The 57,671-nt window shown below is 36.6% G+C and carries 45 protein-coding genes and 1 tRNA gene (2 of these 46 running past the window's edge); 23 read left to right on the forward strand and 23 right to left on the reverse strand.

From position 1 onward, the window contains the following. From BOQ64_RS17545 to BOQ64_RS17620, 17 genes are all read left to right on the forward strand, one after another. A protein-coding gene (locus BOQ64_RS17545) for a type VI secretion system Vgr family protein (RefSeq protein ID WP_129058511.1) crosses the window boundary here: on the forward strand, positions 1-606 show its end. 1,278 nt of this gene lie to the left of the window's left edge; the window shows 606 of its 1,884 coding nt (coding positions 1,279-1,884); its start codon lies off the left edge, out of view; its stop codon occupies positions 604-606. 91 nt (positions 607-697) lie between these two features. Next, positions 698-2,377, forward strand: coding sequence for a PAAR-like protein (locus BOQ64_RS17550; protein ID WP_129058512.1), 1,680 nt, complete (start codon positions 698-700; stop codon positions 2,375-2,377). Next, on the forward strand, positions 2,358-2,933 hold the full coding sequence (locus BOQ64_RS17555; protein ID WP_129058513.1) for a hypothetical protein: 576 nt from the start codon (positions 2,358-2,360) through the stop codon (positions 2,931-2,933). Before BOQ64_RS17550 ends, BOQ64_RS17555 begins: the two co-directional genes overlap by 20 nt. Positions 2,934-2,953: 20 nt before the next feature. Then, the gene (locus BOQ64_RS17560; protein ID WP_129058514.1) at positions 2,954-3,202 is read left to right on the forward strand and encodes a hypothetical protein; all 249 of its coding nucleotides are present in this window, start codon (positions 2,954-2,956) and stop codon (positions 3,200-3,202) included. 53 nt (positions 3,203-3,255) lie between these two features. Continuing rightward, entirely contained in the window at positions 3,256-4,455 is a 1,200-nt protein-coding gene (locus BOQ64_RS17565; protein WP_129058515.1) for a hypothetical protein, read from the forward strand. Next, entirely contained in the window at positions 4,440-5,051 is a 612-nt protein-coding gene (locus BOQ64_RS17570) for a hypothetical protein (protein ID WP_129058516.1), read from the forward strand. The genes BOQ64_RS17565 and BOQ64_RS17570 overlap by 16 nt, the downstream gene beginning before the upstream one ends. 26 nt (positions 5,052-5,077) lie before the next feature. Then, positions 5,078-5,950 (forward strand): hypothetical protein, encoded by an 873-nt coding sequence (locus BOQ64_RS17575; protein WP_129058517.1) that lies wholly within the window; start codon positions 5,078-5,080, stop codon positions 5,948-5,950. Positions 5,951-6,134: 184 nt separating this feature from the next. Further along, positions 6,135-7,727 (forward strand): hypothetical protein, encoded by a 1,593-nt coding sequence (locus BOQ64_RS17580; RefSeq protein ID WP_129059773.1) that lies wholly within the window; start codon positions 6,135-6,137, stop codon positions 7,725-7,727. Continuing rightward, positions 7,720-8,703, forward strand: coding sequence for a hypothetical protein (locus BOQ64_RS17585; RefSeq protein ID WP_129058520.1), 984 nt, complete (start codon positions 7,720-7,722; stop codon positions 8,701-8,703). The genes BOQ64_RS17580 and BOQ64_RS17585 overlap by 8 nt, the downstream gene beginning before the upstream one ends. A 532-nt stretch (positions 8,704-9,235) precedes the next feature. Then, entirely contained in the window at positions 9,236-9,706 is a 471-nt protein-coding gene (locus BOQ64_RS17590; protein WP_129058521.1) for a hypothetical protein, read from the forward strand. 420 nt (positions 9,707-10,126) lie between these two features. Beyond that, positions 10,127-10,444, forward strand: coding sequence for an MBL fold metallo-hydrolase (locus tag BOQ64_RS17595; protein WP_129058522.1), 318 nt, complete (start codon positions 10,127-10,129; stop codon positions 10,442-10,444). After that, positions 10,420-10,578 (forward strand): hypothetical protein, encoded by a 159-nt coding sequence (locus BOQ64_RS23180; RefSeq protein ID WP_164975835.1) that lies wholly within the window; start codon positions 10,420-10,422, stop codon positions 10,576-10,578. The genes BOQ64_RS17595 and BOQ64_RS23180 overlap by 25 nt, the downstream gene beginning before the upstream one ends. A gap of 134 nt (positions 10,579-10,712) precedes the next feature. Continuing rightward, entirely contained in the window at positions 10,713-12,161 is a 1,449-nt protein-coding gene (locus BOQ64_RS17600) for a hypothetical protein (protein WP_129059775.1), read from the forward strand. A gap of 35 nt (positions 12,162-12,196) precedes the next feature. Then, positions 12,197-13,369, forward strand: coding sequence for an RHS repeat domain-containing protein (locus BOQ64_RS23460; protein WP_185147085.1), 1,173 nt, complete (start codon positions 12,197-12,199; stop codon positions 13,367-13,369). Then, positions 13,366-13,917, forward strand: coding sequence for a hypothetical protein (locus BOQ64_RS17610; protein WP_129058524.1), 552 nt, complete (start codon positions 13,366-13,368; stop codon positions 13,915-13,917). Before BOQ64_RS23460 ends, BOQ64_RS17610 begins: the two co-directional genes overlap by 4 nt. Next, the gene (locus tag BOQ64_RS17615; RefSeq protein WP_228448450.1) at positions 13,918-14,976 is read left to right on the forward strand and encodes a YdeI/OmpD-associated family protein; all 1,059 of its coding nucleotides are present in this window, start codon (positions 13,918-13,920) and stop codon (positions 14,974-14,976) included. Between the two features lie 20 nt (positions 14,977-14,996). Beyond that, positions 14,997-15,422 (forward strand): hypothetical protein, encoded by a 426-nt coding sequence (locus BOQ64_RS17620; protein WP_129058525.1) that lies wholly within the window; start codon positions 14,997-14,999, stop codon positions 15,420-15,422. A 359-nt stretch (positions 15,423-15,781) separates the two neighbouring features. Here BOQ64_RS17620 and BOQ64_RS23185 read toward each other — a convergent pair. Then, positions 15,782-15,889, reverse strand: a tRNA-Ser gene (locus tag BOQ64_RS23185). 71 nt (positions 15,890-15,960) lie between these two features. After that, complete coding sequence (locus tag BOQ64_RS17625) at positions 15,961-17,211, reverse strand: hypothetical protein (RefSeq protein ID WP_129058526.1); 1,251 nt, start codon at positions 17,209-17,211, stop codon at positions 15,961-15,963. Between the two features lie 206 nt (positions 17,212-17,417). Between BOQ64_RS17625 and BOQ64_RS17630 the strand changes: the two genes are divergently transcribed. From BOQ64_RS17630 to BOQ64_RS17640, 3 genes are all read left to right on the forward strand, one after another. Next, positions 17,418-17,894 (forward strand): GNAT family N-acetyltransferase, encoded by a 477-nt coding sequence (locus BOQ64_RS17630; RefSeq protein ID WP_129058527.1) that lies wholly within the window; start codon positions 17,418-17,420, stop codon positions 17,892-17,894. 1,005 nt (positions 17,895-18,899) lie between these two features. Then, positions 18,900-19,319: a hypothetical protein gene (locus BOQ64_RS17635; RefSeq protein WP_129058528.1), complete on the forward strand. Its 420-nt coding sequence runs from the start codon at positions 18,900-18,902 to the stop codon at positions 19,317-19,319. Between the two features lie 316 nt (positions 19,320-19,635). Further along, on the forward strand, positions 19,636-20,316 hold the full coding sequence (locus BOQ64_RS17640; RefSeq protein WP_129058529.1) for a hypothetical protein: 681 nt from the start codon (positions 19,636-19,638) through the stop codon (positions 20,314-20,316). Between the two features lie 73 nt (positions 20,317-20,389). Here the strand turns inward: BOQ64_RS17640 and BOQ64_RS17645 are convergent, their stop codons facing one another. The 11 genes from BOQ64_RS17645 to BOQ64_RS17695 all read right to left on the reverse strand — a co-directional run bounded on the left by BOQ64_RS17645 (position 20,390) and on the right by BOQ64_RS17695 (position 45,030). Beyond that, positions 20,390-20,800 carry a 5-fold beta-flower protein gene (locus tag BOQ64_RS17645; RefSeq protein ID WP_129058530.1) on the reverse strand — a complete coding sequence of 137 codons (411 nt, stop codon included), beginning with the start codon at positions 20,798-20,800 and terminating at the stop codon, positions 20,390-20,392. Between the two features lie 220 nt (positions 20,801-21,020). Beyond that, positions 21,021-23,729, reverse strand: coding sequence for a T9SS type A sorting domain-containing protein (locus tag BOQ64_RS17650; protein WP_129058531.1), 2,709 nt, complete (start codon positions 23,727-23,729; stop codon positions 21,021-21,023). Positions 23,730-24,450: 721 nt separating this feature from the next. After that, positions 24,451-28,965: a T9SS type A sorting domain-containing protein gene (locus BOQ64_RS17655; protein WP_164975836.1), complete on the reverse strand. Its 4,515-nt coding sequence runs from the start codon at positions 28,963-28,965 to the stop codon at positions 24,451-24,453. 54 nt (positions 28,966-29,019) lie between these two features. After that, positions 29,020-30,198, reverse strand: coding sequence for a hypothetical protein (locus tag BOQ64_RS17660; protein WP_129058533.1), 1,179 nt, complete (start codon positions 30,196-30,198; stop codon positions 29,020-29,022). 598 nt (positions 30,199-30,796) lie between these two features. Further along, on the reverse strand, positions 30,797-35,014 hold the full coding sequence (locus BOQ64_RS17665; RefSeq protein WP_164975837.1) for a T9SS type A sorting domain-containing protein: 4,218 nt from the start codon (positions 35,012-35,014) through the stop codon (positions 30,797-30,799). 499 nt (positions 35,015-35,513) lie between these two features. Then, positions 35,514-36,269, reverse strand: coding sequence for a T9SS type A sorting domain-containing protein (locus BOQ64_RS17670; RefSeq protein WP_129059777.1), 756 nt, complete (start codon positions 36,267-36,269; stop codon positions 35,514-35,516). Then, the gene (locus tag BOQ64_RS23190) at positions 36,257-36,418 is read right to left on the reverse strand and encodes an RCC1 domain-containing protein (protein ID WP_262708772.1); all 162 of its coding nucleotides are present in this window, start codon (positions 36,416-36,418) and stop codon (positions 36,257-36,259) included. Before BOQ64_RS23190 ends, BOQ64_RS17670 begins: the two co-directional genes overlap by 13 nt. 14 nt (positions 36,419-36,432) lie before the next feature. Next, positions 36,433-38,403: an RCC1 domain-containing protein gene (locus tag BOQ64_RS17680; RefSeq protein WP_129058536.1), complete on the reverse strand. Its 1,971-nt coding sequence runs from the start codon at positions 38,401-38,403 to the stop codon at positions 36,433-36,435. Between the two features lie 536 nt (positions 38,404-38,939). Continuing rightward, entirely contained in the window at positions 38,940-42,392 is a 3,453-nt protein-coding gene (locus BOQ64_RS17685; protein ID WP_129058537.1) for a T9SS type A sorting domain-containing protein, read from the reverse strand. An 18-nt stretch (positions 42,393-42,410) separates the two neighbouring features. Then, complete coding sequence (locus BOQ64_RS17690) at positions 42,411-43,598, reverse strand: hypothetical protein (protein ID WP_129058538.1); 1,188 nt, start codon at positions 43,596-43,598, stop codon at positions 42,411-42,413. A gap of 568 nt (positions 43,599-44,166) precedes the next feature. Then, positions 44,167-45,030, reverse strand: coding sequence for a LysR family transcriptional regulator (locus BOQ64_RS17695; protein ID WP_129058539.1), 864 nt, complete (start codon positions 45,028-45,030; stop codon positions 44,167-44,169). Positions 45,031-45,125: 95 nt separating this feature from the next. Here BOQ64_RS17695 and BOQ64_RS17700 point away from each other — a divergent pair, with 95 nt between their 5' ends. Together BOQ64_RS17700 and BOQ64_RS17705 are read left to right on the forward strand one after the other, a co-directional pair. Beyond that, entirely contained in the window at positions 45,126-46,106 is a 981-nt protein-coding gene (locus tag BOQ64_RS17700) for an alpha/beta fold hydrolase (RefSeq protein WP_228448451.1), read from the forward strand. Positions 46,107-46,137: 31 nt separating this feature from the next. Further along, positions 46,138-47,100 (forward strand): zinc-binding dehydrogenase, encoded by a 963-nt coding sequence (locus BOQ64_RS17705; protein WP_129058540.1) that lies wholly within the window; start codon positions 46,138-46,140, stop codon positions 47,098-47,100. A 100-nt stretch (positions 47,101-47,200) separates the two neighbouring features. Here BOQ64_RS17705 and BOQ64_RS17710 read toward each other — a convergent pair whose 3' ends face one another. The 3 genes from BOQ64_RS17710 to BOQ64_RS17720 all read right to left on the reverse strand — a co-directional run bounded on the left by BOQ64_RS17710 (position 47,201) and on the right by BOQ64_RS17720 (position 50,710). Beyond that, positions 47,201-49,153: a KUP/HAK/KT family potassium transporter gene (locus tag BOQ64_RS17710; RefSeq protein WP_129058541.1), complete on the reverse strand. Its 1,953-nt coding sequence runs from the start codon at positions 49,151-49,153 to the stop codon at positions 47,201-47,203. A 139-nt stretch (positions 49,154-49,292) separates the two neighbouring features. After that, positions 49,293-49,787, reverse strand: coding sequence for a hypothetical protein (locus BOQ64_RS17715; protein WP_129058542.1), 495 nt, complete (start codon positions 49,785-49,787; stop codon positions 49,293-49,295). Between the two features lie 206 nt (positions 49,788-49,993). Beyond that, complete coding sequence (locus BOQ64_RS17720) at positions 49,994-50,710, reverse strand: DUF6796 family protein (protein WP_129058543.1); 717 nt, start codon at positions 50,708-50,710, stop codon at positions 49,994-49,996. Between the two features lie 204 nt (positions 50,711-50,914). On the opposite strand from BOQ64_RS17720, the gene BOQ64_RS17725 reads away from it, so the two are divergent. Next, on the forward strand, positions 50,915-51,907 hold the full coding sequence (locus BOQ64_RS17725; protein WP_129058544.1) for a helix-turn-helix transcriptional regulator: 993 nt from the start codon (positions 50,915-50,917) through the stop codon (positions 51,905-51,907). 221 nt (positions 51,908-52,128) lie between these two features. Here the strand turns inward: BOQ64_RS17725 and BOQ64_RS17730 are convergent, their stop codons facing one another. From BOQ64_RS17730 to BOQ64_RS17760, 7 genes are all read right to left on the reverse strand, one after another. Then, positions 52,129-52,929 carry a hypothetical protein gene (locus BOQ64_RS17730; RefSeq protein WP_129058545.1) on the reverse strand — a complete coding sequence of 267 codons (801 nt, stop codon included), beginning with the start codon at positions 52,927-52,929 and terminating at the stop codon, positions 52,129-52,131. A 23-nt stretch (positions 52,930-52,952) separates the two neighbouring features. Then, positions 52,953-53,747 carry a hypothetical protein gene (locus BOQ64_RS17735; RefSeq protein ID WP_129058546.1) on the reverse strand — a complete coding sequence of 265 codons (795 nt, stop codon included), beginning with the start codon at positions 53,745-53,747 and terminating at the stop codon, positions 52,953-52,955. Positions 53,748-53,750: 3 nt separating this feature from the next. Beyond that, the gene (locus tag BOQ64_RS17740; RefSeq protein ID WP_129058547.1) at positions 53,751-54,524 is read right to left on the reverse strand and encodes a hypothetical protein; all 774 of its coding nucleotides are present in this window, start codon (positions 54,522-54,524) and stop codon (positions 53,751-53,753) included. 336 nt (positions 54,525-54,860) lie between these two features. Next, on the reverse strand, positions 54,861-55,628 hold the full coding sequence (locus BOQ64_RS17745; RefSeq protein WP_129058548.1) for a nuclear transport factor 2 family protein: 768 nt from the start codon (positions 55,626-55,628) through the stop codon (positions 54,861-54,863). Between the two features lie 183 nt (positions 55,629-55,811). Beyond that, a complete protein-coding gene (locus tag BOQ64_RS17750) occupies positions 55,812-56,681 on the reverse strand; it encodes an AraC family transcriptional regulator (RefSeq protein ID WP_129058549.1) in 870 nt (289 codons plus the stop codon). A 238-nt stretch (positions 56,682-56,919) separates the two neighbouring features. Beyond that, positions 56,920-57,459 (reverse strand): hypothetical protein, encoded by a 540-nt coding sequence (locus BOQ64_RS17755; protein WP_129058550.1) that lies wholly within the window; start codon positions 57,457-57,459, stop codon positions 56,920-56,922. A gap of 31 nt (positions 57,460-57,490) precedes the next feature. Further along, positions 57,491-57,671 carry the final stretch of a VWA domain-containing protein gene (locus tag BOQ64_RS17760; RefSeq protein WP_317127609.1) on the reverse strand. It continues 1,214 nt past the right edge of the window, so only the last 181 of its 1,395 coding nucleotides appear in the window; its start codon lies beyond the right edge, outside the window; its stop codon occupies positions 57,491-57,493.

Genomic DNA, 57,671 nt, shown 5'->3' on the forward strand with positions numbered 1-57,671 from the left:
GGGGGTACAGATGCCATTACCCAAAACAGAGGGTTTGTAGCCGTTCCTGAGATTGGCGATCAGGTTATGGTAGGATTTGAATACCACAATCCTGATTTTCCATTTGCAATGGGTGGGATGTTTCATGGGCAGGTAGGCCTGGGTGGTGGTCTGGACAATCATTTGAAATCTATACAGACAAGAAGCGGTATTAAGGTTTTAATGAATGATGCAGACAGAAGCGTAACTATTAAAGACCCAAGCGGAAATACTTATTTCATGGACGGCCAGGGTAATATTAATGTTACAGCACCGAAAAACATGACCTTTACAGCCGGAGAAGATATGCATATTTCTGTAGGAAGGAATATGACCACTAAGATTGGACAGGACAGCACCATACATGTTGGAAATGATCATAGTGAATCCATCACAAAAAGATATACCCAGACATCAGAAAACAAAATCATTACAGTTAAGCAGGATCAGACAGAAAGCACTGGCAATAAATTTAAAAGTATTTCCGGAGAAGCTGATATACAGACTTCTAAAGGTGATTTAAAATTAAGAGGAACAACTTTAGCTGTATTCCAGGGTGGAAAAGACGTTAAAGTAAGTAAAGGATAAATTTATTACAGTTGATGAAAGTAAATTTCAATAGTTATCAGCGAATATAATTCCGGCCCTAACAATTGAATCCAATCCAAAATAGTAACACATGGAAAATCAGAATACTTCTGCGCATGATCAAAAGCTTTCTGAAAAAAGAGCAGAACAACAGAAAAAAGCCAACGAAGATTCTCCTGTAGAAAAAAGAGAAATGGTAATGCATGGAGCCAAGTTGAAGTGCCCCTATGCACAGGGTCCCGGAGACCTGATCGTTACCTCTAACGAAATAAATCTTCAAGATCAGCCATTTGCAACAATAGGTGATGGTAATAATATGGTAAACCTTCAGTTTAAAGGAACTTGCGGCCACCCGAAATGGCCGGCAAGAAATATGTCTCCCCCACCCTGCATGAGCGTTATAAAATTAAGCCCATGGCAAAATCCTGGAACCACTACCATACAGGAACAGACAGCCTTGGTAAAAGAGTCTTTTATCAATTGTGACCCAGAATTTAATTCTGCTGCAGCTAAGCCCATTCCACAGGCTGAGAGTATAAAAAGTGAGATTCAGAATAATGATGTTCCTAAAATTCTTGATGCTTATTTTGTAAAATGGGTTTCAGAAAAGGGAACTCCTGTTGAAAAGGAAGAAGAAGTTTACAACAAAAAACTCGGTAAGAAAGTTAAGGTTAAAAAGAAAGTTGATACCGAGAAAATATCAGCACAGAAAATATCAGAACGAGGATTAAGCTACCAGGTGGCTTTAGTGGTTGAGACTGAAGGACTCACTGGAAAAAAAATAAAAATCAAGGTTAAAAGTGGCAAAAACAAGGTCTTATCAGATGTCAATGCTGAGGTAAGTTTAATTGATTTGAATGATGTGGAAAAAGTAACAGACGCATCCAAATATGCCGGTATAAAAGCAAAAAGTGAATTTGAAGTAGCCGTTGATAATCTGGCAAATGACTCAACCATAGAAAACGCAAGTCAGTTTAAAAACAAAGCAGTACTCAAACTGATGCTCAACCAGCGTGCTGATGACCTGTCATTTAATTTGGCAAAACTCATCGCAGCAAGTCCGGACAAGGAAGCATCAGTATATATTGAAGTCACTTCTGATGAACCCAAAATTGAATATCTGGGCAAAGAAGGAAGCAGCAGCCTGAAAAACACCTTCTTAAATGAAGGTGGTCAATATTTCAAAATAAAATATTTTGAGCAGCCATGGATTGTTAAAGCTCGTGAAGAACAGGAGCTTGGTGTTTCAGAAGCTACTCACTGTACTAAGATTGTAGATGAATATCACGCTATTAACAGACAGAATAAGCCAAAGGCCTGTGCCAATACCGATAATAGTTCCTGGTGTGCCTCATTTGTGGGCTGGTGTTTAAAAAACAGCGGATATTCTGCCCAATTAGATCCTGGTGCCTATTCCTACGGACATGAAAATACAAGATACAGAGCCGGATTTAAGAAAAATCCTACAGATAAAAAAGGACTGGCAGCAGAAGAATTTGATGATCCGGTATGGGGAAAACTTGTAGCAGGTAACTTACCTTTATTAGGCTCAATATGTGTTTTATCAGACAGGCACCATGTAAGCATGGCGGTTGGAAAAAGCAGTGACGGTAAGGTCATATATTATCTGGGCGGAAATCAGGGGAACAAAGTTTGTGTGGGAACATTCGGGCAGAGAACCTCATCCATGTATCCAATAGAATATACTAAAAAATCTGAAGATGATGAATTACCTATTTATTATACAAAAAATGAAAAGCTTAGTTACTAGTCTACTGTTATTTTTATTCATTCCTGTTTGCGGGCAGCAGCCTGTACATGACAGTCTGAAAGTATATTATCAGGATTCATTAATGATCAGTAAAGATTTTAAAGAAGGAAGCCTGTCCAATACTCTTACGGTAAAGGTAATTAACCCCTGTAATGCTGAAAAAGAGAAATTTGACGGAGCAGTAACCATCATCAGTGCAGCTGTTAAAAACAAAAATTACAGCAATAGTATCGTTTATAATTATCCCTATGCACAATCCGGGTTAATTAATGTAAAAGAAGATCATATTTCCATTTATACGGTTAATAAACAGAAGGCTGTCCTAATCCCTTTCACCTATTGTGGGAATTGGGATAATGATACAAAAGTTTCATACATCATATTGTATAACCGTAAAAAATACCTGTACCATATAAAGTACTATTGTGAAGAAGGTGGCAAATGTAAAATAAAAGACAATCTGAATATTACTTTAAAAGATTTGCCTCCAAAACTGAAATTACAAGTTATTAAAGACTTAAAAACCAAATATAATAAGTCTAAGGATTTTTACTAATTGGCTCAAAATAAAACGTCATGAGTGAAGCACAACAAAAAGATGATTATTCTGCAAACCCCAATCAGAAGACTTTTGATATGACCCATCAGGTAGATCATGAAGTGAATGTGGTGAAAATCTATTTTGCGAAGCAGGTTCCTAAAATGATCTGGGAAAAGAAAAGTGAACCTTATACTGTAAAAAGTGGTGGTCTGGTGTCTGACGTAAAAAAGAAGTTTGAAAAAAAGGGAGAAGGAATATCCAGGCAGATAAAGAAGATTCTGTAAAATTAAAAGCAAAAGAAACGGTAAATATTACCTGGGAAGAGGAAGCACAGGAAATGAAGGATGGTAAACCTGTTTTTAATTATGAAAAGATTGATAAGGCGATCATTAAAAAGAAAGTATGGGTAGTAGCAGAATGTCAGGGAGCCAGCGGAAAACTCTCTGTGGAGATTCATGAAAATAAAGGAACAAATCCTGAAAACGTATATGACAATCCTGTAAAGTTTTTAGATGGCGAAACGGAGAAAAGCAATATTGAATTCAGTATCAATGAGACACTGGTGTATGCTAAAGAAATAACATTGCGTCCCAAAAGCGATCAGGATCTGAAGAAACTGATAGAAAAGTTTAATAAAAGAGAGAATGTAAATGCCTTTTTATACTTCAAAGCAGAAGTAAAAGACACACAGGATAAAGCAATATTTCCGGATGACACCCATGAATTCTTAAATAAAGAAAACGAAAGGTTTGAGATTTCAGGAACTCCATGTTACTGTAACAGAGATATTACTGTGGATGAGATGATAGAATTAATTTATCATTTAAGGGATAAGCAGAATTATAAATCAAAAAGAGATGCCTTTTTTGATGGTGGAAAAGAAAAGATTATTGCGATTGGGATTACAAGCGGAAAAATCTCTGAAAACAGAGATAAAATAAAGCTCTTTACCGATGAAATGAATGCTATGTTTAAGAAATTCAGCATCAAGACCTGCAGAAGAAAAATCCATTTCCTGGGTCAGATGTATCTCGAAACCATAAGTTTCACCTATACTTATGAAAGCCGAGACTCTGTACCGGATAATTATAAAGGTGGTGTACCTTTCCAGGGTAGAGGAATGAAACAGATCACCCACGATTATAACTATCTGGCCTATTATGATTATGTGAATAAAACAACCCATTATGACACTTATATAAAATACAGATCCGGTTATGAAAGTGTTGGTGAATGCGTAAAAAACAGACCAAAAGCTCGGGAAAACGGTCTCACCGAAACCTTTTATGAAGAATTAAAAACATATGCTAAAAACATTTCTGAAAACTTATTCCATGCTTTTAATTCTGCCGGCTGGTTTTCCACCATTCATAAAACGGATACCATTGCAGCAATGGATAATGGACTGGCAGATTCTGATGTTGAAAAAGTAACACAGGCTATTAACGGAGGGCAGACCAATATCACCGAGAGAAAGAACTACACCAAGTGGACTAAAGAACTTTTTAAATATGACACAGAATGCGTAAACAAATAATATACTTATTTTTTATCCTCTTTTATGCTCTGCAAAACTGCCAGAGTACTTCAGTGAATGCCGATATTCCGGTTTTACAGAATAAGAAAAAAGTAGGAATTATCAACCAAACGGCCGACGTAAAGTGTGACAGCTGCTATGCTTTAAGAACCGTAAAAATACAGGACAGGAATTTTACGTTCAGGGTTCCGGTTTCTTTAAATACTATTGATAATAAGAAGATTTTTCAGGAAGATTATGAACTTTTGGTAGATCAATCTGCAAATAACCTGTCTATCAAATACAATAGTCTTTATGATTCCACTTCATACATTTTTAAGCTTAAAAAGAATAAAAACAATACTGCTATAACCAGAATTACTAAAATCAGCTCCTCGGTGAATCATCATAAAATTGCCAAAGATGATTATGTAGACTACCCTGCCACTTCAATCTGTGAAAAGGAAGCCAATCTTGCATTACTTCAAAACCGGGAAATTAATCTGAACAGCTATTTTATTAATTCTGAGAAGAACTGTTTTTTGTGCCCTACAAAATACAGCGTACAGGAATGTTTGGAAAAGAAAAAAACGAATGCTCAATTTAATTGGCAATAGCAAATCGTAAAAATGAGTGAAAAATTATGGAGCCAGTGTTTCCTATCAATGTTATATTAAACCTTACAGAAGGAAAAAAATTTTACCGCTACACTTATAATGAATATACAACTACCTATGGAGAAACTCATAGAAGTGAGCTCAACAAAAACTTTCATGTTACGCTGAAACGTTTAGAAGAGGAAAGATTTGAATACCATATTGAAATTTTTGACAGAGTTCACCGGGATAAAGAGCTGTCGCTTTCTGAAAAAGATTTTTTAGACCAAATTGCAGCCATTAATAATGATGTAGTACTTATAGCGGATGTATATGGACGTTTAAAAAACATAAAGGGACTGCCTCTTCTTCAGAATAAAATGGAAAAGACGTTAGAAAAGCTTTCCCGCTCCTATGTTGGCAGACAGGCTGAAGATTTTTATACGTTCTTAAAAGATTTTTATCAAAAAGAAAGTTTAGTCTGCACAGATTTTTTAAAAATTAATCATTTTGGAATGATTCTCCATAAGTTTTATGGAAGATATGATGAGAAAGAAGATCAGGTAAAACATAGCGTACGGTATCGTAATTTTATGGGGAATACCATCATAGATATAGACGAGACTATACAGACAGAAGCCATACGTTATGATGATGAACTATTACTGTTACAGTATACAGGCAGTATTCCTTCAGATAAAAACTGGGAAATGTTTTATGGAGAAATGCAGAGAAAGGAAATTGCCTATACCCCTGAAACAGATTGTCCGAAACTGGATAAATATAAAGGGCAGATTTTATTGGATTTTACCACCAAAGAAGTTCTGGAACATAAACTTACCATAGAATTTTCTCTGGGAGAAAACTATCAAAAGAAAATCATCTGTCATATCAAAGAAATAAGTTATGATGAATTATAAAAACAGGACGAACTAAAAAAATGCAGCATCAATTAGTTGAAAATGTAGCAAAGACTTCTCCGGTGTTGATTATATATTTTATGATCCGGATGTCTGAGCCTTACCTCAGCTAAGGAAGAAAAAACTGAAGATAATACCACTCAGAAATATCAAAATTCTGTATTAAAAAAAGAAAAATCTTACAATGGCAACACGTATTACAATAACAGATTCCGGACAGACACAAACCTTGAACGGTCCTTTGGCTCCGGATACTCCCGATAACTCATTACAGCGAATCACTGATGTTTATTTTGCCAAAAAGACTACAACAGATAATGGAACAAGAGTAAGCTTCACAAAAATAGATTCTGCCCATGTGCAGCGCGATGATCAGAATCAGGAAATTCCATACGATTCCATATTGGGAAAAACGGTGTATCTGGTTATTGAAACCAGCAATATGACAGATCTGAGTATAGATGCAGTGATAAGACCTTCAGCCAATACAATGACCGAAAATACAGATACACTACAGTTAATGCGTTTCGTATCTCCTAACCGATATGAAGTACAAAGGCTGTTTACGGTACAGGTAGGTAATTTTGATGCACTTAATAACAGACAGGGAAGCCATGCCCATTATACTAACTTACAAGGTGACCATATTAATAAAGCCATTATCAAACTACAGCTGAGACCCGACTCAAGAGCTACTTTTGATGAATGGACCAGAAGACTGGCAGACGGCAGTATTAATCTGGAAGTAGCGGTAGAGAGAACAGACAATAATCCTTGTGCCTATAAAGACAGCCAGGAGGAAGTTAACGGTGTCGGTATTTTCTTAAATGATGATACAGGAAGGTTCAGAGTAGTTAATAAAAATATATACAATATTCATCATGGCAGTAATACGTACAATACTTTAGCCGTAATTACTCCGAATCCGGAAAGAAGAAGAAGGATTCAGAAGGTTGTGAATAACCATTCTACTGAAGTTATTTATTTCTATTACGATCAAAACGATAACGAACACAGAATCTGTTCCAGAACTAAAGTAAACGTTACCAGAAAAAGAAGAGTGAATACCATTCCTCCACTCGCTCAAAGAGGAAACCTTTTGCAGACCATAGATTTTACGGCAAATAGAGCTGCCGGAGAGCAGATTGATGCTCATCAGCTGCTCGTATATTCTAACGGAACTCTTGGTGATGGTGCTACAGACAAATGGTACGCCAACCAAGTAGGAAATGTAGACCTGGTGAATATGGATATTATAGGGAATGTAGGTGTAGGGCCACAGATTTTTGAGGCATTCAATTATAATCAGAATGGGGTTGTCATCCGGTACGGATTTCAGCATACCAGAAGACGAAGTATCCAGCCGGATCAATTTTCCGGTTTCTTAGGGGCGTTGGCACAATTCAGACAGGAAGGCCACAATCATTATATTGTATCTCAGGGTTTTTCTTATTCTGATGCATCATGTTACCCAAGCGCAGAACACGTAAATGGGGAAGCGGGAGATTTGAATTTATTAACGGCTCAGCAGGATGGTGTGAATACAATCCTTACTGCCGCGAATTTTGATTATGACAATCAGGTCATTCTTAGGAATATTCTTTTTGATTTTGGATTTGGATCTGGCCGGTCTGAGGATTTCTCCAACACTTCAAATGCCAGTACTGCAGACAATACCAGTACAAGGCTGCCTCATACCACTCATACCGCTACTCCAAGACATAATAATCACCTGCATGTTCACGGTTTCACCCCAATATTAGATATATATGCCTAAAATAAATATAGCTTTTACGATTTTGTTTTTCCTTTTTTCCGGTGCTATCAAAGCCCAGACAGAAAATAAGGTAAATAACACAGAAACATCTTCAGCGGATAAAGGATCAGTTAGTTTTAATACCAATAAAGCTGACTGTATCAATCTTCCATTCGGGTATTCAGATCTTTCAAAAAGAATATCTGTTGATTCCGTTCTGGCTGCTGTGCAGGATAAAAATCAATTAAAGAAAATCAATGCATTGCAATTTGAAAAAGTAATCACTAAAGATCTTATATTACTTCCCGAAGAATATGATGTATTCCTTCCATTCAGTAAAAATGTCAATGAAAAATATGACCGCATTGCCATTGCCTCAGATTTTCTGTGCCATGGAGAGTATTCATTATACTTTATGGCGGTTTACAATACCGTTCGTTACGCAGAACCATTTATTGAAAAAATGTATTTACTTTCAACAAAGAATCAAAAGCTTATCGATATGAAGAGAATATATCTTCATCATGAAGGCGAAATGGGATTTGCAAATTATACCTTATTCAATATTGATAAAAATTATATTATTTCTCTGCAGGATTATGAATTTAGTGAAAGTCCTTTTGCTTTAAAGCCTTTACAGAAATACCAGATTCTTCCTTCCGGAAAATTTGCAAGATACTATGATAAAAATGGTTTTTATAAGGACAATGAAGAACAGGGAATGGTAAAAAATCATTGTAAAGAAGGGAAATGGATAGAATCCAAATCCAATGGTTCTGTAGATATACAAAAGCATCCTGATTTTACAGATCCATACACGTATCTGGAAGCAGAATATAAAAACGGGTTACCCACCGGAAATTGGAAGTTTTATAAATTATTGCAGCAATACAATGAAGAAACAGGTAAACCCATATTCAAAACAAGGAAAAAAGGACAACTGATATACACAGAGATGTATAAAAATGGTGTATTGGAAAAACAGGAATTTCATTAACGTTATTGAAAAAGTTCCTTTTCAGTTTTGTCTACATTATAAAAGCCTTTCAATATTCTTGAGAGGCTTTTCAGTGCTTTATGCATAAGGTGTATGTTGAGATTTTTTTAACGCAAAGAATAAATGATTCTACCGTTTCATTGTAAAGAAGCAAAGAAGAGCGACTATGTCGCGGATGAAGTTGCATGGCTATTCATACGCTTAGAAAAAATCAATTTTATTGATTTCTTCTTTGCTCCCTCAAAATAGTACAGCTACATTATAAAATCTTTGCGTTTTTTTAATAATTTCTTTTTGTAGAGACTATCCAATTATTATAACCTAAATAACTTTCAGCATCCTTCTTCCAGCTACCAGCCTTTATAAATGCAAAGAATGAGTGATTCAACAGCTTTATTTTAAGGAATGCTAAGCAAGCACATTACCGTAATGTATACCTTAAAAAATCAATAAACAGCTACTCTACTCTCAAAAAAATAGGATCTTTCAAAAGAAAACGCTAAATATTCCGTTTAATTCTTAAATTTAGAGAATGCAAAAGAATCTTTATCTCATCATCATATCACTTTCTCTTACCAGTTGCTATACTTATCAGGTTAAAAAGCAGGTAAATACAGCACCCGAAAATAATTTAGCTCCTAAAAAAGCTATTGCTTCTACTAATATTTCGTCTTCACCAGTAGAAAATGCAGCTGTTGAATTTAAAAGTACAAATGCTCAACAACCACCTGTACCCATCAATATTCAGGAGAAACTTACCTCTAATAAAAATGTTAAAATTGATGTTGATGGCAGAAGCTATAAAGTAATCGTTGACAGATGGGAAGGTGACAGCCTCGTGGCCCACCCGGTTCATAGTGCTAAAAAGACGCTGAAGTTCCATAAAAACCAGATTAATGGCGAGAAAATTGCGGAAAAACGATTTTCAGAACCTATGTCTAACCTTCTTACAGTTGGTATTTATGCTGGAATTGCGGCCGCAATCATATATATTCTCCGTTAATTTTTAAAACTTACCTGCTGAAGTCTCCTGGCTTTAAAATGTTTTACGGAATTGTTTCTATTGCATTGGCTCAATGTCAGGGAACTTTGTGTAGTTTTTTTGAAACGCAAAGAATGAGTGATTCTACCGTTTTATTTTAAGGAAGCAAAAGAGAGCGACTATGTCGCGGATGAAGCTGCATGGCTATGCGTACGCTTAGAAAAAATCAATGAAATTGATTCCTTCTTTGCTCCCTTAAAGTATTACACTTGCATTATAAAATCTTTGCGTTTTTAAAACAATTTGTTTTTTAGAGGCTATCCAGTTATTAATTATAACTCCAAGTAACTTACTGCTCACGACCTTTACCCCTTCTCCTCTCTCCTTTCCAAAATAAGATACGCGGCATCCAGCATCTTTATCAGATGAATATATGGATTGATGATATTCTTTTCCGGCAGGTTCTCATATATTCTTATTGATGGTGGTATTGGTAACACCTATAAGAGTACATCAAATGTAAAAGGTGATTTAAATCGAGTAATTAAAAAAATTCGAGAAGATGAACAATTTATAGATCTTCTTGTTTTAACTCATTTTCATGACGATCATATCGGTGGAGTTTTGAGATGGTTGAATAAAGATAAAGAGGCTCCCAACCTTATTAAAAAGGTTTGGTTTACGAGCATAACGGAAAAACATTTATTAGAACTACTTTTAAAGATGGTGAATCTATGGATAACGAAGTTGAAAAAGTAAATTCTAAAAATGGGATAAGATATAACTACAAAGAAGATGCAAGCCAAGGTGAATATTTTGTTTTGAATGATGATGTCCTTGAATTTTATAACAGCGAAAATAAAATGTTTACAACAGGTTCAAAATTACAATAAACTATATGATGAGAATTAAAACTAATACGTCATGTTTTGTCGTTTCTCTTAAATATACTTGTCAAAACAATTATGGTTTCCCACATTACAGGGAAATAAAAAATCCTTAAATTGTAACTCAAACACTACATGCAGTGCAAAAAATTTATTTTAGTTCCATTCTCTTACCTTTAAACCTGTTAGGATTCTTCCAGATTCCTAATTTGCCAACAAGGGAACAACCTAATATCTCTACTTTTCAGAAGTACTCTGATAAGGATTTTACCACTTCCCAAAAGAATCAAAATTTACCGACCTTACCTTCATCACTTTCAAGTTCAAATACTTCCAGAATACAGCAACAAAACATGATGATAGTTCAAAATGATTTTAAAAGAATTGAAACAGAAGAAAAAGTAGAAAAACAACAAATATATTCTGATGAAGTTCACGAGCAGGAATCAAAAATATATTTACTTAATTCATTAGTCTATAAACAAGGAACAAAAGCATATTATTCAGCCTTTAATAATCTTTCAAAATTCAACCCTGAAGATTATTCAATAGCGGATGCCGTTTTTATTGTTGAAAATGCTTACTACAATAATGATAAAAACTTCCAAAATACATTTCAAAGTGGCATTCAGAAAGCTGTAAAAATTATTCAAAATCAAATCACTAGTAAAAAGATTGATGAAATTGATAACAGCTCAAAGAATTTAGCCATATTCCAATATTTTGCTGAAAATACTAAGCAGAACGGAAAAATAATTCATAAAGCGATGAAGTATGATTTTGAGGATTATATGGGAGTAAAAGACTACTCCAAAATGTTTGTTTCTAAGCTCATGAAGTTTAATACTGGGCAATGTCATTCAATGCCATTGTTGTATCTGATTTTAGCAGAACAAATCGGAGCGGAAGCCTTTTTAGTAATGTCTCCGAATCACTCTTACATTCGATACATGGATGATTCGGGAGAAATGCTAAGTTTAGAGCTTACTAACGGAATGTTTTCAGCAAATTCCTTTGTCCTTAACTCTGGTTACATCAAATCTGAAGCATTACAGAATAAACTGTATATGCAGAATTTAAGTAAGAAAGACGTTTTATCGCAAACATTTGTTGATTTAGCAAGTGGTTACATTCACAAATTCGGATATGATGAATTTGTAGGGCGGGTTTTAAATAAAGCATTAGAACTTAATCCTAACAATATCAATGCTACTTTATGGAAAAGTAATACTAACCAAATTCGTTTTCAGGAAGCCTGTAAAAGATTAGGAATAAATTATGAAGACAAACAAGAATTACAAAACATCCGAAATTATCCAGATTTAGTAGGTCAGCTTCAAGAAATTAATAATGAATTTGATAAAATTGATCAATCAGGATTTAGCATAATGCCTCCAGAAGATTATGAACAATGGTTAAGTTCATTAAATACTGCTGAAAACAAGCAAAAGAGTGAAGAAATTGCGGAGCGTATGAGGATTCTGAATGCACAAAAGCAGAAAGAAATCCTGCAACAACAAAAATTAAAATCAATACCACCTAAAAAGGAAACTCCTAAAGTTTATACCATACCTAAAGCATGGTTGTAAGCAAAATTGTAAATTTAGAAAAGCATAATTGTTATATGAAAAGAATTGTATTTTTTAGTTTTTTGATCTTAGCAAGCTTGGCACAAGCACAGGTCAAGAAAAATAAGCCAAAGACACCAGATAAAGAATGGATAAACCCTGTTATATTAACAAAGGAAGAGAGAAACCGTCCATATATGAGTGAGGTTCTGAAAACAAGAGACTCTCTTAACTCTGAAGAGGCTGAAAGAAGACGAAAAAATATTGAAGCAGGAAATCCATTTAAGAAATATGGTTATTATCCTAAAGTTGCTACATTGAGCAAAGGAAAATATCTGGAATTTCATGATAAAGACAGTATTGTTGTTATAGGTTCAGTAAAGTTTAACACAAAAACACAAAATGTTGTTGAAATAATGGATATTGACTTAACAAATCCTGATGCACAACCTATTGGCGATACCCATGGTAGGTGGATTTCTCCTGACCCATTAAGTGAAGAGTTTAGGAGGTGGTCTCCCTATAATTATGCTATGAATAATCCTTTAAGGTTTATAGATCCAGATGGGATGGCTCCAGAAGATATTATAACTACTATTTTAAAATCTACAGTTACAAAAGGAGCAGACGGTAAATCACAATTAATACAAAGAGATGTTAATGTCAAAATGACTTTGACAGTTGTTAATTTATCAGGGGCTGATTTATCTAAAACAATGTTTAGTAAAAACTCAGGTTCCGTTAGTATTAATGAATTTGAAGGAATGGGAATAAGCTCTTTTAACAATAATTCTACGGTTACAATGGATAACATAAAAAATTTTGATGTACAGTATAAAGTTGTTACAAGTATGGATGATATAGGAAAAAATGACCATGTACTATTTGTAGCAAATGAAGTGAAGAATAGTGATGGTGATGCATTAGGTAGAGGACAAAGCCCAGGAAGAGTATCAGCTGTCGAAGCAGGAACAATTAAAAAAGGCACTTTCAATGAAGTTGTAAAACATGAATTTGGACATAATATGGGAATGAAACATTCCTCAAATGATAAAGGGCTTATGAAAGCAGAGGGTACAGGACAAACTTCTATAACTTCACAACAAAGAGGAGAAATAGTATCGGGGGCAATTGGTGCACAAAAACAAGTAAAAACTTATTCTGGAGGATATTCTACCTCTTCAACAAGTGAAGCTCAAAAATTTAAAAAAGATAACGTAACAAGATGAGAAAGTTTTTAATAATCATTCTAAATTCTTTTCTATTAAGTTGTAATACTAAAAAAGACGAATTTAGAAAGGAGACTGTAGGAAAAGTTTCTTTTGAAGTTCCAACAAATTGGAAGAAAAAAGATATTAAAGGCATTGATTCTAAAATCACAACCTTAATAACATCTGCTTCAGACACAATATACATTGAATATGGTGCCTATAATAATCCGTTTAATGAATCAAAAATTATTGTTGATGACAGTTTGATATATAAGACTTTAAAAGAAAATTCTGTTGGGGAAAATGTAGAATTTTCTACTAACAAGGAGCTTGACAATAGTCAGGGTATTTTTTTAGATAATTACTATTATTATGATACAATCAATAATCATCTAGCAAAGATAATGATACCTAAAAAAACTGAAAAAGGACAAATGGGTATATATATTGCTAATGTTGATGAAAAGAAAAATAATTTTTCTATTTATACATTTCATCCATTAAGAGGAACAGATAGTTTAAATTTTTTTAGGTTGAAGAAATCAATTCAAATAAAACCACAGTAATTGAAAAAGATATACTTTATATTATCATTAAGCATTTCCTTTATGTTTAATGCACAGGAAAACCATTTTTACTCAGATGCTTTCCAAACATTAGATAATATGTTAAATGATAAACAACCATATACTTTTAAAACAGCAGTTTTCTCTGTTGAAAACGCTTATATTCAAGGAAAATTAGATACTGTACAACTCAATAGAAAAATTAAATTTTTAGCCAGTTTTTGTAGGCAACTTACAGCCAATAGAAAACTACAATATACGGAAAAAGACGAATCTACAGTAAGTAAATATGCCGCAATTTACACAATAATGTGTCAGGAGACTCCTGTAATTATAGGTGATAAAACAGTAGAATATAAACCGTTTACTTATGATTTTGAGGATGTATTTGGGCATAAAGAATTATCTAATCTGTTTGTGTCAAAATTGTTAGACACACAGAAAGGCAACTGTAATTCCATGCCTTATTTATACAAAATTATTGCTGAAGAATTAGGAGTTGATGCGAATTTAGCACTTGCTCCAAATCACATTTACATTAAGCATAACATTAAATCAATAGGCTGGTTCAATACAGAGTTAACCAGCGGTATTTTTCCACAGGATTCTTGGTTAATGGCTTCGGGGTATATTCATTTAGATGCTATCCAGAATGGTGTCTTTATGAAGGCATTGAACAATAAAGAAAGTCTTGCATTACTATTGGTTGATCTAGCAAATGCTTATGAAAGAAGTTATCCAGAAAATGACGGAAGTTTTTCTTTGAAATGTGCGGAAAGAGCAATACAGATTCACCCTTATTTAGCAAATGCGTTGATATTACAGGCTGAAACTCATAAAAAGCAGTTTCAAAAACTAATGAAAGAACAGAACGCTAAAGATGTTCAGGCTGCATTATCTAATCCTAAAGCTAAAGAATTATTTGATTTGATGAATAAGGAATATACTCACATTCATAAAATTGGCTATCGCAGTATGCCTGAAAATATGTATTTAGATTGGCTGGTATCTTTGAAAACTGAAAGAACAAAGTATGAAGATACAAGATTAAAAAAATAGGAATTAAATTATCCATTTTTATGAATAAGAAACAGTTTAAAAATATAACTATATACGGAATAATAATAATTTTAGTAATAACAGCTATATTGTTTTTATTTAAAGCTACTGAAGTAAGTTTTAGTAGCGCATTAGATACGGGGATTCTTTCCGATTATAGTGCATTTGCTTTTGGGTTTATTGGTATTTTACTTACTGTTTTAAATCTATTGTTGGCTATTCAAAATTTCAATTTTCAAGAAAATAGTTTTGAAAAGCAAAAATTTGAAAGTCATTTTTTTACATTATTACAAATATATAGAGATAATTATAATAATGCACAGAGTCTGTTTGGTTTAAATAATGATGGCAAAGATTTATTTCCCGATTTTTATAATAAATTCATTAATATCCAACTAAATGCAACTACTAGTTTCTACTTATATAAAAATATTAGAACAAATTAGATTTTTTGATAATAATACAACTACAAGTGAGAAGGATATTATTATTGATAATTTAGAGAAAAATTATCCTAACTGGTTTTACAGCTGGAAAGGTAATGATATAGGTATTGAATTAAACACTAAAAGGGGGCATAGTGTTTATTAAGAATATGGAGCAAGTAATTAGATAGCTAATTATAACTCTTAAGAGCCTTGAATTTTTAGTTGAATTTGGTAACTAGCACACACAAGCTCCAATAAAACTTTAATAGTTTTTAAGGGCAGAGGTAGAGTCTCTGTCCTATTTTTTTAAATGAAGATTTAAAATTTAAATTTATAGTACAATTATTAAAAATAAATAATTTACGGTTTTGTTTTAGTGGAGTTGGAGGGATTCGAACCCTCGTCAAATCTTACAGAGAGGAAGGGACTCGAACCCTTGATAGAGAGTCAACCTAGTGTCCATTTCTCTGAAATTTTTCAACTTCAGAGGCATCATAAAAATATAAGCATCATTACAATAATGATGCTTTTTATTTTTATCCCCACCCTACATCTCCTACTCATACTTAGAAAAATCCACCGCAAAAATACATCGGTTAACCTGACTACCGTTCTGAGCTCCGGCATTGGGTTCATATTCTGTGAGGCTCCACAGATAATTGTATTGGGATTCGTAATAAAGGGATTCTGCACCATAGGGCCATCGGTAGCGAACGGTATCATCGGCTCCGTCTGTATATCTTGCCAGTCTTGCATTGGAACCATAGGAATTGCTTGGAGATCCGGTGCAGGAAAGCCATGTTCTGTTTCCTTTTCGGAACACGCCCTGAATGCCATGGGCATGATTATCGGTAAAAAGACTGTTTTTGGGCGCTACACTCACAATTCCTGAGTTTTGAAGCGTTCCACCAGCATCAATAGGGAAACCAAAGACTTTAGGAACAATAGAAGCATCAGCACTGCCTGCATAATATTGGCCGGTCCAGAGCTGGGTTCCTTCACTATTCACCTGTATGGTAGAGAAAGGACTTGCATTATTGATCTTCTGATATCCTGTCTGAGGCAGTATATACCGATAGTTGAAAGCAAATAAATTACCATTGGCATCTTTACCACATTTATCATTAGTAGTGTCTCCTGTACTTACTTCAATTATTTTATCAAGATCAAATACCCGAACACCAAGATTGGTACTGCTGAGATATACTTTCCCTTTAAAATAAGCGATACCGCCGGCATGTACTTTAAGAGGAGCATAAGAACCGTATTGTGTATAATTGGTGATATTGGCTGGGATATCAGGCTGCACCAACAAGATGTGTCGGTACGTGAGATAGGTGCTTGAACTTGGACTGATGTCTATCAACGTAATGCGAGAACCTTTATATTCGGCGTCATCTTTTGCATACCAGCTCACCAGAAGATACCGAACTCCATCTTTGGTAAATCCTGCAATGCCCTGTGGCCGCCAGATGGAAGTAGTTTCATCATCGGTATTCCAACGGATTCCCCTTACCCTGTTTTCTTCGGGAATATTAAATCCGTAGACTTCAGTATACGCATTTCCGCCAATGGCCTGACGGTTTTTATTAACCTGAGCCGAATTTAAAAAGCTGAAACCTGAGTTGATATAAGCACTCATGTCCACATAAGGATTCACACTTACATCTGAAGCCGCTGTTCTGCCAGTAGTACCTTTAGCCACAAGCTCTTCTTCCATGGAAGCTGAAGTTAACTGATTATCCTGGCATCCGATACCTGTTACTGCCAGCATCAGCATCCAGCCTAATATTTGTTTTTGAATCATGAGTTATTGTTTAGAAATAATATCCTTACTAATTGTTTATCCATTGCTTACGAAACTACCGGATTCTGTTTTCATAGAAATTACCTCAGCATTAAATGTGTATTACATTTTATGATTTCTGTACTCCTCTAAACACGACATGCAACTCTTATTATCGGATCATACGATTTAATTATATTTGAGGATCAACTTACCAATCACTCAAAATGAAACATATAACTCTTAGACCAACTGTGCTAACAGATTTAGAGATTCTTTTCCAGATTCAGCTGGATGAGGAAGCCAATTACCAGGCTGCATTTACCTCAAAGGATTCTCAAAACAAAGAAGCTTACCTTGCAAAATATACAAGATTACTGAATGATCCTACCGTTAACAATCAAACTATTATTGTTGATGCAGTTATCGCAGGAAGTATTGCAAAGTTTGTAATGGAAGGTGATGCAGAAATCACCTATTGGATTGATAAAAAGTTCTGGGGACAAGGAGTAGCCACCACAGCATTGAAAAATCTTCTTACCATAGAAAAGACCAGACCCGTTTTTGGACGTGTTGCCTCTGACAATCTGGGTTCACAGAAGGTTTTGGAGCATTGTGGATTTATAAGAATCGGAACAGATAAAGGTTTTGCCAATGCCAGGCAAACGGAAATTGAGGAATTTATTTATAGGTTGGATAACTAAATTGGATGGTTATACAATACAAACCTATATCTCAGGTAGCTCTTTAGCTTTTGCGAGATGAATCAACATTACAAGGGTTTTGTGAAGCTTTTTTGAAACGCAAAGGATAAGTGATTCTATAGCTTTATTTTAGGGAGCAAAGAGGAGCGACTATGTCGCTGATGAAGCGGTATGGTTATGCGTACGCTTAGTAAGAATCAATGAAGTTGATTTATTCTTTGCTCACTTAGAATATCATATATTAATCATAATCTTTGCGTTTTTAAAAAACAATTCATTTTTGAAGAGCCTATTAATTATTATAATTCAATACTTACAACTCCTAACATTTAACTTTTTCCTTGACAAAATCAGATGGATTTTAAAGCTGCTTCTTGAAACGCAAAGGATAAATCATTCTATAGCTTTATTTTAGGGAGCAAAGAGGAGCGACTGTGTCGCTGATGAAGCGGTATGGTTACGAGTACGCTTAGTAAGAATCAATGAAGTTGATTTATTCTTTGCTCACTTAGAATATCATATATTAATCATTAATCTTTGCGTTTTTAAAAAACAATTCATTTTTGAAGAGGCTATTAATTATTATAATTCAATACTTACAGCTCCTAACATTTAATCTTTTCCTTGACAAAATCAGATGGATTTTAAAGCTGCTTCTTGAAACGCAAAGGATAAATGATTCTATAGCTTTATTTTAGGAAGCAAAGGAAGGCGGCTGTGTCGCTGATGAAGCGGTATGGTTATGCGTACGCTTAGTAAGAATCAATGAGGCTGATTTCTTCTTTGCTCCCTTAGAATCTCATATATTAATCATTAATCTTTGCGTTTTTAAAGTGATTTGTTTTTTGTAGAGACTATCAATTATGATAACTTAAAGTAACTTCCAGCATCCCTCTTCCCTTCTTCCTGTCTGTTTTATTTTCCAAGCATTCTTATATTCTATTAAGTTTGATATTTTAATAATCTTTTTTGCTTATTTTTACATAAAATAAATAAAAATAACACATGAAAAGAGTCGTATTAGCAGGGCTAATAACTATGGGTGGGTTTCTAACTGCAACAGCACAATGTAAAACCGAATCTACAATCGTAGAAAATTTTGATACATGGAAGGATATCAACAAATGCTGGACTGCCCAGGCAGGTGGAAAAACCATGTTGTATGCCAGTGACAAAAAGATTATATTTTATTCTATGAACAGCCCGGGAGAAAATATGTATTTAGTGACTCCAAAAATTAAAGAAGGAAACTATACGCTTACTCTTGATATTTCGGATAACGGTGGAGAAACTGCACTGGAAATTTTCTCAGTAAGCAATGCATCCGATTCCAAATCATATGTTTCAATAGCTAAGCCTTCCAAGATAACAGGTGATAAAAAAACATTCAATATATCGATAAAAAAGATACCCATCTGGGTCTGAAAGTTTTACTGAACGGGATCCATCAGGCAGTTTACCTGGATAATTTCTCGTTGTTACAAAAAAAATAAATGCATAGAACCCAACAGGCTTATATGCAACGCTTCTTTTAAAAGATACCGAAAATACTCGTATCAAGCCCATCTACTCTCCGAAGTCTTCTGACTTTGGAGTTTTTATTTTAAACAAAAACAACATTTCAAAAAACCATAAAGATTAATACAAAAGACGGACATACCTGTTAATATTGTAAGAAAAGAAAACTTAATATACCAGGAGTTATTATATTTGATAGTTAGAACACCGTAACGCTTTGAAGATGAAAACAAAACTTAGCTATTTATTTATTTTATTATATGCCTTTATGAGCTGCCAGGAAGGATCAATTATTAATGATTTGAAAATTGCTAACTATTCAGGCCATCCTAAGAAAATTACAGAGATCATTACTTTTACAAACCAAAATATTAATAAAAGTATTTCTTATTTTGATAAAGATGGTTTTCTAACAAAAATTGAATCCTACAATCTAGCCAAAAGCCAATTTCCAGATAAAAGATTTATAAGTGACATTATTGTATATGACTCGAAGAATAAAGCGAAACGCTCTTTTGAAACTGTTAATCCTGAAAGTAAAAAGATAGAAGCTAAAGGTAATTTTGAAAAAATTTCTGATTCACTGTATAAAAGAGTTTCAAATTCTGATGCCCCATCTATGTTTCTAAAAAAATTATTTTATTTTGACAAAAACAACCGCCTTATAAAAACCGAAGAAACCGGAAATTTTAATGGTACTTCAATTCATACTATCATTATCTATAGTTATATCAATGCTGTAAAAACTGAAATGCTTGTTGAAAATGTTGCTCAACACAAAAAATCTAAGCTTATTTATAAAAATGTAAAGCTTGACCAAAAGGCCAATTCTGTTTATGAAGAATTAGTTGATGACCGTGGAATACTACAACAAAAAGTAGAAAGAGAATTTGAATATTATTAATTGAAAAATACTCCATAAGGTCTACTTCAGGATAGCAATACAATTTTTTCTATTATACCTTTGTCATTCATCTTTAATCCAGCTTAAAAAAGAAATATACTACTGCTGCCCATTCTTTTTTAATTCCTTTTGCATACCCAATGGTACTGCGACTGCTGTTTTCTACAGTTCCATCATCTTTAATGTAACCAAGAGTGGAACGGCTGCTGTTTTCTACAGTTCCGTCTTTTTTAACGTATCCTACAGTAGAACGGTTTTGGTTTTCTATAGTCCCATCGCTTTTGATATAACCAATTGTGGAGCGGTTTTTATTTTCAATGGTTCCGTCAGGCTTAATATAACCTACTGTTGAACGGCTGCTGTTTTCAATGGTTCCGTCTGATTTTATATAGCCTGTTGTGCTGCGGTTTGCCGATTCTATTGTCTGTGCACTCAGAGTGAAAAGGCTGAATAGAAGGAAGCCCGTAAATAGTGTTTTTTTCATGGTTTAAAATGATAATCGGTTATTCAATGAGTCAGTTTTGTTTCTACGTAATTCTTCAGGTTATCAATTTTTTATTCTTTCTGTGATTTTTAAAATTAAATATACAATTTATAAGAATAGTATATAAAAATAGCACCACTTTTTAAGTGATGCTATCTATTTAAAAAAGACTTAGATTATCAGGATTTTATACTCAATAATCCTTGGTCATGAAATTTATTTATCGTTTGATAACTTTTACTGTTTTTACAACATTGTTGGCCGTCTGTATCTTAACCATATAAACTCCTGATGGTAAAGCAGAAACATCAATAGTTCCCTTGATATCATTAATTGTTTTAGTAAGCACCTGCTGCCCTGCCATATTGTAAATCATCACGGAAAGAATCTTTTGATCAAATGAAACCGTAAGGATATCATCTACCGGATTTGGAAATACCTTTACATTATATGTTATTTCTGGAATGTCATCTGTTCCTAAAGTATCTGTAAAACAAATTACAGGAGACATTATCTTTCTGTGAATATTTGTTCCGTCTCCTATTGGACCAAGGCCATTACTACCACAGCCTGATAAAAATCCATTGGTACTTATAACGAATGTATTATAACTACCTGCTGCAATGCTCTGTCTGTCTGTAGATACTCCGCTAAGAACAGGTACATATCTGTTGATTTTTGTTCCATCTCCTAATTGTCCAATGAAATTATAACCCCATGTCCAAAGTGTTCCGTCTGCTTTTAGTCCTGCAGAATGAGACTCTCCACAACTCACACTTACCCAGTTCTGTTCTGTACCTATTTGTCTTGGATAATAATTATTAATCTTGGTATTGTCACCTAATTGAGCATAATTGTTACGTCCCCAAGCCCAAAGTGTTCCATCTGTTTTTGTTGCTAATGAATGAAAAAGACCGCCATCAATACTTTTCCAATTCGTTGCAGATCCAATTTTTGTAGGAACAGTTCTTTTAACTGAACTATCATCACCTAATTGTCCATAATCATTACCTCCCCAGGCCCAAAGTGTTCCATCTGTTCTAATCCCCAAAGAATGGAAGCCTCCGGCACTAAGAGTTTTCCAATTGGTAGCTGTTCCAATCTGAACCGGAATCCAACTATCGTTAGTACTTCCGTCACCTAATTGTCCCTCACCATTATATCCCCAGGCCCAGAGAGTTCCGTTTGCTTTTATAGCTAACGTATAATTGTTTCCGGTAGTAACACTTACCCAGTCAGTTGCTGTTCCTATCTTTGTTGGGTTAGCTCTGCCATTTAGTGTTCCATCTCCTAATTGTCCATAATCATTATTTCCCCAAGCCCATAGTGTTCCATCTGTTTTGATGGCTAAAGAGTGAAAATTTCCTGCAGTGACACTTTTCCAGTTTGTTGCTGTTCCGATTTTTACAGGTGCTATTCTTTCAGTTATGGTTCCGTCACCTAACTGTCCCCTATAATTACTACCCCAGGCCCACAGTGTTCCGTCTGTTTTGATAGCTAATGTATGAGAACCGTCAGTACTTATACTTTTCCAACAGCCTGTTGTAGCAGAAGGAAGTGTAGTAAAAGAATTTTGTTTACTCCAGTTACCCTGACTGACTCCACAGTGAGAAGCAGCCCACCAATAGTAAGTAGTGCCAGGTAATAAGTTAGTTAAATTAGCAGAGGTAGATGTACTGACTCCCTCTATACCTCCAACAATTGGATTAGTACTATAATAATATACATAGCCATCATTTGGAGCTGATGTTGGTATATCCCAGTTGATAGTAGCCGTTGTAGAACTAATATTAGTAGTCGAAAGTTGTGATGGTGTAATACACACTGAAGGGCAAGCAATAGGAGTAAGTGCATTTTTTTGGATTTTAGAGTTGTCTCCTAATTGACCTGATTCATTATTTCCACAAACTCTTAAAGTACCATCTGTAGTTCTCTCAAGGGTATGAGATCCCCCCGCAGAAATTAGCATACTGTTTGATGTAGTCCCTACTTGTACTGGTGATGTATATGTACCAAGAGTACCGTAGCCCAATTGCCCGTAAGTATTTCTCCCCCATGACCAAAGGGTTTTATCTGTTTTAATCGCAAAACTATGATTATATCCGGTAGCTACCGTTTGCCAATTTGTTGCTGTTCCTATCTGTGTAGGGGTATTTCTATTCGTTGTAGTACCATCTCCCAATTGGGCAAAGCCGTTGTATCCCCAAGTCCATAACGTACCATCTGATTTTATTCCCGCAGAGAACAAACCTCCGGCACCCACACTTTTCCAATTTGTTGCTGTTCCGATTTGCTTTGGGGCAGTTCTTGTAGTTGTTGTTCCGTCACCCAGTTGACCAAAACTGTTATATCCCCAGGCCCATAATGTTCCATTGGTTTTGATCGCAAATGTATGATCAAGTCCTGTAACAACATTCTGCCAATTTGTAGCAGTTCCAATTTGTACGGGATCGGCAGTATTCAATAAAGTGCCATCCCCTAATTGTGCGTTACCATTATATCCCCATCCCCATAATGTTCCATCTGTTTTGAGGGCTAATGTATGCGATCCACCGGCGCTCACTATTTTCCAATCTGTGGCTGTTCCAATCTGAATGGGTGAAAATTTATTGGAAATCGTTCCGTCTCCGAGCTGTCCAAATCTATTATCTCCCCACGCCCATAAGGTTCCGTCTTTCTTTATGGCTAATGTATGATTCATCCCTGTACTTACACTCTTCCAATTTGTGTCTGTATTCATTTGAATGGGAACACTTCTGGAGCATGTAGTTCCGTCTCCTAGCTGCCCATAATCATTATCTCCCCATACCCATAATGTTCCGTCTGTTTTTATCGCTATTGAATGTCCACTTCCTGCACTAAAACTCTGCCAACATTGGGCAAAAGAATGCAGACTAATCAATAAAAATAATAAAAGTATTTTCCTCATATTCAATTTTATAATATTTCCTACTCGTGTAGCTTTTCGGTTCCGCTTCGTTTAAATGGTTTCTGAACTCCATAAAATAATTCATCTAAACACACAAAGATTTCAAAATCAAATACGTTCATACACCAAAAACTTTAATCAATGAATAAACATTGATCTTGAATTAATGTTGTGGATCAGAATAATATCACAATAGTAACAGTCTAAAATTTTTCAAAGCTTCTATAAAAACACTCCACCCTTTGGAGCAAAAGCGAAATACCTGTCATAATCTTCATACTGAGAGTTATGAACATCATTAAATAATCCTGTAGGGGTAATAAGAATATGCTTCTAAAGAAGGCTGAGGATTTACTGTAGTGTTAAATTGTAAGAGGTAGTAAGTTTGTTTTGATGAATTGGTAAATGTAAATACCGTGTAGTTTCACTCATTTTCATGGTTTAATTAGTTTTCAGGTTTAGGTTTTTAGTTTTAGTTTTTTTAGGCAACATCATCATCAATTATGATTTATGTTCTTGACTGCAAAAGTATATTTTTATTGTGAATCCTCAAATAGCTGATAAAGAATAATATTCGTTTTGTTTTCCTATCTTTTTTAATACAAAAAAACAGTACAAATGTTTCCCTTGAAAAGAAAAAAAGTAGCGCCACTTATCTCTAAGTGGCGCTATTCTGAAAGATTTCACAGTTCGGAAACCTTAGATATTACAATTTTAATGCTTATCGTTTAATCACTTTTACCGTTTTTACGAAGTCATTCACCGCATTTATTTTAACCAGATAAAGCCCTGATACAAATCCGGAAGCATCAATTGTTCCTTTTGTATCGTTGATTGCTTTAGTAAGTACCAGCTGTCCGGCTGCATTGTAAACCGTTACAAAAAGAATCTTCTGATCATAAGAGATCGTCAGGATATCCTGTACCGGATTAGGATAAACTTTCAACTGATCTGCTTTTGATGAAACCTCCGCAACAGCTAAATTACTTGTAGGACAGGCAATAGGGATAAAAATTGGTTTATCAATAATGGTTCCGTCACCTATCTGTCCATAATCATTACGGCCAGTGACAGATAAAAATCCATTGTTATCTATTGCAAGTGTAGTGTATGGTCCTGCTGCAATCATTTTTCTATCAGTAGCTATTCCAATTTGTGTTGGGACAAGTTTGGCAATATTAGTTCCGTCACCCAACTGTCCAAAAGTATTTCTACCCCAAGCCCAATGGGTTCCATCTGCTTTAATTCCTACAGAAGAGTTAAAATTGTTAGTTGCTATATACTTCCAGTCTGTTGCTGTTCCTATTTGAGTTGGCGTAGCATTCGTGGTTATAGTTCCATCACCTAATTGTCCTTCGAAATTAGCACCCCAGCTCCATGCCGTTCCATTTGCTTTTAGTGCTAAAGAGTGAAAACCTCCTGCACTCACCGTTTTCCAGTCTGTAGCAGTTCCGATTTGGAAAGGAGTTGATATTACAATTGAAGTTGAAGAAGAATTTCCATCTCCCAATCGTCCATGATCATTAATTCCCCAACCCCACAGCGTTCCGTTTATTTTAACAGCCAGAGTATGCGAGCCTCCTGCGGAAACCATTTTCCAATCATTTGCCGTACCAATTTGTACAGGTACATTTCTATTGATTGTAGTACCATCTCCTAATTGACCATTTCCATTATATCCCCAAGCCCATAATGTACCATCTGATTTTATCCCCAGTGTAAAATAATCACCACAAGAAACACTGTTCCAATCTGTTGCAGTTCCTATTTGCATTGGAACAGTACCGGAAATTGTAGTTCCATTACCTAATTGCCCTTGCTGATTACCTCCCCATGTCCATAACGTTCCATCTGTTTTGATAGCAGCCATATGATTATCTCCTGTAGATACTTTCAGCCAATTACTTCCGGTTCCTACTTGTGTTGGGGTATTTTTCGGAACAGTTGTTCCATCTCCCAGCTGACCGCTACCATTAGCTCCCCAGGTCCATAATGTACCATCTGATTTTATCCCTGCCGAATGAGAAGAACCTGAGCTTACGCTTTCCCAACAGCCTGTTGCAGTGGTAGGAAGTGTTTTAAATGAACCTGCCGGCATCCAATCAGGTTGATTGGACCCACAATTAGATCCTACCCACCAATAATATGTAGTATTCGGCAGTAAATTTGTCAGATTAGCTGTTGTAGAAAGAGTTTTATCTCTTATCCCTCCAATAACTGAATTGGTACTATACATATAATGATAGCCTTCACTAGGAGCAGGATTTACTGCTGACCAGCTAATAGTTGCTGCCGTAGAAGTAATATTGGAAGACAGGAATCCACTTGGTGGATAACAAACCGAAGGGCAAGCAACAGGTACAAAAATTGATTTGTTCACATTGGTACCATCTCCTATCTGCCCTTTGTCATTACGTCCAGTGGCTGATAAAAACCCATTAACACTAATGACAACTTTGTTAAACATATTGGAAGCAATGATTTTCCTATCCGTAGCAGCTCCTATTTGGGTAGGAACAAGTCTACGAATTGTTGTACCGTCTCCCAATTGGCTAAAATCATTATCACCCCATGCCCAAAGAGTTCCATTGGTTTTTATTCCTGCAGAAGAATAATGACGATCAGCACTAATATTCTGCCAATCGGTGTCTGTTCCGATTTGAGTTGGAACCAGCCTATTGGTTGTTGTTCCATCTCCTAGCTGTCCATAAGTATTTCTACCCCAAGACCAAAGTGTTCCATCGGTTTTGATGGCTATAGTATGATGATTACCAACTCCTGCGTTTTTCCAATTTGTATCTGTTCCAATTTGAGTAGGAATCAGCTTATTGATTATAGTTCCATCTCCCAGTTGTCCATAGGAATTATCTCCCCAGGCCCAAAGTGTTCCATCGGTTTTGATAGCTATAGTGTGCTTCAATCCGGCAATGATTACTTTCCAATCATTTGCTGTTCCTATTTGGGTTGGAATGCCAATGCTATTTGTAGTATTATTTCCTAATTGCCCAGAACTATTTAAACCCCATGCCCATAGCGTTCCATTTGATTTTAGAGCTAATGTATAATATTCTCCACCGGCAATACTTACCCAATCTGCTGCTGTTCCTAATTGGGTTGGTTCTATTCTGTTTACAGTAAATCCAAATCCAAGCTGGCCATGCTGATTACTTCCCCACGTCCATAGTGTCCCATCGGTTTTGATGGCTATAGTATGAGATTCTCCGGCAGCTATTTTCTTCCAGTCATTTCCACCAATTTGTATGGCTGCATTTCTGTTTGTAGAAGTTCCATCTCCAAGCTGGCCATATTGATTATTTCCCCACGTCCATAGTGTTCCATCATTTTTCAGAGCCACGGAATGGTTATAGCCTAAGCTGGCATTTTCCCAACAGCCTGTTGTAGTAGCTGAAAGTGTTGTAAAAGATCCACCTGCTTCCCAATTAGCGTAGCCTGATCCGCATTGAGATGCCACCCACCAATAGTAAGTAGTGTTTGGTAGTAAATTCGTCAGATTTTCTGTTGTAGCAGATGTTGTTCCTTCTATACCACCAATAACTGAATTCGTACTATAAAGATACGAATAACCTCCATTTGGTGCCGGGTTTGGTGCCACCCAGCTGATTGTAGCTGTGGAAGAAGTCACATTGGTTGTTGAAAATTGTTTTGCAGGAGGGCAGATTGAAGGACAATCAACAGAAATAAATGAATTTGTATTGTTATTAGTCCCGTTACCTAACTGTCCATAAGTATTTTGTCCACAAACTTTTAAAGATCCATCAATAGTTCTTACAAGAACATGACTTTCTCCCACAAAGCTCTGCATATTGTCTGATGATGATCCTACCTGTGTAGGTAAAGTAGTATTTGTAGTTCCAGTTGTACCGTTACCTAATAACCCTTTGGAATTGTTCCCCCATGACCATAATGTTCCATCTGTTTTTGTGGCAAATGTAACACCGTTTCCGGCTGCTATATTAAGCCAGTTTGTTTCTGTTCCTATCTGTATAGGTAAGTTTTTATTAATGATAGTTCCGTCACCTAACTGACCAGAGTTATTACTTCCCCAGCCCCATAATGTACCATTTGTTTTTACAGCTATTGAGTGGTAACCGCCAGCAGCAGCGCTTTTCCAATCTGTTGCTGTTCCGATTTGAACTGGAGACAGTCTACTGACTTGTGTTCCATCTCCTAATTGTCTATAATAATTATAGCCCCATCCCCAAAGTGTTCCATCTGTTTTTATAGCAAAAGTATGCAGTGAACCTGGTTCTATACTCTTCCAATTAGTAGCTGTTCCTACCTGAGCTGGCACCAGCACATTGGTAGTAGTCCCATCACCTAATTGTCCATAATAATTATATCCCCAACTCCAGAGTGTTCCATCTGATTTTATAGCAAACGTCTGATTGAATGAAGCACGGATACTTTTCCAATCTGATGCAGTTCCTATCTGGATAGGTAAACTTTTATTAATGGTAGTTCCATCTCCCAGTTGCCCATAGTCATTTTTCCCCCAGGCCCATAATGTACCATCTGTTTTAAGTGCTATGGTGTGGCCAAAGCCAATACTAACGCTTTTCCAATCTGTTGCAGTTCCTACCAGGATAGGTGTCTTTTTACCAATTAAAGTTCCGTTTCCTAGTTGCCCATAATCATTACCGCCCCAGATCCATAAAGTTCCATCTGCTTTTACTCCTGCCGAATGCTCTTGTCCTACACTAAGACTCTGCCAACAACCTGAAGGAACCGGAGTTTCTACATTAATAACATTTTTAAAAACAGGTCCCCAAACTCCGGCATTATCTCTGATACGGACGTTGAATACATGTAAGCCATTAGATGGTAAAGCAATTCCCGTTTTGGTAAGCTGTTCGTAAGTACTGTTAAAATTACCATCGGTTGCTAATACCGCAGTACCGTTTCCGGCTCCGGGATCGTTATCCCAGAAATATTCGGCCTGAGAAATGGCCATGATACTTGATGTTGAATTTTGCTGAACATCAATAACATTTGTAAAAATAGGTCCCCAAACGCCCATATTGTCTTTGATACGTACAGAGAGTTTATGTAAACCGACTCCTGGTGTGGCTATTCCCGTTTTTGTTAATTGTTCAAAAACACTGTTGAAACTTCCATCCGCAGCCACTACTGCAGTACCGTTTCCTTTTCCGGGATCGGTATCCCAGAAATACTCGGCCTGGCTTACGAACAACTGTGCCCAGCACAACGTTGCCATAAACAAAGCTATTATACTATAGATATATTTATTCATCTTCTTCTATAATTAGAATTATTTAGAGAAACCTGATCCGCTGATAGTTAATGTGCCACTGCTAACCGTTCTTGGAGTTACCAGATAGTTCACCTGAGGTTTTCCTCCATTATCTGCCGGCCAGAAGTTAGCCCAGCTGTTAGAACCACCATAGTGTCCTACATCGTTTCTGGTAAGATCTAAATCTGTGTATTTTACATCAGGATTTCCTGCGTTTACGTTCATTCCGGTAACTGTATACGCTGTGTTATCGAAATTCATATTAACAGCTCCTGAATTGTTGCTTTGGGTCATATTCCCCTGTGTTATAAAAGGGTTTGTAGATAAGTTGTAACTGGCTGTCACATTTACATTCGTACTTGAATTTTGAATGCATACATTGGTTTGACCTACCACAAAAGAAACAGCATTGTTCATAATGGCAATATTTCCTGAAGTTGCACCATTGATGCTGATATTAAATGGTCCCAGATCCCCAGGAGTCGGGCTGTACACCGTATTGTTTACAATCTCGTTAGAACTTCCTGCTTTAATATTTCCGATATTAAAACTGGTACAGAAATTATTGTAGAATTTAAAATTATAATTGATTTGTGTATTTTGTATCCCTGCGTTCGATACATTGCCGTACACTTCAATATCAGATACAGCAGGAACGGTATCCGGTGCCATAGAATAGATACTGATAAATCCGGTTTTATTGGCTGTACATATTCCGTGGGAAAATATCAGGTTTCCTTTTACTGTACTTCCTGTAACATTGGTGGTTGTATTCACCTGATAGGTAAAAACATTATTCAGATCACAGTTCACAAGATTAATGGTGGTTCTTCCTCCTGATGTTGCTCCACTTGCTTCTAAAATATTGTTACTGGATGTCCCTAAGCTCATACTGCTTATCGTTACCATTCTCCCTGCTGCCGGATTAACGGTAACTTTCCCCTCAATAATATATTTGTTATAATTGGTTTCGGAAACAAAAGTAAGTGACTTATTGATAATCAGGTTTTCTACATAAGCTGTTCCGTTTGTTTTGGGCTGAATGATGATGCGGTCTCCGTCTGAAGCGGCTGCAATAGCTGCACTTACAGTAGAATAAGCACCGCCAACTCCGCCGTTTCTAACATATAAATCGGCTGCATAAGCCATGGTACTTGATAAGCCTGCGAAGGCAATGATTAGTAGTTTTTTTGTCATAATAGTATAAAAATTGGTTGGTTTAATATTCAATCAGATCTTTTGATTCTGATATACCCTCCTGTAGTATTTTTTCATCAAATTATTGGCAGAATATGTTAGAGCCATTCCTTTAATTTGATAAAATAATCCAATAAGCCGTATTGATACAATACAACCCGGATCTTAAAGATACCTTCAGGGATTTAGAGCTTTTTAAATTGTTGGTAACAATGATTCGTAATGAATGAATAGAATAAATACAGTATTTTTCATGGTTTAATTAGTTTTCAGGCTTAGGTTTTTAGTTTTTTAATCAACAATATGGTCATTTATGATTTTATATTGTGAAATGCAAAAATATATTTTTATTATGGATCACGAAATAGCTGATAAAAAAGAATTTAGAGATATAATCAACAGACTTTGTTGAAAATGGCTGATAATCCCTAAATCTGGCCCTTTTGGATATTATATCTTTATTCGGTAATTATAAAAAAATACCTTCTAAACTGATATACCTATTATAAAAAAGTAATGCCACTTATCTCTAAGTGGCACTATTCTGAAAGATTTCACTGTTCAGGAAACCTTAGCTGATGTATTAAGATTTTAATGCTTATCGCTTAATCACTTTTACTGTTTTTACGAAATTGTTTGCTGCGATTATTTTAACCAGATACATTCCTGATGGTAAAGCTGAAACATCAACTGTTCCTTTGGTATCATTAATTGCTTTCGTAAGTACTTGCTGCCCCGTTGTATTGTAAACCGCTACTGAAAGAATCTTCTGATCAAAAGAAACCGTCAGGATATCCTGTACCGGATTGGGGTATACTTTCAACTGATCTGCTTTTGCAGAAACCTCTACAACAGCTAAACTGCTTGTAGGGCAGACAACAGGAACAAAAATTGTTTTTGGAATATCCGTATCATCACCTATTTCTCCATGATTATTAACCCCACAACCTGATAAAAATCCATTGGCATCTATAGCAAGTCTGTGATACATATTTACGGCAACTATTTTTCCGCCTGTAGATGTTACTACTTGTGTAGGAACATATCTGTTAACTTTTGTTCCGTCTCCCAATTGGCCATCCATATTATTTCCCCAGGCCCAAAGGGTTCCGTCTGTTTTGATTCCTACAGATGATTTAAAATAGTCAGCATCAACACTCTGCCAGTCTGTTGCTGTTCCTATCTGAACAGGTACAGTTTTATCGGTTCCAGTTCCATCCCCAAGCTCTCCACTGGAGTTATCTCCCCATGCCCAAAGCGTTCCGTCTGTTTTAAGGGCTACAGTGTGTCCAAAACCTGCGCCAATACTTTTCCAGTTTGTTGCTGTTCCTACCTGCGTAGGTATACTTTTATTAATGACAGTTCCGTCTCCCAGTTGTCCATATGCATTATATCCCCATGCCCATAGGGTTCCGTCTGTTTTCAGGGCTACGGTATGCAGTGCACCAAGTGTAACCGTTTTCCAATTATTTGCGGTTCCTATTTGTGTTGGAATGTTTCTGCCGATTGTAGTTCCATCTCCTAATCGCCCATGACCATTATGTCCCCATGCCCAAAGTGTACCATTAGATTTTATCGCTACTGTATGAAAATCCCCGGCTGCAATACTTACCCAGTCTGTTGCTGTTCCGATTTGTATTGGAACCGTTTTTGAAATTGTAGTTCCATCTCCTAATTCACCACTCAAATTATCACCCCAAGTCCAAAGTGTACCATCTGTTTTTAGCGCTACAGTATGGTTATTTCCAGCAGCTATTTTCAGCCAACTGCTTCCGGTTCCAATTTGCGTTGGAGCAGTTTTTGAAACTGTAGTTCCATCTCCCAGTTGTCCATAATAGTTATCTCCCCAGGTCCATAAGGTTCCATCTGTCTTCAGTCCTACCGAATGACGAAATCCTGCACTAACGTTCTGCCAACAGCCTGTTGCAGTAGCAGGAAGTGTTGTAAAGGATCCTGCCGGTTTCCAATTAGACTGGCTCTCCCCACAATGAGATGCTACCCACCAATAGTAAGTGGTATTAGGCAATAAATTTGTCAAATTAACTGTTGAGGAAGAAGTTTTCCCTTCTATTCCACCCACAATGGAGCTCGTACTATAAAGATAAGAATAACCTCCGTCCGGAGCAGGAGTTAACGCTGTCCAATTAAGCGTAGCTGTTTTAGAAGTAATATTAGAAGACAAAAATTGGCTCGGTGGATTACAGGTCGGAAGACAGGCAACAGGAATAAAAATTGTTCTATTCATCTTTGTACCGTCACCTATCTGGCCAGAACTATTGTTCCCACAACCTGATAGAAAACCATCATTATTGATCACAAACATATTAGATTGATTTGCTGCTATTTCTTTTATACCAGCAGCTCCTGTTTGCATCGGAATCAATTTATTAACCCTTGTCCCATCACCCAATTGTCCTGACATATTATTTCCCCAGGTCCAAAATGTTCCATCTGTTTTGATACCTACTGTATGGTTATTTCCAGTAGCTATTTTCAGCCAATTGCTTCCGGTTCCCATTTGTACTGGAGTGTTTCTGTTAACCGTAGTTCCATCTCCCAACTGCCCATACTCATTCATTCCCCAAGTCCACAGTGTTCCATCTGTTTTCAAGGCAATGCTGTGCTGCCATCCGCCATCCGCATCTTTCCAATTCGTAGCGGTTCCTATTTTTGTTGGACTCAATCTATTGGTTGTAGATCCGTTTCCTAACTGACCTTTGTTATTATACCCCCATGCCCATAGCGTTCCATCTGTTTTGATAGCAAGAGTATGCATCACTCCCAGAGCAACAATTTTCCAGTCTGTTGCTGTTCCTATTTGTGTTGGAATGTTTCTGTTAGTGACAGTTCCATCTCCCAGCTGTCCATAATAATTATCACCCCAGGCCCATAAGGTCCCATTCGATTTTATAGCTAATGTATGGTTCGCTCCTGCAGCAATACTTACCCAGTCTGTTGCTGTTCCTATTTGTGTTGGAACAGTTTTATTTGTATTGGTACCGTCTCCTAATTGCCCTTTTGCATTATATCCCCAGGTCCATAACGTTCCATTAGATTTTATAGCTAATGTATACCTGATCCCTGTGGCAATACCTACCCAGTCTGTTTCAGTTCCGATCTGTGCCGGATTGATTCTGTCATTTTCAGTTCCATCTCCCAATTGACCTTTTTCATTGCTTCCCCATGTCCATAACGTTCCGTCTGTTTTGAGAGCTACTGTATGGTCATTCCCTGAGCTCACAGTTTTCCAGCAGCCTGTTGTAGTTGCAGGAAGTGTTGTAAAGGAACCACCAGGCGTCCAGCTGCCTTTGCTGGATCCGCAATGAGATGCCACCCACCAATAATAAGTAGTATTAGGTAGTAAATTGGCCAGGTTTGCCATGGTAGAAGACGTTTTTCCCTCTATCCCGCCAACCATTGGGCTCGTACTATAAAAATACTGATAGCCTCCATTGGGAGCAGTAGCTGATGCTGCCCAATTGACAGTAGCCGTTGAAGAGGTAATATTAGTTATTGAAAACTGTACCGGAGCAATACAATTGGAAGGACATTCAATGGAAGTAAAAGTTTTTTTCTCAGTATTGGTACCATCTCCTAATTCTCCTGATTGATTTCGTCCGCAAACCTTTAGAACACCGTCAATAGTTTTTACAAGAACATGATCTGCTCCAGCAGAAATCAGCATGCTATCTGAAAAAGAGCCTACCTGAGCAGGTGACAATACAGTCACGGTATTGCTACCTAGTTGTCCGTATATGTTATCCCCCCAACCCCAAATCGTTCCATCTGTTTTGTTTGCGAAGCTAAAGCTGTCACCAGCAGCTATATTGAGCCAATTGAATGCTGTTCCTATTTGTACAGGAATATTCTTTGAATTTGATGTTCCGTCACCTAATTGGCCATATGAATTATTTCCCCAAGCCCATAATGTGCCATCTGTTTTGATTCCCAAAGAATGCTTTTCTCCAGTATCTGCACTTTTCCAGTTGGTCCCTATTTCAATTTGTATAGGATAAGTTTTACCAGCTGTTGTTCCGTCTCCCAATTGGCCATCCGAATTATTTCCCCAGGCCCAAAGTGTTCCGTCTGTTTTAATGGCAACAGTGTGTCCCAAACCTGCTGAAACACTTTCCCAATTGGTACCCGTTCCAATTTGTGTAGGGGCTGTTCTATTTGTGGTGGTACTATCACCCAGTTGTCCATAGTAATTATACCCCCAGGCCCAAAGTGTTCCGTCAGCTCTGATGGCTACTGTATGATTAGTTCCTGTACTAATATTTTTCCAATTCGATACTGTTCCTATCTGAGTGGGACTCAATCTATCCGTTTTAGTTCCATCTCCTAACTGGCCATATGCATTATTACCCCAAGCCCATAACGTTCCATCTGTTTTGATGGCCAATGTAAACTTTTTACCGGCTGCTATTTTCAACCAGTTGTTTGCTGTTCCTATCTGAACAGGGACATTCGTGTCAATTGTGCTTCCATCTCCTAATTGGCCGTATGCATTATTACCCCAGGCCCATAATGTTCCATCGCTTTTTATTCCTACAGAATGGTCATTTCCTGCACTAAGGCTTTGCCAGCAACCTGTAGGAGGTGGAATATCTCCATCAACCTCATTTTTAGTCTGAACACTGAAAATATGGAGTTCATTAGGTGATAAGGCAGCTTCTGTTTTTGCCAGTTGCCCATAAGTTCTGTTAAAATTACCACCGGCGGCTACCACCGGAGTACCATTTCTTTTTCCTGGATCGGTACCTCCAAAATATTCGGCCTGGCTTATGAACATCTGTGCCCAGCACAATGTTGTCATAAACAAAGCTATTATACTATATTTATTCATTTTCTGATATGATTAAAAATTATTTAGAAAAACCGGATTCTTTAATTTGTAATATCCTTTTGAGTCTATTTTTTCCGGATCAATAATAGACTGCCCGTATCCTGGTATCTCATTCTTTCGATTTGATAAAATAGGATTGATTTCTAAGAATTGTTCAGGGATTTAATACTGTTTTACATTGCTGGAAGCAACGAATTGTGATGAATGTGTAAAAATAAGTACAGTACCTGTTTTGTTCTGCTTCATGATTTAATTAGTTTCAAAATTTAGTTTTTTATTATACGCAACATAAGCTACAATTACGCATATATTGCCAGCTGCAAAATTATATTTTTATTATGGATAATGAAATAGCTGATCGGCTTATATATAGCATATTATAAAAATAGTCTCACTTAAAAATAAGTGAGACTATTTTGAAGATTTCATAACCAAGAAAATCTTAGCTTCTGTATTAAAACTTTAAGGCTTATCGCTTAATTACTTTTACCATTTTTACGAAGTCATTTGCCGCATTTATTTTAACCATATATACTCCTGAAAGTAAAGCGGAAACATCAATTGTACCTTTGGTATCATTGATTGCTTTTGTCAATACTAATTGCCCGGCTGTATTGTAAACCGCTACTGAAAGAATCTTCTGATCAAAAGAAACTGTCAGAATATCCTGCACCGGATTTGGGTAAACTTTCAGCTGATCTGCTTTTGCAGAAACCTCTACAATTGCTAAACTGCTTGTAGGACAAGCAACAGGGACAAAAATTTTCTTTTGAACAATGGTACCATCTCCTAGCTGCCCCATCGCATTAAAACCAGTGATTGATAACAATCCATTCGTACTTATAACAGCTGTATTATACATTCCAGCTGCTGCAATCTGTTTATCAGCTGCCCCAATAAGCAAAGGTAAACTTGTACTCGCTATTGTCCCATCGCCTAATTGACCATAAAGATTATCTCCCCATGCCCAAAGGGTTCCGTCTGTTTTAACCGCAAAAGAAGAACCCATAAAACTAGCATGTACACTTTGCCAACTAGTTTCTGTTCCTACCTGAGTTGGAATAAATTTATTTTCAGAGGTTCCATCCCCTAATTGGCCATTATTATTGGCTCCCCAGGCCCATAATGTTCCATCTGTTTTCAGGCCTATAGAGTGATCTCTTCCGCCATCAACACTTTTCCAATTAGTGTCAGTTCCAACTTGTACAGGGCTTATTTTATACACTGTAGTTCCGTCTCCAAGATCACCATTGAATTACTTCCCCAACTCCATAGTGTTCCGTTTGCTTTGATGGCAAAAGTATGTTCACTTCCTGATGCAATACTTTTCCAGTCTGTTGCAGTTCCTATCTGCACTGGGGCAGTTTTTGAAATTGTAGTTCCATCTCCTAATTGTCCAAAGGTATTATATCCCCAACCCCAAAGAGTACCATTGCTTTCAACGCTATTGTATGGCTATTACCTGCTGCAATACTTACCCAGTCTGCAGCAGTTCCTACCTGTGTTGGAGCCAGCCTGTTAGCAACATCTCCATTTCCTAATTGTCCATCCATATTTCTTCCCCATGCCCATAGTGTTCCATCTGTTTTAATTCCTATTGAGAAATAATCACCGGCTTCTATTTTTAACCAATTAGTTCCGGTTCCAATTTGGGTTGGGTTATTTTTTGAGATTTCTGTTCCATCTCCCAGTTGTCCAAAATCATTCATTCCCCATGTCCACAGTGTTCCATCTGTTTTAATACCTATTGAATGCTGATTTCCAAGAGCAACTCTCTGCCAACAGCCTGCGGCATTTGCAGGAAGTGTAGTAAATGAACCACCCGACACCCAATTTCCCTGACTGGATCCGCAGTTAGAGGCCATCCACCAATAATAAGTGGTGCCTGGTAATAAATTTGTAAGGTTTGCTGTTGTAGAAGAGGTTTTTCCTTCTATTCCTCCAATAACTGAATTCGTACTATAAAGGTACAAATAGCCTGTACCAGGAGCTGGAGTTGTTCCTGCCCAGCTAATTGAAGCTGCTGAAGAAGTAATATTGGTGGCTGAAAACTGTGTTGCCGGAAGGCAATTTGAAGGACAGCCAATAGCATTATATGTATTTTTATCATTATTGGTTCCATCTCCCAACTGTCCATAATTATTAAGTCCACAAACTTTTAGAACCCCATCAGTACCTTTCACAAGAACATGATAGAACCCTGCAGAAATCTGGCTATTGTCTATAGAGGAACCTACCTGTATAGGTGTAGTTGTATAAGCAGACATATTGGCTCCGTTACCCAACAGACCAAAAGAGTTTCCACCCCAAGACCAAAGGGTCCCATCTGTTTTAGTTGCAAAAGTAGAGGTCTGTCCTGCAGATATATTAAGCCAGTTTATTTCTGTTCCAATTTGTTTTGGAGAAATTCTGTTCATAGTCGTCCCATCTCCCAGTCTTCCATTATAATTATCTCCCCATGCCCATAACGTGCCATCTGTTTTGAGTGCTACCGAATGCATATAACCGCCATCAACGCTTTTCCAATTCGTATCAGTTCCGATCTGAACAGGATCAGACTTGCTTACTTTAGTTCCATTTCCCAGTTGACCTCCACCATTGTAGCCCCAGGCCCAAAGGGTTCCATTTGATTTTATTGCGAATGTAAAAGAATTTCCACTGCCTATACTTCCCCAGTCTGATGCTGCTCCTATTTGTGTGGGAACATATTTGTCAACTGTAGTCCCATCACCCAGTTGGCCACTATTATTTTGTCCCCAGGACCATAGTGTTCCGTTTGTTTTGATAGCTACCGTATGATTGGATCCTGCACTAATACTTTTCCAGTTTGTAGCGGTTCCTATCTGAGTGGGAGTAAATTTATTTATTTTAGTTCCGTCTCCTAGTTGCCCATAAGAATTATCTCCCCATGCCCATAATGTTCCATCGGTTTTAATGGCAACAGTATAATAAAATCCGGTGACTACTTTCACCCAATTATTGGCTGATCCTATCTGGATAGGAGCATTTCTGTTAACTGAAGTTCCATCTCCCAATTGCCCATATTGATTACTACCCCATGCCCATAGTGTTCCATCGTCTTTGACTCCTACAGAATGAAAATTACCTACGCTAATTTCCTTAAAACAAACTGCAAAAGCTGCAGACTGTGCATCAATAATATTTGTGCTATAATCTGTTTCTAAACCAAAAGTAAGTGATTGGTTAACTGTCCGGTTTTCTACGAAGACTCCGTTATTTGTTTTGGGTTGAATCATACGGCCATCATCCGCTCCTGTATTTCCAGGATATGGATCTGCAGCAAAAGCCATCGTACCGGATAAGCCTGCTAAAGCAATAATGAATAATTTTTTTGTCATTAAGTGTAAAAATTAGTTGGTTTAATATTATTTTTTTGATTTTTAACATCCCATGAATCCAAAAACATTTCTTCTTTTTGACTCAATGGTGAACTATCTGCCATTTCCTGAAATCTATTCCTTTCAATTTGACAAAATAGCGCAATAAGCCCTATTGATAAATATGACTTGGTTCTAAAAATAGTTCAGGGATTTAATACTGTTTTACATTGCTGGAAACAACAAATTGTAATGAATGTATAGAAATAAGTACAGCATCTGCGTTATTCAGTTTCATGATTTAATTAGTTTCAAAATTTAGTTTTTTATTGACAGCAACATCATAAGCTACAGTGACTATACATTGCTGGCTGCAAAATTAAATTTTTATTATGGATCATCAAATAGCTGATACAGAATAATATTGATTTTACTTTCATATTCATTGCAACACATGCAGCAGGATAAATAAAAGCGCCACTTATCTCTAAGCGGCGCTATTTTGAAAGATTTCAAATTTCAGAAAATCTTAATTGTTAGATTACGGTTTTAAATGTTTATCGTTTAATAACTTTTACTGTTTTTACGAAGTCATTTGTACCATTTACTTTAACCAGATATACTCCTGATGTTAAAGCTGAGAAATCAACTGTTCCTTTACTATCATTGATAGCTTTCGTAAGCACCAACTGACCTGCTGCATTGTAAACCGTTACAAAAAGAATCTTCTGATCAAGCGATACCGTTAAGATATCCTGTACCGGATTTGGATAGACTTTCAGTTTATCTTCTGCCTTTCCTGAAACTTCTGCAACAGCTAAGCTACTTGTAGGGCAAGTAAGAGGGGTAAAGATTTTCTTGTGAGTAAAGGTACCGTCACCTATCTGTCCCATCTGATTGGACCCACTGATTGTTAAAAATCCATCTGTACCTATAACAGCTATATTATTTCTCCCTATTGCAATAACCTTTCTATTGGTAGGTTTACCCATAAGCATAGGGGTGTATTGAGTGATTGTTGTTCCATCGCCCAATTGCCCACTACTATTTTCACCCCATACCCAAAGGGTACCGTCTGTTTTTAGTGCTACCGAAGAACCACCCTGACCGGCATTAATACGACTCCAATTGGTTGATACTCCTATCTTTGTTGGAACATATTTATATGTAGTGCTCCCATCTCCCAGTTGGCCACTGTTATTAGCTCCCCAGCCCCAAATCGTTCCATCAGTTTTAATCCCTAACGAATGGCTTGTTCCACCATTTGCACTGCTCCAATTTGTGTCTGTTCCAATTTGCATTGGTGTACTTCTGTGATTTGTAGTTCCATCTCCCAGTTCTGCACTGAAATTACTTCCCCATGTCCAAAGCGTTCCATTTGTTTTTATGGCGAGACTAAATTCTCTTCCTGATTCTACACTTCGCCAGTCTGTTGCGCTTCCAACTTGAATTGGTATATTTTTATTTATAGTTGTACCATCTCCTAACTGTCCATAAGTATTACCTCCCCATGCCCAAAGGGTTCCATTAGATTTTAAAGCTAATGTATGATCCTCACCTGCTGTCATACTGATCCAGTCTGTTGCAGTTCCTATTTGTATCGGAGTGATTCTGGTATTGGTAGTTCCATCACCAATTTGTCCATTAGTATTTTTTCCCCATCCCCAAAGTGTTCCATTAGATTTTAGAGCTAGCGAATAATTTTCTCCAGTGGCGATACTTACCCAATCTGTTGCTGTTCCTATTTGTGTTGGAGTATTTCTGTTAGAACCAGTTCCGTCTCCTAATTGTCCATAAGAATTATATCCCCATGACCATAAAGTTCCGTCTGTTTTTATTCCTAATGAATGCAGATTTCCAATAGCAACACTCTTCCAGCAATTTGTAACTGTTGTAGGAAGTGTTGTAAAAGAACCACCCAACGTCCAATTACCCTGGCTGGATCCACAATTAGATGCTACCCACCAATAGTAAGTGGTATCAGGTAATAAGTTAGTTAAATTCACGGTTTTAGATGTGGTAGCCCCTTGTGCTCCTCCAACAGATGAATGCGTACTATAAAGATACAGATAGCCACCAGCCGGAGCTGAAGTAGATGCTGTCCAGTTAATAGTAGCCCCTGAAGCAGTAATATTGGTTGTTGAAAACTGTACTGGCGGAGCACAAGTTAAAGAACAGCTAATAGGAGTATAAATATTTTTACTAATGACAGTACCATCACCTAACTCCCCATCACTATTGAGACCACAGACTTTCATAATACCGTCGGTATTTTTTACAAGAACATGATAGAATCCTGCGTAAACCGATACATTATCTGACGAGGATCCTACCTGTACAGGGGATGTAGCATTTGTAGATCCACTTGTACCGTTACCTAATACTCCATAGAAATTGCTACCCCATGCCCAAAGTGTTCCATCTGTTCTGGTTGCAACAGTAAAATACGAACCTGAAGATACATTCAACCAGTTGGCAGCCGTTCCAATTTGTGTTGGAGTAACTCTATTAGTTGTAGTTCCATCTCCCAGCGTACCATAAAAATTACTACCCCATGCCCAAAGGGTTCCATCTGTTTTTATTGCCGTAGTATAATTATTTCCACCATCAACAGTTTTCCAATTTGTACCTGTTCCAATTTGTGTTGGAACATTTCTGTTCGTTGTTGTTCCATCTCCTAATTGCCCATAGCCATTATAACCCCAGGCCCATAGTGTTCCATTTGATTTGATCGCAAATGTAAAACCATCTCCACTGCCAATAGTTGCCCAGTTTGTGGCTGTGCCTATTTTTGTAGGAACAGTTCTGCGTATGGTAGTTCCATCTCCTAATTGCCCATTACTATTTTCACCCCATGCCCATAATGTTCCATCTGTTTTAAGGGCAACAATACTAGCCGAATTAGAACCAGCACTAATGTTTTTCCAATTCGTTGCCGTTCCAATTTGTATTGGACTCAATCTATCAGTTGTAGTTCCATCGCCTAATTGCCCTAAATAATTACTACCCCAACCCCATAACGTTCCGTCTGTTTTAATAGCAACAGTAGAATAAGTTCCGGTTACTACTTTAGACCAATTATTTGCCGTTCCTACTTGCATAGGAGCATTCCTACCAATGGTAGTTCCATCTCCTAATTGTCCGTATGTGTTACTACCCCAAGTCCATAACGTTCCATCTGCTTTTATTCCTGCCGAAAAATAATACCCTACACTAAGTTCCTGCCAGCATACTGAAGGAGTTGTTGGAGTTCCTACATTAATAACATTTCTGAAAGCAGGTCCCCAAGCTCCTGTATTATCTTTGATACGTACGTTAAATACATGCAAACCGTTAGATGGCAAAGCAATTCCTGTTTTGGTCAGTTCTTCATAAGTACTGTTAAAATTACCATCGGCAGCCAGCACAGGAGTACCATTTCCTTCTCCCGGATCCGTATCCCAAAAATACTCTGCCTGAGAAAGTGCTATTACTGCAGAGGTTTGATTTTGCTGAATATTAATAACATTCGTAAAAGCAGGTCCCCAAGCCCCAGTGTTATCTTTAATACGGACAGAGAATTTGTGCAACCCGTTGCCTGGTGTTACAATATCTGTTTTGGTCAGCTGTTCAAAAACACTATTGAAGTTCCCGTCAGCAGCCAATACTGGGCTACCGTTTCCGGCTCCCGGATCGTTATCCCAAAAATACTCTGCCTGAGAAAGTGCTATTACTGCAGAGGTTTGATTTTGCTGAACATTAATAACATTGGTAAAAGCCGGTCCCCAAACCCCTGTATTATCTTTAATACGGACAGAGAACTTATGTAACCCGTTACCTGGTGTCGCAATATCTGTTTTGGTTAACTGTTCAAAAACGCTGTTAAAACTTCCATCAGTAGCCCAAACCTGAGTACCGTTTCCTGTTCCCGGATCGGTATCCCAGAAATATTCGGCCTGGCTTACGAATACCTGTGCCGGGCACAGTATCACCATAAGCAGAGCGATTATACTATAGATATAATTTTTCATATTGTTATATCATTAGGATTATTTAGAAAAACCAGATCCGTTAATATTCAAAGTACCACCATTAATAGATCTTGGAGTTACCAAATAGTTTATCTGAGGTCTTGTACCCACATTCGCCGGCCAGTAATTAGCCCAACTGTTGGAACCTCCGTAGTGCCCAGCATCGTTTCTTGTTAAATCAAGGTCTGTGTAGTTTACATCAGGACTTCCGGCATTCACATTCATACCTGTTAAAGTGTATGTTGTGTTGTTAAAATTCATATTAACAGATCCTGAATTGTTACTTTGGTTCATGGTTCCCTCAGTTATAAAAGGATTGGTAGACACATTGTAACTGGCTGTTATATTAACATTGTTACTGTAAGTTTGAATACAGGCATTAGTCTGTCCTACCACAAAAGAGATCGCGTTGTTCATAATAGCAATATTTCCAGTACCTGTACTACTATTCAGGCTAATCCAAATAGGAGCTACATCACCGGAAACCGTACTGTAGATTGAATTATTAATAATTTCATTAGAACCTCCATTTTTAATTCCGTGAACAGATAGACGGCCGCTAAAATTATTATAAAATTTAAAATCATAAAAAGGCTGTGTATAGGACAGTACATCATCAACGATATTACCAAAAACCTCTACATCAGATGTCGCCATATATGACTCCTGTACATTAGAGCTAGAGCGAACGGTAATAAACTGAGCTTTATTAGCCGTAGCTCTTCCGTGGGAAAAGTTAAGGGCTCCCCTAACGGTACAGCCTGAGATATTTGTGGTTACATTAGATTGATTAGCATACACATTATTCAAATCACAATTCCAAAGATTGATGGTAGTTCTTCCCCCAGCTGTAGCCCCACTCACCGTTACATCGTTGATCGTATAATTCCCTGAAGTTAAATTACTGATAGATACTACTCTTCCTGCAGCAGGATTAATGGTAATAGTTCCTTTAATAAAATATCTGCTAAAATTAGTTTCGGAAACAAACGTGAGTGACTTGTTGATGATCAGATTCTCTATATAAGGGTCTCCATTTGTTTTAGGCTGAATGATGATTTTATCCCCATCCGAAGCCGCCGTAATAGCTGCACTTACTGTAGAATAAGCTCCGCCTGTTCCGCTATTTCTAACATATAAATCGGCTGCATAAGCCATAGTACTTGATAAGCCTGCGAAGGCAATGATTAGTAGTTGTTTTGTCATAATAGTATAAAATTGGTTGGTTTAATATTCTGTTATATTTTTTGGTTTAAAACCATAAGAACTTTGACCAATGAATAAACATTGATTTAAAAGGTATTTCTGTTGATTAAGTATTGAAACATCATAACTTGTGCAACATTTAGGTTCTTCAAGCTTTAACAAGACACTTCTTTCTTATAATCAGTAGTTGAGTAACAAACCATATAGGATCAATACTCTTACACTCTGAAGAAATGTTGAGAACTTAATGTTGGTTTAAACTGTTGGAAACAATGAATGATGATGTATTCGTAAAAATAAATACAGTGTAGTGCTGTTCATGGTATAATTAGTTTTCAGGTTTTGGTTTTAGTTTTTAAACAGACAATATTATCATCAGTTCTGATGTATCTTGCTGACTGCAAAAGTATATCTTTATTATGGATCATGAAATAGCTACACAAAAATAATAGTTATTTCATCTATATATTGAGCATATGAAAACTTATAGCAGACAAACAATATTCTGGACTCGGTGGATACATAACGGGTAATTTTTAAGCAGAAACTTCTATGAAATCCACTGCCTTTATGACTGCAAATGCATATCAATAAAACACTTTAGTGCTCTGGATTGCGGACCGTCTTTTCTGAAAGCAAGAACCGTATTCATTGTTCCCAATTGCTTATTCAGGCCGTAAGTTTTGATTTCTCTTCCACTGTAGTACTTAGAGACAATCTCTTCTGGCAAAATGCTGATTCCTAAACCTGCTTCCACAAAATTGATAATCCCTTCAAAAGAATTCAAAACGGTACTTTTATAGTTCATCACTCCTTTATGGCTCAGCCAGGACTCAAATCTTTCTCTAAAAATACAGCCATCATCAAATACCACAATTTTTAATGGTGTTTTGGTAAGCAATGTCTGCAATTGAGGCCCTTTTGAAGAGGTTAAAATCACAAGCTGCTCCTCTTTGATATTGATTTTCTCCAACCCGTTGGCAATAATCGGGGCAGAAACAAATGCCGCATCAAGGCTGTAGTCCAAAACACCAGCTATCAAGGAATCTCTTGTATCCGATTTAAATTCCAGTTCAATATTTGGGTATTTTTCTTCAAAGGTTTTAAGGATTTCCGGGGCTTTTAATATCATGGTTGTTTCAATACAGCCTATTTTCAGACAGCCTCTGATATTTTCTCCACTTCGGATATTATGTTTGGCTTCCTCTACCAGATGCTGAATCTGCTTACAGTACTGCATCAGAATCATCCCCTCAGAAGTTAGCTCTACCTTACGGGAAGTACGGGAAAACAGCTTGGCATCAAACTCATCTTCCAGACTTTTTATTCTTGCTGTCACATTAGACTGAACCGTAAACATCATGGAAGCTGCTTTTGTAAAGCTCCCGGTTTCTGCAACGGCTTCAAATATTTTCAAATCGTTTGTATTCATCCTTATTAATCATTAAAAGTGATTACAATTATTAAAACTAATCGTTTTTAATAATCAAATATCCGTATTAATTTTGGAATCTCAAAATAAAACAAATGAAAGTAATTCTCAGGCAAGTCATTACAGGTCTGTCACTTGGTCTATTTGCTAATCCTGTAATGATGGCGCAATCTCATCAAAAATTAAATGTAAATCATCATCAAATTATGGAACATCAAAACATTCATTACCGTAACATCAAAATCAATGGCTTAAACCTGTTTTACAGAGAAGCCGGTCCTGCAGATGCGCCTACTATCCTTCTTCTGCACGGATATCCAACCTCATCACATATGTTCAGAAATTTAATTCCCATATTAAGCCAGCAATATCATGTAATAGCACCTGATCTGCCTGGATTCGGGTACTCGGATGCTCCGGATCATCATCAGTTCAATTACACATTTGATCATCTTGCCGGGACAGTACAGTCTTTTGTTGATGTGCTGGGCATGAAACGCTTTGCCATCTATATCTTTGACTATGGAGCTCCGGTGGGTTTACGCCTGGCGATGAATAATCCCGAAAAAATAACCGGAATTATTTCTCAAAACGGAAATGCTTACGAAGAAGGATTAAGCAAAGAATGGAACCCAATACAGAAATATTGGAAGGATCCATCACAAGCCAACCGAATGGCTTTAAAAGACTTTGTATCTAAAGAAGCTACCTACTTTCAATATCATCATGGAGTATCAGACATTTCTTTAATTGCACCGGAAGCATACACCTTAGATCAAAAATTCCTGAACAGACCTGGTAACATAGAAATACAGCTGGATCTGGTAAAAGATTACAGAACCAATGTGGATTTATATCCAAAATTCCATGAATATTTCAGAAGATACCAGCCCAAACTCCTATTGGTATGGGGAAATAAAGACCCTTATTTTCTGCCTGAAGGTGCTGAAGCCTATAAAAAGGATCTTCCGGATGCCAGACTGAAGTTTTATGATACGGGGCATTTTGCTTTAGAAACACACGCTAGAAAGATAGGCACTGAAATCCTCGAATTTATGAAGTCATTGCCTCAATAAACCATTATAAAAACAAACGAAATTTTTCATCATGAAAGCTATTGTCATTAATCATTATGGTGGGCCGGAAGCCCTAAAATTTACAGAAGTTCCCACTCCTTTTATAAAAGATTCCGCTCAGGTTCTTGTGAAGGTAAAAGCCACTTCAGTCAACCCGTTGGATTATCAGATAAGAAGAGGTGATTATTCCTCATTATTTAATTTGCCTATAATTACCGGACATGATATTGCCGGAGAAATTGTTGAGGTGGGTGATGCCGTTAAAAACTGGAAATCTGGCGATAAAGTATATTATTCGCCACGTTTTGGGAGTTCCGGCAGTTATGCAGAGTACCACATTACTGATGAATCTGCACTGTCAAGGATGCCTGATAATATCACCTACGAGGAAGCTGCCTCTATTCCTCTTATTGGCGGAACAGTCTGGGAAATGCTTGTGGTACGGGCCCAGTTAAAGAAAGGAGAAACCATCCTTATTCTCGGTGGTGCCGGCGGAGTAGGAACATTAGCTATACAGGTAGCTAAAGCTCTTGGTGCTTTCGTATATACTACAGGGCAAAGTGTTTTACATGAAAAACTCCATGACCTTGGAGCAGATGTTGTGATCGATCATCATCAGAAAAACTATATTGAAGAAATACAGACTCATACTGACGGAAAAGGTGTAGACGTAATTATTGATACAGTTGGTGGCAGTACTTTATCGGACAGTCCGCTTGCTTTAGCAGATTATGGTAGAGTTGTAACATTGGTTGATATTCCGCAGCCGCAGAATCTTATCCATGCCTGGGAAAAGAATGCTACTTATCATTTTGTTTTTACCCGACAAAGCAGAGATGAGGTTCATCATATCACCCAATTAATAGAGAATGGACACGTAAAACCAATTATAGACAGTGTATTTGCTTTGGAAGATATTCAAAGCGCTCATCAAAGAATAGAAAATACAAAACGGGAAAGGCCTTTGTTTGGTAAAATTGTACTGTCTCTGTAAAAATAAGAATCAAAAATATTTCTGAAAAAATTCAGGCTCGGCAAAAATCTTCGATTTTTGCCGAGCCTGAATTTTAAAGTTTTAAATATTGTAATAGTCTTTACTCTTTCCGTTCGAGTTTATTTTCTGCAATCGGAACTACTACTAATGGGTACTGTTCCGTTTCAATATGGCTTTTATCCAGTCCGAAATTGATATAATCTTTTACAGTAAGATAGCGCAGATTATAATATCCTTTCATCACAAAATTCTTCCAGAACGGCATTCTGTTATCGTAAGAAAGGAAGCTATCCATAATCATGAATTTAAAATCACCAATTTTATTCTGTTGGTAAGCCTGTTCCAGAGAATCTTTGACATCTACTTCATGGTTTTCGATCATATCATCAACAACCTGTTTGAAATAGTATCCGATTCTTGGATCTTCACGAAACCCGAGATCAAACTGAATATAATACAAATCATTCCTGATAATGGTTTCCACGGAATATTTCTGCGCATAAGGCTCATCCAGGATATTAACATGTACAAACCAATAGATATCCGCACGTTTGGGGAGTCCGAATTTCAGGATGGAGTCCATCACTGTTTTCTCAATTCTTTTTTCGGAGTCTGAAGTGGTAAGGTAAACCAGATTGGTGGCGTATTTCGGAAGTTTTTCATCAGTACTCAGCTTAATGAGCAACGGAAGATAATCTGAAAGTTTTACAAAAGACAGAATATCTGATTTCATCTTTCTGCCTCGCCACCAGATGTACATTACGGCAAACAATGAAAAACCTAGTAAAAGTGTAAGCCATCCCCCTTCACTCACTTTTTGAAGATTGGCAGCCAAAAAGCTTAATTCAATCGCTAAAAAGATTCCTGTAATCAGGATATTCAGTATAAACGGAACTCTTTTTATACGAAGATAGGCATTGATTAAAATGGTACTCATCAACATGGTAAGGGTTACACTTAATCCGAATGCTGCTTCCATTTTGGTACTTTCTTTAAAATAAAGCACCATTCCCACGCATCCGCACATCAGAAACCAATTGATGGCAGGAATATAAAGCTGGCCTTTTACATTACTTGGGAAAAGTACCATGTGTTTGGGCCATATATTGAGTCGTATCGCTTCATTAATTAATGTAAAGCATCCGCTTATCAATGCCTGAGAGGCAATAATGGTGGCCAATGTCGCAATGCATAAAGCTAACCAGAAAATTGATTTCGGAACAATATGATAAAAAGGGCTTAAGCTTCCTACCTCCTCTCCTACATGATTCAAAAGCCAGGTTGTTTGCCCTGCATAGCAAAGGATAAGGGCTATTTTTATAAAAATCCAGGTGAATCTGATGTTATTTCTTCCACAATGCCCCATATCACTGTATAGAGCTTCGGCTCCTGTTGTACAGAGAAAGATACTTCCCAGAAACCAGAATCCTTTAGGCTCATTCACCAGCATCTGATAGGCATAATAGGGATTTAAAGCTCTGAAAACTTCCCAGTTATCACCTATTGCCATTACTCCTATAGTACCGATAAATCCAAACCAGATAATCATGGCCGGACCAAAAACCTTTCCTATTTTATCTGTTCCAAACTGTTGAAAAATAAAGAGTAATATTAAGATTCCGATAATAATAGGAACCGTATTTAACCCTGGAACTACTGCCTGAACTCCTTCTACCGCAGAAGAAACGGACATGGGCGGCGTAATAATTCCATCAGCCATTAAGAAAGCACCGCCTGCCATGGCAATAAATACCAGCCATTTTCCGCTAAACCGCCGTATCAGAGCATAAAGAGAAAAAATTCCACCTTCCCCTTTATTATCGGCCTGTAATGTAATGATCACATATTTGATGGTGGTCTGGAAAACCAGCGTCCAGAAAATACAGCTCAAACTACCGAGAGCAATGGCTTCTGTGATAATTTTATTATGAAAAACAGCATTAAGGGTATACAAGGGAGAAGTTCCGATATCGCCGAATACAATTCCGATGGCAATCAGGGATCCTGCGAGGGTGATTTTCTTATGAAAATCTAGACTGTTATGTCCGGACATAATGATTTAGTTTTTTATGCAAATTAAATCAAATTCCGAAGCGAAATGACAGCTAAAGTATTTTTTTTAGGCAATTCAATAAAAATAACGCTAACCTACTCACTGTTAAATAATTTCAACATTGTATTTTCTAAGAACATTATTTATATTCTCCACTGTACTGATCCATCCTATCCTGAATTTTTCTCCATTCAGGATCATTGTGTGCATTCATTTTAGATACATCGCCAGCTGTTGTCGTGATGGTAATCTTAGTATCAATTCCGTCAACAGGCTGTACACTATGTCCTTCTTTTGCTGCTCCAAACATTTTCACGTCAATTTTATCTACCAGATTTTTCCAGTCTTCCGGTTTTAATTTTTTGCTGTATTCCATATTATTGGCTTCATTGGCCGCCATTGTATGACTGTAATGAATAGAATCTTTATTAATTACCGTACTGGAAGAGAATCCCAGTTCACCACCTGCAGAAACTACCTTTATGGATTGTATTTCCAGAAGATTCACTTTATTAATCTGTTCTGCATTTCTTTTATCTTGTTTACAACTTATAAAAGTGAATACAGACAGAATCATCAAAAGATTCATTGCATAATACTTCATTTCTATCCCTGATTTTGTAAATCCTTTCATATTGTATTGGCTTTAAAATCTCAAAAATCAATATATCGTAAAAATAGATCAGATCATGAGATCATTCTTTAAAAGTATTATTAAAAATGCAGAACAACAAGTAAATGCCGTCAAGAATCCCCTTTTACCTTCTCAATCCATAAAAAATTGAGCACTAAAAGTGCTCAATTCAAAAATAGGATATGTAGATGGTTATTAATTTTTATTTAATCTCTATTGAGTTTCTTTCTGAAGAGAAACAACAGTGAGCTGAAGAAAGTGAGATAAGCAATATTAAAAATTGCTCCCCCAACCCATCCTGAATATGGCAATGGTAAAAGGCTTTTTATCGGAATGATAAATAACGTCAGTACAAATGGCGTTAATAAAGCCATCCATCTGGGAAGTAATGTTTTATTTAAAAGAATACACACGGCAAACGAGATCCATCCAATCGCTAATACTCCAATCGCTGCACCCCAGGCTATATTAAGCATTTTCATAAATGCTCTTCCCGTTTCCAAAAGATAAGGGTGAGCCACTGGATCTGTATGATAGACCGCTTTATAAATTTCTCCTACATAGAAAAACCCAGCGTGGCCTAAAGGAGACAGAACCGCTCCTACCAATAAAATCCAGTAAACAGCCACTGAATACCATGTCTTGGTATCTTTAAAAAACTGAAAAACCAACCATGTTGCAGGCAGCAGCAACGGCCCTGTAAGTGCTCCGATTAAAGCTCCGAACATCAGCCCAGGTGTTGAGCCTTCTAACATTAAAGTGGCAAATTCCACATTCACCTGATCGGCATAGGTCTTTGAGAATAATGGATAGTCTGCTGGATTGGGATCAAATCCGGCAACAAAAATATCACCGATAATCCAACATACAGACACCATTATCGCTGCTGCAAAAGACCAACTTATTTTACTTGAATATTTCATAATTTAAAAATCTTATTAAGTTTTACATTCTTCATTATCTCTCTTTAACTTATTTCATTTCGCAAAATCAAATTTATTATTAAGAATGATTCTAAATAATTATTTATATTTGTGCAAAGCTAATACGTAAAGCCTCACACTGAGGTACGCAAAAAGGAATAAAAAGTCCGCAAAAAGGAGAACTCTAACTAAAACAAGATAATAATGACATTACGACTCTATGATGATAAAATAGGCGGAACATTGGTGGAAAGACAATATCCCAATACCTATTTTGTGAATGATGGTGATATCAAAGAATGCATTACCTATCTGAAACCTCCATACGGAAATGGTTTTTACCACGAAATATGTTTTGAGAATGTTCATATCGGCTTTGGAAATGTCTCTTTAGAAAACAAAATCCGGCTTTATTTTGAGGCAGATTTTGACAGTGTGGAAATGCATTTTTCATTAAAGGGCAACAGTTCTGCTCTTTCAGAAAACTTCAGCAATAAAGTCTGCTTTGACAGCTATCAGCATAATATTATCTACGCTCACCAAATGTCCGGCCGTATGGAGTTTGACGGCCAGGAAATGCAGATTTTGGAAATTAATTTAGCTCCGGATTTTTTTAAGAAATTCCTTCCGGAAGATTCTGATCTGTTTAATACTTTCAGAAATGCTATTGAAAAACAGCATTCGTGCCTTATCAATCCGGATCATAACCGCATCAGCCTGGAAATGTACCAGATTCTGAATGAGATTATCCATTGTGACCGAAAAGGGATCTTTAAAAGAATTTATCTTGAAGCAAAAGTTGCTGAACTTCTTCTCCTGCAATTAGAACAACTTTTCAAAAGTGAATCTTCTCCCTCATCTCTTCTTAAAAAAGATGAAGAGAAAATATATGCCGTAAGAGATTTTATTGTCAATAATCTTGATCAGAACTGCTCCCTGATTGATCTTGCTCACCAGGTGGGAACCAATGAATTTACGTTGAAGAAAGGATTTAAAGAACTGTTTGGAACTACAGTTTTCAATTTCTGGAATGATATCAAGATGGAACAGGCTAAAAAAATGCTTCTTGAAGGCAATTTAAATATCAATGAAATCTCTGAACTGGTAGGTTATAAAAACCCAAGACATTTTTCTACAGCTTTTAAGAGAAAATACAACCTCATCCCGAGTAAACTTAAAAATGGAACACATTCCTGAATTTTAATAGTTTACCTATCACATCGCTTAATGTTTTCAATTATAAACCTAACTACAACTAATAGAAAACTTTATTTTGTTAAAAAGACAAAAGCCAATAAAAATTGGCTTTTGCACTACGTACATTACTTACAATAAAAACTCACGTTAACCAATAAAACACTAATGATAAAACAGAATGTACGCAGAATAGTTTCATGGAAATATTTATATGGAAATAATCAGTGAAGTTTAATAATCGTAACACTGGAGAGACTCACAGGATCAAAGTTTACAGTACCATTATAATTGCTCCCGTCCCTTCCGCGTGTAGACTGTAGACTTAAAATCTGCCCGGCATTTGCATAGATATACGATATGGAACCAAATGCAAATCTTCCATTTATATTTATATCAGACGGATTATACTGAGGCACAACTGTAGAAATATTTGAAGAGGCAAGCACTCCATCTAAATTAAAGTGAATATAATCATGAAGTTCAGATTCTTCAACAGCAGGATTTTGCCTTAATGCCAGATTCGCGTTCACCAGATATAAACCCGGCTCATTAATACGGATCTGATAATTATTCAGTTTTTCAAAAATTAGAGGATCATCATTGAAAACTGTAGATCCAAACATATCAATATTTATAGGGCTGGCCACCGAAAAAGGATTAAAATTGGTAATGCTTGAAGAGAGATTATTAAACTTTGCCGCTTTTACCACTGCTTTGGTTCCTATGGATGCCGGGAAAACCCATTCACTATCAAGCCAGACATAAATCCCCGGGACAACAGCGGCTGCCCCTGTGCCTGCTTTTACTGTATTAAAAACCATTGTTCCATTAGGAATATTTCCAGACAATGGAGATTTACTGTCAGCAGCCGAAAGAGCTACCCTTGGAATAAGAACTCCCTTATTAGGCGAAGTAATATCTAAAACAGAGGAAGAAATAGGATTTACTGTACCTATACCCACTTGCCCGAAGGAAATGGTATACCCCAGAAGCAAAACGATTATTTTAATAATATTTTTCATTGTATTTTATTTTGAAGTAGTATTTAACGAATACGGGAAATGACAATACTGGACTCTCCATTCTGGCTGAACTGAACAGCAGAAGAGCCGTCACCTCCTGAATATGTACCCACGGTTTTTCTCAACCCAATGCTTATAACATCCCCATCCTTCAGTTCAAGATATTCTGTAAATGAGTGAGAAAAGAATCCTTTTCCATCATCTACTCCCAGTGTATGATCCGAATTGATAACCTGTTCTGTCCCTACAGGATTACCGTTAAGATAAACTCTTGCACTTATTGAAACATCTCCATCACTTCCCCCATCCAATCTATTTAAAGACAGTAATGTGGAGATAGAATATAGTCCTGATTTCCCAATTGTGACTGTATTACCCGCAGTATTCACCATATAGATGGACCTGCTTTCGTTAAAAACTCTGTTTCCGAAAAGCCTGGCATTTTGCCAGACAGTAGTATTATAATTGGTACTTACTTCAGTATTGGTATATTTTACAACAGCATTTTCAATATTGGTGTTAATATTTGTCCACTGCTGTTCTTCCGCACTCCACCAATGCAATCCCGGTGTAATTGTATTGGGAAAATCTCCGGCGGTAGCTGTATTGAAAACCATTGTTCCTGTAGGAATTGCAGTAGCTAAAGGATTCGTGAGAATGCGTGATACTAATGCCACACGCGGAAATAGAACCCCTTTATTTGCAGCTTCCAGCTGAAGTGTAACCCCTTCTTTGATGGTGGATGTATTAATTCCTACCTGTCCATAGCCAACAATGAAGCATAAGACAGAAAATACACTCATGTAAATTTTTTTCATAGTTTATCTTAATCTTTGTATTGATATTGTTGATGTATTTGTGTTTTTAAAGTACACTTCAGTTCCCGGATCTATTTCGTATGCCTGAACTCTTAATGAGCTTCCCGCTATATTAACAGGAACATAAAATACGATCGATTTACCCACAGAAGCATTTTCCGTTGCTCTTCCCGGAATATAAAATTTATCAGTAATGATATTACTGGATCCATTAACCAGAATTCTGATTCCGAAATTATCATTAATGCCATCCAGATTAGTAAGATCCAGGTTCAATATCACCTTATAATATCCTACTTCATTAATCTTCAAGGTTGTATTGTTCACTTTTTCATACAGTACAGTATCATTATTGAATCTCACATTGGCAAAAATATCCGCAAAATTAACCCCATCATTTAAATCTGTAGTAGTGTTTTGGTTAGAAAATAAGGCTGTATCATCAGCATCCTTCTGATACATTCTCCTCCAGAGTAACTGTATATTATCCCAAAAATAGAACCCCGGTGTTACAGCAGTATTTCCGGCTCCACTTACAGCCGTATTGTAAACCATTAGCCCTGTAGCCGGAGTTCCGGTAACCGGAGAAAATACATTGGTTGCAGTGAGAGCCACTCTTGGAAATAAAATACCCCCATATAACGTACTGCCGGAATGGGGATTACTTTCAACCTGTAGAATAATATTGGAATTTACGGAACTGGTCCCAATACCAATTTGCCCCAAATAAAAGGGTGATATTGCAAGCGCTGCAATAATTAAGTTTTTTTTCATCATTTGTGTTTGTTAAATTTCTTATACTATAATTTAACCCACTATTCATTTACAACATAACTCGTACATAGTCAAATAAATAGCGCAATATTATCTATAGTTATGGTTCGCAAATATACTGTTGGGTATAACGTAAACTACAATAAAAGCACTGTCAAATTATGTCAAATACTAGCGATACCTATCGAAAAAACCAATTTTTCATCATAACCAGATGCTAATAAAATATGCTGTTAGTATTATGCAAAATTTTTGAACTTAAGAAAGCTTCTGGAATTAAAGTGTATAAAAAAAGGTGTACTTTATTTGTGTACACCTAATATTTAGCAAGCTAGTGCTTTAAAATTTACCATTCTTGTTTTTCCATTGTTCCTGAGGCAATATAGTTTCAATAACATCCCAGTGTTCAGCTATCTTACCATTTTCAACACGGAACAGGTCATAGAATGCATCATGATCTTTTCCGAAGTGTCCTTCACTTACTACCAATACAAAATTTCCCTGGCCAAGTACCTTATGAATCTTATCATATTTCATAAAAATCCCTTGCTCCCCCAAAGCCTGCAATGCCGCACCCAAACCGGAAAGGTTATCAGGAATATTCGGATTGTGCTGAATATAATTATCCCCGTTAAAATAACCTGCCAGCTTATCCATTTTACCGTTAACAAGAATATCCTCAACAAAATGCTTTACAAGATCCTTATTGGCTTCTGTTTTCTCAAGATCCTGAACATCAACACTCCCATCAATCATGGTATGTCCGCTAGGATTAGGTTTTGAAGGAGTTTCCTGAAGATTATCCCAATGTTCAACAATCTTACCGTTTTCAAAACGGAAAATATCAAATCCGATTTTAGGACCAAAAAAATTATATTCCGTATGGGTAAATACATAATTACCATCCTGAAATGCACGAACTGTATTTACCTTTGCAGAGTTAGGAGGCAGTTGTTGCAATGCTTCTCCAAAACCGGCCAAACCATCGGCAATTCCTAAATTATGCTGAACATATTGATTAGGATTAATATAAGCTACAGGCTCGTTTGCACCTGTTTCAATACTTTTTAATAGGGCTACCACCTTTTCTTTGTTTGATACTTCCATATTTCTATTTTTTTAGTTTGAGTACTCAATTGACTTCCATGATTACAGGATATTATTCCCAATCCTGCACTTAATGCTGTAAACAGAATTATTCTTTTCATAAGCAGACATTTATTTTACAATGCAAAGATCAGATAAGCCCCGTTTCCTCAAAAGGTAGATATGGTCTTTTAGATGATACTTTTAATCATTGGAAAATTTTTCCCTGAACTCTATGGGAGTCTGTATATTATGCTTTCTGAAGTATTTTATAAAGTTGGTAGGTTCCTCAAAACCCAACTTATAGCCAATTTCCTTTACGCTTTCTGTAGTATAAATCAGAAGCCTTTTAGCTTCAAGCATCACTCTTTCATCAATCATTTTTTTTGGAGATTTTCCCAGTATTTTGGATGTTGCCTGGTTTAAACGTTTTTCGGTAACATGAATTTCTTTAGCATAACTGCTCACCTTTTTAAGCCTTGTATAATTTTTTTCCAGCATATCTTTAAATACAATCACATAATCCAGGTCTGCACTTTTTTTAGGTCCGCTAAATCCTTCTTTTTCCCTTTCTCTTTCTGCCAAAAGAAGAAAACTGTGCAGGTAATTTCTTAAAAGTTCCGGCTGAAAATGGTCTGCGGACTGTAAAAGTTCATTCTCCATCAGTTCAATAATTCCTGTAAATATACTTTCTTCATTAATTGTTATTTGAGGAAGCATCAATAAATCATTAAACAAAGCTGTACTGTTCAAAAACCGGGAATGCTCTTCCGTTTTACAAAAGAAATCGTCGGTAAAAAGTATGGCTAACCCATTAAGATTAACTTTTTCATCAAAACTATGAACTTTATGTCTGCTTAAAAATATAATGGTATTGGATTCTATTTCTACAGGTTCAAAGTCTACCAGATGATTATATCCGCCGTTCTTAAACCAGACAATATGATAGAAATTCGTTCTGTGAGGAACGGTCATAATTCTTTTACTTGTATGGTATAAATCCTGTAATTTTACAATTTCAAATTCAAACTGCAAATCTGTTTTAAACTGATATCTTTTAATTTCTTTTTTCATTTTTGCATTCTTTTAAGTTTAATGAAATGAAAATATGATCCAGAAATATAAGTAATTGATACAAAATGACATTTATATTTCATAAAAACCTGAAGCTATTACTTCAGGTATTGATAAAGTCTTAATGACCTCCTTATATGAAATTTGTGTTTTTAATTTCCTTATTTTTAAACTTTTTGCAGAGGTAAAGATTACAGCCTCACTTCCTGAAAAAGCCTATACTGTGGATAAAATAATTCTATGGTTTCCAAAAACTCCATTTGGTCCCGTTGAAAACGGCGAGCTGTTTTGCTGTGGTATCATACACGATAAGTCCGGGTGATGGACTTATAATGTTTTGGTGTGGACTAGCTACTTTTGGCAGAATCATCACTTTGTTTGCATCCGTCAATACAAGAATCCCTTGTGTACTATCAGTAGCTCCGGTAGTTCCTATGGTAACTTTAGAGGTGGCTTTCTCAACTTTGTCTGTTCCCTGTGCGGATAGCGACGTGGTGAGATCGCTTGCTATAGCTGCCGGGCTAAGCTCGAACCAATCATTTGTACCTGTACCGTTTTTGTATTTTACTTTATTATCTGTAGTATCTAACAGAATAGTACCCTCTACAGAACCTGTAGTCGTGATAACATAGGGAAGTATGATACCTCTACCCTCGTTACCAAATTCCAAAGATACTGATGAATTAGTAATAGATGGGTTAGATTCGTTACTGATTTTAACCTGTGCTTTTATGGAAAAAGAGGTTATTAAAATCGTTGTTAATAGTATATTCTTCATTTTATAATCTATTTTGTTTCACAATTCTTTGTTAGTCTGGGCAGGCAGGTGTAATTACACAATACCAGGCATAATCAGGTCCACCATTTTTAACTGTATAAATCTTTAAACATTTGTTGGTAGTATCGTAAACCATCATCCCTTCTACAAAATTATCAGAACTAATTCCTATAGGTACTTCTGGCGTAGCAGGATTGTTATCTGCATCGGAA

It is taken from the genome of Chryseobacterium sp. CH25, assembly GCF_004119455.1.
Taxonomy (GTDB): Bacteria; Bacteroidota; Bacteroidia; order Flavobacteriales; family Weeksellaceae; genus Chryseobacterium.

What these genes read in the sequence shown, in the direction of transcription:
- BOQ64_RS17550 (WP_129058512.1), top strand. Translation starts at nt 698, where the DNA reads ATGGAAAATCAGAATACTTCTGCGCATGATCAAAAGCTTTCTGAAAAA.
- BOQ64_RS17555 (WP_129058513.1), top strand. Translation starts at nt 2,358, where the DNA reads ATGAAAAGCTTAGTTACTAGTCTACTGTTATTTTTATTCATTCCTGTT.
- BOQ64_RS17560 (WP_129058514.1), top strand. Translation starts at nt 2,954, where the DNA reads ATGAGTGAAGCACAACAAAAAGATGATTATTCTGCAAACCCCAATCAG.
- BOQ64_RS17565 (WP_129058515.1), top strand. Translation starts at nt 3,256, where the DNA reads ATGAAGGATGGTAAACCTGTTTTTAATTATGAAAAGATTGATAAGGCG.
- BOQ64_RS17570 (WP_129058516.1), top strand. Translation starts at nt 4,440, where the DNA reads ATGCGTAAACAAATAATATACTTATTTTTTATCCTCTTTTATGCTCTG.
- BOQ64_RS17575 (WP_129058517.1), top strand. Translation starts at nt 5,078, where the DNA reads ATGGAGCCAGTGTTTCCTATCAATGTTATATTAAACCTTACAGAAGGA.
- BOQ64_RS17580 (WP_129059773.1), top strand. Translation starts at nt 6,135, where the DNA reads ATGGCAACACGTATTACAATAACAGATTCCGGACAGACACAAACCTTG.
- BOQ64_RS17585 (WP_129058520.1), top strand. Translation starts at nt 7,720, where the DNA reads ATGCCTAAAATAAATATAGCTTTTACGATTTTGTTTTTCCTTTTTTCC.
- BOQ64_RS17590 (WP_129058521.1), top strand. Translation starts at nt 9,236, where the DNA reads ATGCAAAAGAATCTTTATCTCATCATCATATCACTTTCTCTTACCAGT.
- BOQ64_RS17595 (WP_129058522.1), top strand. Translation starts at nt 10,127, where the DNA reads ATGATATTCTTTTCCGGCAGGTTCTCATATATTCTTATTGATGGTGGT.
- BOQ64_RS23180 (WP_164975835.1), top strand. Translation starts at nt 10,420, where the DNA reads ATGGATAACGAAGTTGAAAAAGTAAATTCTAAAAATGGGATAAGATAT.
- BOQ64_RS23460 (WP_185147085.1), top strand. Translation starts at nt 12,197, where the DNA reads ATGAAAAGAATTGTATTTTTTAGTTTTTTGATCTTAGCAAGCTTGGCA.
- BOQ64_RS17610 (WP_129058524.1), top strand. Translation starts at nt 13,366, where the DNA reads ATGAGAAAGTTTTTAATAATCATTCTAAATTCTTTTCTATTAAGTTGT.
- BOQ64_RS17620 (WP_129058525.1), top strand. Translation starts at nt 14,997, where the DNA reads ATGAATAAGAAACAGTTTAAAAATATAACTATATACGGAATAATAATA.
- BOQ64_RS17625 (WP_129058526.1), bottom strand. Translation starts at nt 17,211, where the DNA reads ATGATTCAAAAACAAATATTAGGCTGGATGCTGATGCTGGCAGTAACA.
- BOQ64_RS17630 (WP_129058527.1), top strand. Translation starts at nt 17,418, where the DNA reads ATGAAACATATAACTCTTAGACCAACTGTGCTAACAGATTTAGAGATT.
- BOQ64_RS17635 (WP_129058528.1), top strand. Translation starts at nt 18,900, where the DNA reads ATGAAAAGAGTCGTATTAGCAGGGCTAATAACTATGGGTGGGTTTCTA.
- BOQ64_RS17640 (WP_129058529.1), top strand. Translation starts at nt 19,636, where the DNA reads ATGAAAACAAAACTTAGCTATTTATTTATTTTATTATATGCCTTTATG.
- BOQ64_RS17645 (WP_129058530.1), bottom strand. Translation starts at nt 20,800, where the DNA reads ATGAAAAAAACACTATTTACGGGCTTCCTTCTATTCAGCCTTTTCACT.
- BOQ64_RS17650 (WP_129058531.1), bottom strand. Translation starts at nt 23,729, where the DNA reads ATGAGGAAAATACTTTTATTATTTTTATTGATTAGTCTGCATTCTTTT.
- BOQ64_RS17655 (WP_164975836.1), bottom strand. Translation starts at nt 28,965, where the DNA reads ATGGCAACGTTGTGCTGGGCACAGTTGTTCGTAAGCCAGGCCGAGTAT.
- BOQ64_RS17660 (WP_129058533.1), bottom strand. Translation starts at nt 30,198, where the DNA reads ATGACAAAAAAACTACTAATCATTGCCTTCGCAGGCTTATCAAGTACC.
- BOQ64_RS17665 (WP_164975837.1), bottom strand. Translation starts at nt 35,014, where the DNA reads ATGACAACATTGTGCTGGGCACAGATGTTCATAAGCCAGGCCGAATAT.
- BOQ64_RS17680 (WP_129058536.1), bottom strand. Translation starts at nt 38,403, where the DNA reads ATGACAAAAAAATTATTCATTATTGCTTTAGCAGGCTTATCCGGTACG.
- BOQ64_RS17685 (WP_129058537.1), bottom strand. Translation starts at nt 42,392, where the DNA reads ATGAAAAATTATATCTATAGTATAATCGCTCTGCTTATGGTGATACTG.
- BOQ64_RS17690 (WP_129058538.1), bottom strand. Translation starts at nt 43,598, where the DNA reads ATGACAAAACAACTACTAATCATTGCCTTCGCAGGCTTATCAAGTACT.
- BOQ64_RS17695 (WP_129058539.1), bottom strand. Translation starts at nt 45,030, where the DNA reads ATGAATACAAACGATTTGAAAATATTTGAAGCCGTTGCAGAAACCGGG.
- BOQ64_RS17700 (WP_228448451.1), top strand. Translation starts at nt 45,126, where the DNA reads ATGAAAGTAATTCTCAGGCAAGTCATTACAGGTCTGTCACTTGGTCTA.
- BOQ64_RS17705 (WP_129058540.1), top strand. Translation starts at nt 46,138, where the DNA reads ATGAAAGCTATTGTCATTAATCATTATGGTGGGCCGGAAGCCCTAAAA.
- BOQ64_RS17710 (WP_129058541.1), bottom strand. Translation starts at nt 49,153, where the DNA reads ATGTCCGGACATAACAGTCTAGATTTTCATAAGAAAATCACCCTCGCA.
- BOQ64_RS17715 (WP_129058542.1), bottom strand. Translation starts at nt 49,787, where the DNA reads ATGAAAGGATTTACAAAATCAGGGATAGAAATGAAGTATTATGCAATG.
- BOQ64_RS17720 (WP_129058543.1), bottom strand. Translation starts at nt 50,710, where the DNA reads ATGAAATATTCAAGTAAAATAAGTTGGTCTTTTGCAGCAGCGATAATG.
- BOQ64_RS17725 (WP_129058544.1), top strand. Translation starts at nt 50,915, where the DNA reads ATGACATTACGACTCTATGATGATAAAATAGGCGGAACATTGGTGGAA.
- BOQ64_RS17730 (WP_129058545.1), bottom strand. Translation starts at nt 52,929, where the DNA reads ATGAAAAATATTATTAAAATAATCGTTTTGCTTCTGGGGTATACCATT.
- BOQ64_RS17735 (WP_129058546.1), bottom strand. Translation starts at nt 53,747, where the DNA reads ATGAAAAAAATTTACATGAGTGTATTTTCTGTCTTATGCTTCATTGTT.
- BOQ64_RS17740 (WP_129058547.1), bottom strand. Translation starts at nt 54,524, where the DNA reads ATGATGAAAAAAAACTTAATTATTGCAGCGCTTGCAATATCACCCTTT.
- BOQ64_RS17745 (WP_129058548.1), bottom strand. Translation starts at nt 55,628, where the DNA reads ATGGAAGTATCAAACAAAGAAAAGGTGGTAGCCCTATTAAAAAGTATT.
- BOQ64_RS17750 (WP_129058549.1), bottom strand. Translation starts at nt 56,681, where the DNA reads ATGAAAAAAGAAATTAAAAGATATCAGTTTAAAACAGATTTGCAGTTT.
- BOQ64_RS17755 (WP_129058550.1), bottom strand. Translation starts at nt 57,459, where the DNA reads ATGAAGAATATACTATTAACAACGATTTTAATAACCTCTTTTTCCATA.